We start from the raw sequence: 42,886 nt of genomic DNA on the forward strand, positions 1-42,886 counted from the left end.
CAGTGCACTTCCACGTGCCACACCCGATCGTCTTCCAGCCGTTCGGACAGCAGTCTAGGCAGTTCCTGAGCGAGGTGCTCAGCAATCTCCGCAGGCGCGGCTACCGGATCGGCCACCACTCCCACAGTGACCGTCCGATTCGAACCACTTCTCACATCTTCCCGCAACACCATCACGGCACTCCTCACGCTTGACAAGGCTCCACGGGTACCCCCGGGGACGCGGGCCCAATGGTCGCTACCTGCGTTCTCCTGCGGTGGCCGCCTGCCGCTGCGCGCGAGTCAGGGTGTTGCTGCCAACCTTGCTGCACGCCACCCCGACCAAGCGGCTCGTGGCCGGCGGCGAGACCGCTACGAGATCTAGCCGCTCAGGTGGATTCCAGCCACACGCCGTCCGCAGGGGATCAGTCGGTCCCGCCCGGCGGGTAGGTGACCGTGCGGTCTTCTCCGATGGAGGGCTGGGCCCCCCACTTGCCGAGTTCGTGGGGGCGGGGCTCCTGGCTTGCGATGAGGTGCCAGACCGTCCACCCGAGGGCGACCAAGTTGTTGGCGATCAGCAAGCGGTGGCAGCGCCAGGGCATCGGCTCGCCGCACATGGCGACCGCGCGTTGGTCCGCAGCCAGGTTCCGCAGTCGGTCGAGGCCGTGCCGGTACGGCTCGGTGAGCGTGTAGTCCGCGTAGTTCTTGAAGCTGTCGTGCTGCCAGCCCGCGTTCAGCTGCGGGTCGACGTCCTGCCGCTTGCGCCGTCCGCTGAGCTCGGGGACGTGCAGGTAGTCGATGCCGACTTCTCCGAGCCACTGCGTCATCTCGTCCGCGTCGAACTGCGGGCTGCGCCGGGATCCCGGGAGCGAGCGCACGTCCACCAGGAGCTCGATGTCGTGCTCCAGCAGCGGGTGGAGGAACTCCTCCTTCGGACAAGTCCAGTGCCCGATGGTCCACAGCTCCCACCGGTCGTCGGTGCTCATGACCGCGCACCGTCCTGAGGCGTGGGCTGCACCGGACCCCCTCGCTCGTCGGCAGTGGGCACTCCCCGGTGTAGGCGCCGCTGCGGGACCCGTCAAGCGCAGTTCGGCCCGAAGGTCAGAACGACTGGGCGAGCAGCAGACCGCAGTACGCCGCGGACACACCAGCGAGGACGCTGACCAGGACGTTCGCCGCGGCCAGCAGGTGCGATCGCTCCCGCGCGAGCCGCCAGGTCTCGTAGCTGAAGGTCGAGTAGGTGGTCAGCGCGCCGCAGAACCCGGTTCCGGCCACGGCGAACACGGCCGGTGCGGTCGGCAGCGCCACCAGGAACCCGAGCACCAGCGAGCCCGCGACGTTGACGGTGAGCGTCCCCCACGGGAACACCGAACCGTGCCGGGACTGCACGGCCCGATCGACCAGGTAGCGCAACGGCGCACCGACCGCGGCTCCGAGGGCGACCCACAGCATCACGCGGGCTTCACCGCCCGGACCAACCGCCGCGTCAGCGCGGAACCGGCGAGGACGCCGGCCATCGCCGCGAGCACGGTCAACGCCAGGTAGGCGAAGGCCAGGTGCGGCCTGCCCACCGCGATCGCCTGCTGGAGGTCGACCACGTGGGTGGAGAAGGTGGTGCACCCGCCGAGCACCCCCACCCCGAGGAAGGGGCGGAGTAGTCGCTGCCCTGTCCAGACCTCGCTGATCAGCGCCATGAGAACGCCCATGGCCAGGCAGCCGGTGGCGTTGACGCCCAGCGTCGCCCACGGCATCTCGCCGGGCTGGTGCGGGAAGGCCTTCCCCACGCCGTAGCGGGCCAGCGCGCCCACCACGCCACCGCACGAGATCACTGCCAGCACTGCCGCCGGGTGATCGCGACAATCGCGTCGTGCGGCGTGGGGGCGGGGTTCCGTCGGCATGCGCACTCCTACCAGGGTTCGTCACTGGTAGGGACCGTTGGCAGCCGGTCTGCGGTTCTCCCGCCAACACGGCGGGACGGCGGGCCCCACCGCCGACCGAAGCATAGGCGACTCGCTCACCCTCCCACCGGCGCTCGTGAGAGGGCTCACCGCGGACCGTGGTGCAATGCCACCGCCCCCCCGTTCCGAGCACCGTGGAGAGCACATGACCAGCGCAGCGCTGTCGGGGTTCACCGTCGTCGCGGTCCTCGCCGTGATCACCCCGGGCCTGGACACGATGCTCGCCCTGCGCCACGCCGTCCTCTCCGGCCGCCGGGCGGGACTCAAGGCGGTCCTCGGGATCAACGCCGGCTGCCTCCTCTGGGGAACGGCCAGCACCGCCGGGCTGACGGCACTGCTGACCGCGTCCGAGCTGGCCTACAACGTCGTCCGCGTCCTCGGCGCCGCGTACCTGATCTGGCTCGGCGCGACCGCGCTGTGGAAGACCTTCCCCCGCGGCAAGACGCCCGCTGCCGCTCCGGAGGACGATGCCCCGGCCGGGCGTTCCGCCTTCACCGCAGGACTGATGACCAACCTCCTCAACCCCAAGGTCGGCGTCTTCTACATGAGCCTGCTGCCCCAGTTCCTCCCCACCGGCCCGACCGCGTCGGCCTGGGGCGCTCTGCTGGTGTCCATCCACGTGGCCGCTGGTCTGCTGTGGCCGCCGAGCCTGGTGTGGGCCGCGGGACGGGCCCGGGCCTTCTTCCAACGCGAACGAGTCCGCCGCTGGATGGACCGTGTCACGGCGACAGTGCTGGTCGGCCTCGGCGTCAAGCTCGCCGTCGAGGTCTGAGCCGCCCGGCCGTCGAACCGGGCCTGCTCGAACGGAAGGTGGGTTCCGAAAGACGGCCGTGCGGATCCACCGGCCCGACGACATCAACAGCGAACTGCACGGCTCTCGGCCACACCTCGCACACGGTGGTCCGGCTGAGCCAGGCGTCACGGGCTGGTCGCGCTCGGACCTGCTGCAGGAGCGCCCCTGAGGAGATCCCGTGCTGCTGAGGCGCCGGCTCACCGCGTTTCGTGCTGCTACCAGCGATGTTCGATCGACAGTCCCAGTTGTCCTCCACCTCAGACCTTTTCGATGCGTTCGGGCCGCTTCGGGTGTGATCCTTGCATCGGCGTGAGCCCACCAGATCGTTGCAGCCAAGCGACATCCCCCCTTGCGCAGCCGAGTCGGCCACCTCCTCGAACCACATGTCCACACAGGACGAACGTCGTAGTTCCTCGCCGGGAGGAGTTGACAGCTCGCGCGTGGAGGGTTCCTCGAACCTCGCCCACAGGCAGTGGACGTCCACTGCCGCCGGGAGAACGGGCGCCGTTCGTGAACGACCCTCGCGGACACCTCCGCGCGGCGGGTTGAACCGCGGGGCGCCCTGGTCACTGCAGGTCAAACACTGTTGATCATGCCCCGTCGTGCTGGTTCTCGGGGTTGGGGGAAACTGGGGTGATGAGTCAGGAGTCGCCCGCGTTGCAGGAGGCTCGGCGGATCGCCGAGGACGTGCTCTTCCCCGCCGCGCTGGAGGTCGACGCCGCGGAGCGGGTCCCGGCAGGCCACCTGGACCTGCTCGCCGAGCACGGCTTCTACGGCCTCGCGGCACCGCAGGACATGGCCACGCTCGAGGTGGGCGACCTGCCGTCGGTGCTGCGGCTCATCGAGGTCCTCGCCAGCGGGTGCCTGACCACGACGTTCGTGTGGATCCAGCACCACGGCGTGCTCGCCGCTGCCGAGAGCACCAAGAACCGCAACCTGCGCGAGCGGTACCTCGCCGACCTGGTCTCGGGCAAGCGCCGAGGCGGGATCGCGCTGGGATCGGCTCTGCAGCCCGGGCCGCCGCCGCTGCGCGCCGAACCGGTCGTCGGCGGCTACCTGCTGGAGGGCGTCGCGCCCTGGTTCACCGGCTGGGGGATGGTCGATTCGCTGCTGGTCGCCGGACGCACCCCCGACGAGGCGCTGGTCTTCGCGATGCTCGACGTCGCGGAGAACGACACGCTGCACGCCGATCCGCTCGACCTGATGGCCGTGCGGGCCAGCGGCACCGTGACGCTGCGGTTCAACCGGCACTTCGTGCCGCGCGACCGGATCGCCTCCACCGTCCCGCATTCCGAGTACCTGCAAGGCGATTCCGGCTCGGTGCGGTTCAACGGCGCGCTCGCCCTCGGCGTGGTGGGGAGGGCGATCTCGTTGCTCGGCGATGACGCGGGCGGGCTGCCCGAGGAGCTCGACACGACGCGGTCGAGGCTGGTCGCGGCCGGCCCGGAGGAGCTGCCCGAGGTGCGGGCGCAGGCCTCCGAGCTCGCGATGCGCGCGGCCTCGGCTGCCGCGGTGCACCACGGCAGCCGCTCGGTGCTCCCCGGCAACCACGCGCAGCGGCTGGTCCGGGAAGCCACGTTCCTGCTGCTGTTCGGCTCGAGGCCGTCGATCAAGTCCGCGTTGCTGGAACGGCTCACCGCTCCGCGAGGACCCGCTTGAGCACCTTCCCCGAGGCGTTGCGCGGGAGTTCACCGACGAACTCCACCGAGCGCGGCAGCTTGAAGTTGGCCAGCCGCTGCTTGCAGAACGCCAGGACCGCCTCCTCCGTCAAGGAGTCGTCCCCGACCACGTAGGCCTTGCCGACCTCACCGAGCCGTTCGTCCGGCACCCCGATGACCGCGACGTCCCGCACCCCGTCGAGGTAGGCCAGCGCCTGCTCCACCTCGGCGGGGTAGACGTTGAAACCGCCGCAGACGTACATGTCCTTGAGGCGGTCGGTGATGCGCAGGTAACCGCGGTCGTCCAGCACGCCGATGTCACCGGTGTGCAGGCGGCCGTCGCGGTCGAGGGCGTGCGCGGTCGCGTCCGGGTCGTCGAGGTAGCCGCGCATCACGTTCGGGCCGCGCAGCACGACTTCTCCCGCCTGACCCGGCGGCATCTCGTGGCCGTCCGCGTCGACGACGACGACCTCGAAACCGGCGGTCGCCCGGCCGCAGGTGTGGGCGACGGTCTCGGCGTCGTCCCCGGGACGGCACATGGTGGCCACGACCGCCTCGGTGAGACCGTAAGCGGTGAGCACGGTGTCGAAGCCCAGGTCGGAGCGCATGCGCTCGACCAGCGCGACCGGGACGGTGGCCGCACCGGTGACCGCCAACCGCAGGCCCGGCAGCTCCCGCCCACCGCGCTCGGGGGCGTGCAGCAGGGTCTGGAAGATCGTGGGCGCGGCCGCCAGGATCGAGATCCGCTCGGTGTCGATGACGTCCAGCGTCGAGGCCGCGTCGAAGATCGCGCGCGGGACCATCGTGGTCCCGGTCAGCAGGGACACGAGGATCCCGGCCTTGTAGCCGAAGCTGTGAGAGAAGGGGTTGACCAGCAGGTACCGGTCGCCCTTGCGCACGTCGCCGCACTCCGCCCACGCCGCGGCGACGCCGAGCGCTTGCCGGTGCAGGGACATCACGCCCTTGGCGCGACCGGTGGTGCCGGAGGTGAACAGCACGTCGGCGAGGTCGTCGGCGCCGATGGCGTCGGCGCGGCGCTCGACCTCGTCCTCGGGCACCTTCGCGGCGAGCGCAGCGATCTCGTCCCAGTCGTGCACGCCAGGCCCGGCCGGCGGAGCGGCGCCCAGGGGAACGCGCAGGACGGCGCGCAGCTCCGGCAGTCCGGCGACGACTTCACCCGGTCCGTCCCCGGCCGCCTCGTGGACGTCCGCCAACCGGTCCACGCCCAAGAACTCGTCGGCGACCACGAAGGCGCGGGCTTTGCTGCGGTGCAGGAGTTCGGCGGACTCCACGCCGGTGAAGCGCGTGTTGATCGGCACCAGCGTCGCTCCGGCGTAGGAGGCGCCGAGCGCCGCCAGCACCCAGTGGTGGGTGTTCGGCGAGTTCAGCGCCACCCGGTCACCGGGCCGGACTCCGACGGCGACGAACATCCGCGCCAGTTCCCGCACCCGCTCGGCGAGCTGCCCGAAGGTCAGCCGGACCGGGCCGTCCACCAGCGCTTCGACCTCGCCGAAGCGTTGCGCCGCACCTCGGACCGCAGCCGGAATCGACTCCACGACTTGCGCAGGGGCCATCTCGTCCTCCCGGGTGTGACACCGACGTCGCGAACCCGGGCGGAAGCCTACCCAAGCAAGCACCCGCTTGGTAGCCCTCGTCGCCGGGCGGCTCCGGCAGCCCAGCGACCACCGCCGCGGAGGGGACGCCGCGATCGGCCCAGTCGAGACGGCCGTCCGGCGGAGGTCGAGCACGAGCCGATCACGAACCGACGCCGGGACGACTCGGAACTTCCCCCTCCGCATCGCCTGTGGCACGATCCACCGCGCAGTGCCCGGACATGGCGGTCGGGCATCCCTCGCAGTCGGGTGAAGCGGGAGGACCACTGCCCGCACGTTCTTCCACGCCCGGACGCGTCGAGGAGTGACGTGAGCAGCGCCGCCATCGGTTCTGAGCAGCTACCGCCCACCGAACGCCGAGAACTCCGCCGCGTCGTGACCTCCTCCGTGGTCGGCACGGCCCTGGAGTGGTACGACTTCTTCATCTACGGCTTCGCCGTCACGCTGGTGTTCAACAAGCTGTTCTTCCCCACCGGCGACCCGGCGGTCGGCACCATCGCGGGTTTCGCCACCTTCGGCGTCGGTTTCGCCATCCGACCGCTGGGTGGCTTCCTGTTCGGACACCTCGGGGACCGGGTCGGCCGACGCGCCACGCTCGTGCTGACCACGCTGGTCATGGGCGTCTCGACCGGTCTGATCGGTCTGCTGCCGACCTACGCCACGATCGGCGTGTGGGCTCCGGTCCTGCTCACGCTGCTGCGGGTGTGCCAGGGCCTGGGCGCGGGCGCGGAGTTCGGCGGCGCCTCGACGCTGTTGTGCGAGCACGCGCCGCCGAACCGGCGCGGCTACCTCAGCTCCTACGCCCAGACCGGCGTGCAGATCGGCCTGCTGCTGGGCACGCTCACGTTCCTGCTGGTGGAGAGCCTGGGCACCGAAGCCGTGCAGGCCTGGGCCTGGCGGGTGCCGTTCCTGCTGAGCTTCGTGATGATCGCGGTCTCGCTCTACGTCCGGCTGCGGGTCGTCGAATCCCCGGTGTTCGAGCGCATGTCGGCCGACCGCCGCACCATCAAGTTGCCGGTGTCCGAAGCGATGCGCCGCTACCCGCGCAACTTCCTGATCGGCATCGGCGCGCACATCTGCGACACCGCCGTGGTCTACATCTACGCGACCTTCAGCGTCGCCTACGTGCAGGAGGCGCTGGGACTGCCGCGCTAGGTCGGGCTGACCGGCGTCATCGCCTCGACCTTCGTGGTGATCGTGCTGCAACCGGTTTACGGCGCGTTGTCGGACCGCGTCGGCCGCAAACCGCTGAACCTGTTCAGCGTGATCTTCACCGGCCTGTTCGCGTTCCCGTTCTTCGCCCTGCTCGACACCGCACAACCTGCGCTGATCTGGGTGGCGCTGGTGGTCGCGGCCGGACTGGGCCTGGCGCCGATGATCGCGGTGCAGCCGGCGTTCTACGCCGAGCTGTTCGGCGCCCGCGTGCGCTACACCGGGTTCGCCTCGTCCCGCGAGATCGGTGCCGCGCTGGGCGGGTTCTCCCCGCTGGTGGCGTCGGCGCTGGTCATCCAAGGCGGCGGGACCGGTTGGCCGGTGGCGGTGTGGATGATCGTCACCGCGCTGGTCTCGCTGGTGGCGTTCGCGCAGTCCCGCGAGACCCGGAGCATGGACATCACGGCCCCGGACACCGCCTACACGCAGCGATGAGGCCGTCCCGTCAGCTCGCGACCGCGGTGGACTCCTCGCCGTCCTCGGCCGCCTCGGTCAGCTCGTCCAGGAACGAGGGCGACGGGGAGAACTGCCACGTGGTGTCGGCCGGGTCGCACAGCTCGTTGGCGAGTTCCTCGTAGATCGGCACGCTTTCGGTGGTCTCGGGCGACTGCTTCTCCCCCATTGCCGCATCCCCTCATCATCGTCAGCGGGCGAGCTCCTCGTCCGTGCGATGACGTGCCCGCCTCGGCACCGACGGGCCCGTCAAAGGTGTCACCCCTCTGTGGAGATCCACGCCGGTACCCAAACACAGCGGCGGGACCCGTTGACAAGTTCGGCGGCAACAATTAACCCGTGTGGGTGAAGATCGCCTACGCCGACGTCGCTGCTCGATAACAGTGCTGCCACGAGGGCTCAAGCTCGTCAGCGCTGCGACCAGGTCCCGCCCTGCTGCAGGTGCTCCCACTCGCGGGCCCAGGCGTTCATGGCGATCCGGCGCGCGCCCACCTGCACCGCGCCGATCAGCGTGACGCTACCGATCTCCAAGACCACCAGCAGCAACAGGGCGGCGAACACCGCCGAGGCGGTCACCGAGCGGGTGTCGGGCGGCGGCGGGACGCGGTGGCCCTGCTGGTCCACCCACACCTCGACGCGGTCGCCGACCTTCGCCGACGAGGGCACCTGCACGCGTGCGCTCTGCCCGTGCAGGCCGTGGCGCCACTCCACGACAGCCGTCGAGCTGACCGCGTCCTGGCTGTAGACCTCGGAGGCGGGGATGCTCAACGACGGCGGCTCGGCCACCACCGCGCTCACCGGCCGGCTGCTCGCCACCGCCTGCTCGGCGCGCTCGGAGAGGTCCCGGTGCACGGACCCCGCGAACATGCCGGACACCGGCACGGCGATCATCGCGGCCATGAGCAGCAGCAGCGTGAGCCCGGCTGCGAGCCGATCTATCGGCCTGCGCAACGGGTTCCGACTGAAGCTCAGCGCGTTGACCAGCCAAGCCGCATGCGCCCTCAGCGCCGCCCCCATCTGCGAACCTCCCGTGGACTCCCTCGGCCCGGACACCCGCGGTGGGATCGCGGTCGCCCTGAGCTATGACTACCCACAGGAGTATCCCGCTCGAAACATCGATCGTTATGGCACCGTGACCAGGCATACACCACAGGTGCGCCGAATGTCTGAAGTTCACCCGGGATCTCACACGTTCGGAGGCCACCGCGCGCCTGGCCCGGGGGCCTCGAACGCACGGGCGCTCAGCGGCGCCGGCGCCACCTCGGGCGGGCCTTGGCCGGCTCGGCCGGCGTGGTGACGATCTCCTGGAGCCACTCGTGCCACGCGGCCGCGAGGTCGGGGGCGCAACCGCGCAGCAGCTTGCTGATCCGCCGGTGGTCGGCCCGACGCCCCCCGCGCACCCAGCGCTCCAACTCCCGGTCGTAGGCGGAACGCGCGTCCGCGGTCGCGGTGTCGGACCAGGCGAGCACGAACGCCAGCGCGACGGCGCGGTCCCGCCCGGTCTCCTCGGCCTGCGCGTCGTTCCAGACGGCGGGCAGTGCGCGCAGCAGCAGTCCCTGCAGCGCTTGCCCCGCGGCGAAGATCGCGTGCGCGGCCGCGCGCGGGTCGACGGCCAGCAGCGCGGTGAGCGCTTCGGGCAACCGCGCCCGCAGCACCCGCTCGGAGACGCCCTCCAGCGACTCGACGGCGGCGCCGCGCCCCAACGCGGCCCGCCAGGAGCGGACCCGGGCGTCCTCGGCCCACAGCTCGCGCTGCTCGCCGCTGAGGTGGTGGCCGAGCGTCCGCAGCAGGTCGAGGTGCCGGCCGGTGACCTTGGACCGGCCGAGCACGGCGAACGCGCGGTGCGCGATCGGCTCGGTGACGGCGGTGGCCGGCAGCGCGCCGATCAGCCGGTGCAGTTCCTCGACGGTGGGCGTCGCCGCGCCGAACAGCGCGTCCAGGACGGCTTCGGGCGCGTCGGGCAGGTCGGGGTCGCGCAGCCGCTCGGCGAAGCGGTCGACGACCTCGCGGCGGCTGTCGCCCTGGGCCCGCACAGCGGCCGAGATGACCGCGGCGTCCACGGGCTCGAAGGGATCGGTGGCGAGGTGGCTCAGCAACGGCCACCAGTGCTCGGTGATCGCGGCGAGCACGAGGTCGGAGTGCTGGAGCCGCTCGACGAGCGTGCTCCGCAGCAGGGCGAGCAGCTCGTCGGCGCAGGGCCACAGGGTCGGGTCGAGGTCGGCCTCGGGGTGCGAGGCCCACCAGCTCACGAAGCGCTCGGCGGCGAACCGGTTCGCCGGTAACTCCACGCCGAACCGGGTGGCGGTGCGCAGCAACAGGTCCACCCGCGGCGGGTCGACCTCGGCGGCGGCCTCGGCCAGCATCGACCGGGCCTCCTCGGCCTCGTCCTCGCCCCACGGGTGCGGCGGCAGCGGGGTCGCCGAGGGCGCTTGCTCACCGCCGACGACGTCGTCGACCTCGCAGCGCAGCAAGGCCATGCGAGCCCGGCCGGCGTGCTCGGCGGCCAGTTCGGCGAGCACCTCGCGCGGCGGCTCGGCGGCGAGCACGGCCGAGAGCACGGGTCCGCGGACATCGGCGGGTGCGCAGCGCAACCAGGCGGCCACCAGCGCGCAGTCCTCCGCCGCCAGCGACTCGCCGAGCACGATCACACCCGCGGCCAGGCGGTCGGCTGGACCCGCGTGCTGCTCGCCCCGGGCACGGGCGAACTCGTCGGCCAGCTCGATGGAGTCGACGACCTCCACCGAATCCGGGCTGAGGACGCGCGGCACCCAGCGGCGGGCCGCTGGTGCGGCCTCGGGCGGTTCGTCGGTACTCGGCGGTTCCGGCTCGACCGGAATCCCTCCGCTCATCCTCGCTCCCGTTCCGCTGACGATCACCACCGGGACCCGGCAAGATTATCCGTGCCGTCCGACATCGCGCGGGTGAACGGGTACCACGGGCAGGAAGAGCGGAGCCCGCACCGGGAGGAGCAGCATGATCATCGACGCCCTGGAGCAGACGTGGCAGGAGTGGGCGCGGCTCGGCGCGGAGCTGAGCGAGCAGGAGTGGGCGCGTCCGACCCGGCTGCCGAGCTGGACCGTCAAGGACGTCTACACCCACGTCAGCCCGTTCCCGTCGGCGACCAGGGCCGGCATCGAGGCCCCCTCGCCCGACGCTCCGGTCAGCCACGACGACGCCGCCGCCCTCTTGGCGTTCATGCAGCAGCCCGGCGGGCTCGCCGACCAGACCGCGGAGCTGCTCAAGGAGTCCGCGACCAGCCGCTCGCAGGCGGCGCCCACGGAGGAGCTGGTCGAGCAGTTCGGCACCGTCGGGCCGCAGGCCATCGCCGAGCTCCGGGTGGCGGACCTGGAGCGCACGGTGCACTACGGCGGGTTCGCGGTGGTGCCCGCGCGCGAGGCGCTGCGGATCTTCGTGCTCGAAGGCGTGGTGCACTACTTCGACATCTGCGACGCGCTGCAGCGCGAGATGCCGGGGCCGATGGCCGGGAGGGCGCTGAAGGTGACCGTCGACCTGCTCGCCGAGACCGCCGACCCGGTCGCCTTCATCGACGCGGCGACCGGGCGCAGCGACGCGGCGGTGCTGCCCGTGATGCGTTGAGTCAGCCGACCACCGGGGTGAGCGCGGCGTCCACCGCGATCGCCACGAACACCAGCGTCAGGTACGAGTTCGACAGGTGGAACAGCTTCATCGGGTGCAGCGCGAGGCCCTTGCGGGCGTTGTTGTGCAGGCGCTGGGCGACGACCAGCAGGACCACGCCCGACACACCGGCCAGCGCGATGTAGACCCAGCTGGTGACCGGGAACAGCAGCAGCGTGCAGCCGACGGTGGCCCAGCTGTAGGCGAGGATGCGCGCCGAGACCTGCTTGGTGGTGGCCACCACCGGCAGCATCGGCACGCCCGCGCGGGCGTAGTCGTCCTTGTACTTCATCGCCAGCGACCAGAAGTGCGGCGGCGTCCACAGGAAGACCACGCCGAACATCACGATCGCCGGCCACTCGACCTTGCCGGTCACGGCGGCCCAGCCGACCACGACGGGCATGCAGCCCGCAGCACCGCCCCAGACGATGTTCTGCGAGGTGCGGCGCTTGAGCACCAGCGTGTAGACGAAGACGTAGAACAGGATCGCGGAGGTGGCCAGCGAGGCGGCCAGCAGGTTCGCCCCGAGCCACAGCACGAGGAACGACAGCACGCCCAGCGCGATGCCGAAGATCAGCGCGCCGCGGCGCGGCACCTCGTAGCGCACCAGCGGGCGCTTCTTGGTGCGGTCCATCACGGCGTCGATGTCGGAGTCCGCGACGCAGTTGAGCGCGTTGGCGCTGCCGGCCGACATGGCGCCGCCGAGCAGCGTCACGATCACCAGCCACGGGGAGGGGATGCCCCGTTCGGCGAGGAACATGGCGGGGATGGTGGTGACCAGCAGCAGCTCGATGACGCGCGGCTTGGTCAGCGCGAAGTAGGCGCCGATCACCGTGCGTCGGCGCGGCTTGCTCGCCGCGGGCTGCGGTTGGTCCACGGACTCGGGAATGGCGGTCATGAGGCGGTTGTTTCCTCCGCGTTCTGCGGCTGCACGATCGGCTTGCCCGCCATCCGCAGCTCGTGCCAGTGCACGACCTTGCGCTCGGCGAAGAACGCGCCGAACGGGATGGTCCCGGCGAGCAGCACCAGCAGCATCCGCCCCATCGGGACGCGCAGCTGCGTCGTGGCCACCACCGCGACGAGCAGGTACACCATGTAGAGCCAGCCGTGCGCGATACCGATCGTGGTCACCCACGTCGTGCCGGTCTGCTGCGTCGCCGAACCTTCGGACCACAGGCCGAGGAAGTGGCCGTACTTGAGCACCATGGCGGCGCACAACAGGATCAGCAGCACGGCAGTGACGTACGCCATGATCCGGTAGAAGATCAGCACACCAGGCTTCACGCCAATCCCTCAATCCCGCGTCGTGCCCACACACCGGGGACCTACAACACCGGTGTCAATAGACCGTACGACACGCTCACCTCGCACTCGTCCGCGACCTCGGCCTAGAGTGGCGAGCCACACTCCGTGACGCGAAAAGCGCAGCACTCACCCAGGTGAGCGACTGCGGCCCGCGACCTCAACCGGGCGGATCAGACCATCCGGTAGGACTTCGCGATCAGCTCGAAGGACCGCAACTTGGTCGCCGCGTCCGGGACGTTCGCGGTGAGCATGAGCTCGTCGACGCCCGTGCGCTCGCGCAGCACCTCCAGACCCGCGCGGACCGCGTCCGGAGGTCCGTAGACCGCGTCGGCCAGCCAGTGGTCGATGAAGGCCTGGTCGAGCTCCGTGTACGGGTACTCGCGCGCCTGCTGGCGGGTGGGCTGCTTGCCGGGCATGCCCTGGCGCAGCTTGAGCATGCTCAGCGCGATCGGCCGGACGATGTCGAGCGCTTCCTCGTCGGTGTCGGCGGCCACCGCCTGCACACCGATCATCGAGTACGGCTCGTCGAGCACCTCGGAGGGCTGGAAGGACTCGCGGTAGAGCTCCAGCGCCGGCAGCGTGTTCTGCGCGCTGAAGTGGTGGGCGAAGGCGAACGGCAGCCCCAGCCCCCCGGCCAGCTGCGCGCTGAACCCGCTGGAGCCCAGCAGCCACACCGGCGGCACCGAGCCGCTCGGGACGGACTGGATCTCCGCGTAGGGGTGGTCCAGCGGGAAGTCGTCGTCGAGGAACGCGATCAGCTCACCCAGCTGCTGCGGGAAGTCCTCCGCCGACAGCGGACCCTCGGTCCGCCGCAGCGCCCGCGCGGTCGCCTGGTCTGTCCCGGGCGCACGCCCGACGCCGAGGTCGATCCGTCCGGGGTGCAGCGCCTGCAGGGTGCCGAACTGCTCGGCGACCACGAGCGGCGCGTGGTTGGGCAGCATCACACCACCGGAACCGAGCCGGAGCGTCCGCGTGTGCGCAGCCAGGTGCGCGAGCACCACGGCAGGCGACGAGCTGGCGATGCCGGGCATGCCGTGGTGCTCGGCCACCCACATCCGGTGGTACCCGAGATCCTCGACCCGCCGGGCCAGCTCGGTGGTCGCCGCCAGGGCGTCGGACGCCGAGTCCTCCACCCCCACGGTGGCCAGGTCGAGCACTGACAACGGCACCGAGGCCTCACCTCGCGCCGCCCCACGAACCTGCTCACTCACCTGCGCGCTCATCGCCCTGTCCAACCCGCATCCCCACGCCCTTGTTCCCACCCTCCACCACACCGGGGACGCACCCCACCCGCGTTCCCACGCTCCGGACACACGGCAGCGCGTCCCCACCCTCCGGACCCACTGGGCGCGTCCTGTCCCTCCTGACGCACTGCGGCACCCACCTCTCGCAGCTTCCACTCCCAGGCCATTGGGCACGCACCTCTCGCGCGACATGCCCCTCACCCGAGGCTCAGGCCCCCCACGAGGAGGGACACCCTCCCCCCCACGAGCGTCCGGCCACCCCAAGGCGCACCCGTTCCTCCAGTGCAGAGCTCCCGGGTGAGGAGGGTCCCAAGTTCTCGCGAAGTCGACTCGTGAAGTCCGGGGTCGAAGTTCGCGCGAAGTTCGGGAGGCGGGCCACGCCCCTCTGCGCCTCGGGTCATCCGCGGGAAGAGAACGGACTGGCGAGTGGCTTGGACCCGATCTGGTTCCCGCCCTCCCGGCACGCCGGGGTGCGCAGGTCTCGCGCGACATGCCCCTCGCCCACGGCTGAAACCCGCGCACCAGGACGGAAACCAGATCACCTCAACGAGCGGTGGTCACCCGCGGCGCGCCACGTTTCGCCAGATCGGAGCTCCGCCCCGGGTGGGAGGATTCGAAGTTCTCGCGAAGTTCGACTCTCGACGTCCGGGGTCGAAGTTCGCGCGAAGTTCGGGAGGCGGGCCACGCCCCTCCGGTGCGGCGGGTCAGCTGCGGGAGAGGGCGTAGCCGCGGGTGGGGGCTTTGCGGCGGGCGAGGAGGGAGTCGCGGATCTCGCCCGCGCGGACCGCGCCGTTGGACAGCAGCGACGAGGTGATGCCGTGCGTGTGCTCGGTGCCGCCCTGCAGGTAGATCGCGCCGGGCAGCTCCTCCGTGGTGCGCACCCGGTAGTCGCGCTCGACCTGCAGGGTCCCCTGCTCGTCCCACGCGCAGTACCGCGCCAGCTCGCCGAGCAGCGCGTACGGGTCGCGCGGGCGGCAGCCCGTGGCGTAGACGAGCAGGTCGGCGTCGAGGACGCTGCGCTCGCCAGTGGGCTCGAACTCGACGGTGACCTCCGCCCCGGCCGGACGGGTCTCGACGTCGACGAGCCGGGTCGCGTTGAGGATCCGCAGCCGCTCGTGGCCCCGCACCTTCTCCTGGTAGGAGCGGGCGTAGAGCTCCTCGATCAGCTCCAGGTCGACCACCGAGTAGTTGGTGTTGCGGTGGTACTCCATGAGCTTGCCGCGGACCTCGGGCGAGGAGGCGTAGAAGTCGTCCACGGCCCGCGGGTCGAAGATCCGGTTGGCGAAGGGGCTGTCGTCGGCCGGGCTGTAGCCGTAGCGCCCGAACACCGCGCACACCTCGGCGTCGGCGAAGGTGCGGTGCAGGTAGTCGGTGACCTCGGCGGCCGACTGGCCCGCGCCGACGACGACGCAGCGCTTCGGCGCCTCGGTCAGCTCGGGGATCCGGTGCATCAGGTCGAGGTTGTGCCACACCCGCTCACCGAGCTCGGCGTCCTCCGGCAGCGAGGCTTCCAGCCCCACGGCCAGGACGACGTTGCGCGCCTTGTGCACGGCGAGCCGACCGCCGTGCCGCACGACGACCTCGAAGTGCCCCTCGACCGGCTGGACCTCCACGACCTCGGAGTCGTAGCGCACCACGTCGGCGAGCCGGCCGGCCGCCCACTCCAGGTAGTCGTGGTACTCGACCCGGGTGGGGAACATCGTCTTGTGGTTGATGAAGTCGGTCAGCCGGTCCTTGTCGTGCAGGTAGGACAGGAACGAGAAGTCGCTGGCCGGGTTGCGCGTGGTGACGAGGTCCTTGAGGAAGGACACCTGCATCGTGGTGCCGTCGATCAGCATTCCCCGGTGCCAACCGAACGACGCCTGGCGTTCGAAGAAGATGGCGTCCACCGGGTCGTCCGCACCGTTCCGGTTGTGCTCCTCGAGCGCGATCGCCAGCGCCAGGTTGGAAGGCCCGAAACCGATCCCCAGCACGTCGTGGACTTTCTCTTGGTTCAGCGCCGCAGACACGTCGTCCCCTCGGTTCGCCGGAGCCCGACTCGCGAGCAGGTGAAGGTACCGGCGGGACCGTGCGGTCGGGCCGGACTTCGCCGCGTCGGTCAGTCCCGATCGTGGTTGTGCTTGTCGTGGTATTCCGTCTCGGCCATCCCGTACTTCCAGTAGCCGATGGCCAGCAGGGACTGGGCGTCCATGCCGCGCTCGTGGCGCAGGTGCCGCCGGATCCCGCGCACGACGCCGGACTCGCCCGCGACCCAGGCGGAGACGTCGACGTCCTCGGGCACGTCCAGCTCCTGCACGGCGTTGATCAGTTGCCGCGAGAGCCCGGCCGCGAGGCCGTCGCGGTGCATCCAGGTCCACCGCAGGTCCGGCGGGCACTGCACGTGCTGCCGGTCGGCGGCGGTGTCGACCTCGACGAGCACCTGACCGCGCGCGGTGGGCGGCAGCTCTTCGACGATGCTGGAGATCGCCGGCAGCGCGGTCTCGTCGCCGACCAGCAGGTACCAGTCGGCGGCGCGGCAGGTCTTGCCGCCGGGCCCCATCACGCCGAGCCGGTCGCCGGGACGGGCGTGGCGGGCCCAGCTGGAGGCCACACCGTGCTCGCCGTGCATGACGAAGTCGATGTCGAGCTCGCCGCGCGACTCGTCGTAGCGGCGAACGGTGTAGGTGCGCATGGTCGGCCGGACCTCGGGCTCCGGCCAGCGGTAGCGGCCGGTTCCGGGGTCGAGCTGCGGGAGCACCGGACGCTCCTGGCCCTGACGCGGCACGAAGACTTTGACGTTGGGTCCGGTGTGCTGGTCGAGGAAGCCGTCCAGCTCCTCGCCGCCGAGGGTGACCCGGCGCATCGAGGGGCTCAGCGCAGAGGTGCGCACCACTTCGAGGTCTCGTGCCGGAGGCCGGTTGCGCCGGGTTCGATCCGCAGTCCCCATCGACCGTGCGTCCTTTCCGCTCCACCAACGATCACCGATAAGGCTAGCCTAACCATAGAGTGGAGGATTGTCTTCCCCTCGGTGGCTCAGATCTCTCAGCGCCGCGCGGCGACCGGTTCTCGTTGCCGCGCCACGGGTTCCGTCACCCGCAGCGCCAGCAGGACGCCCACGAGCGCGAACCCGGCGGAGGCCAGCATCGCCCAGTGGTAGGAAGCCAGGCCCGGCCCGACCGCCGCCAGGACGCTGGCCGTGATGGCCACGCCGAGCGCCGAACCCACCTGCCGCTGCACGTTGAACAACGTCGACGCGCCGCCGGTGGCGGCCTTGTCGATGGTGGTGAAGGCGACGACCTGCAGTTCGGCCGTGGCGCCCCCGACGAAGAAGCCGGAGGCCAGCTGGACGAACGCGGCCAGCCACACGTCGTGCGGTCCGATGGCGTTCATCAGCGCGAACGACACCGCCGCGCCCAGCATCGCCCCCGCGATCAGCAGCCGCGGCCCGAACCTGCGGTGCGCCTGGGGAACGAGCTGCGAGGCGATCATCAACCCGGCTGCCTTCGGCAGCGTCACCAGGCCCGTCTCCCACGCCGAGGCCCCGAGCTCCACCTGGTACATCAGCGTGAACCCGTAGAGCGTGCCGAGGAAGCCGACCAGGCAGGTGAACAGGATCAGGCTGGCGCGGCGGAAGTGGTCGTCGGCGAACAGCCGGAGGTCCAGCACCGGGTGCTCCGCGCGCAGTTGGGACCGGACCAGCAGGCCCAGCAGCAGCAACCCGGTCACCCCGGCCACCCAGCTCAGCGTCGCCGCCGCGCCGCTCGCGATGCCCTCCAAGCTGAACACCACCAGCCCGAGACCCGGTGCGGCGAGGGCGAACCCGCGCAGGTCGAAGCGCTTGTCCGGGTCTTGCACGTCTTCCCGCAGCAACAGCGCACCGAAGACGAGCGCGGCGATGCCGACGGGCAGGTTGACGAAGAAGCCCCAGCGCCAGGTCAGGTGCTCGACGAAGAACCCGCCCAGCACCGGCCCGAGTGCGGGCGCCACCGCCGTGGGCAGCAGCAGGACCTTCGACAACCGGACTCGTTCGGCGGACGGGTAGGCGCGGAAGAGCAGGGTCAGCGCGACCGGGCTCATCACCCCGCCACCAGCTCCCTGCAGGACGCGCGCCAGCGTCAGCTGCAGCAGGTCACCCGAGACCCCGCACAGCGCCGAGGCGAGCACGAACGCGCCGAAGGCGGCCAAGAAGACGCGCTTGGTGCCGTAGCGGTCCCCCAGCCAACCCGACACCGGGATGCAGACCGCGAGGCTGACCAGGTAGCCGACGTTGACCGACGAGGCCGAGCTGGCCGACACGGAGAAGTCCTCGACCAGCGCGGGCAGCGCCACGTTGACGATGGTGGCGTCCATGCCGTTCATGAACATCGCCGCGACGTAGCAGACGCACACCGCGATCCGCGGGTCCACCCGGCGCAACGCGGTCGTCATCAGCGGGCCGGCCGCATGTCGGTCCAGTGCACCTCGATGTGGTCGACGCAGGACTGCCGGTCAGCCGGACCGTGCGCGACGGTCCACCCGGCAGGCACCTCGATCGCGGCCGGCCACAGCGAGTACTGGTCCTGGTCGTTGATCAGGGCGTAGTACTGCGCGTCCGGGTCCTCGAACGGGTTCGTCATCCTCTAGCTCCTCCTCGCGTTCACCGTCGACCCGACCTCCCCGCACACCTCCGGGAAGGACGCCCGGAGGACCGCGGGGTCACCCCTCGGTGTCGTCGAGGGCGTGCTGCACGATCGCGGCGATCTCGGCCAGCGGCCCGGGCTGGGTCATGTCCTTGTGCTCGCAGGCGATCTCGTGGTCGACCACTGCACCGTCCACGTAGGGCTGCCACATCGCGCTGCTCAACGATTCCTTCACCGGGTTCACCGTGGCGGTGAAGAACAGCACGTCACCGCGGAACTTGTCGTGGTCGGCGCTGTTCTCCAGGACCGCGCAGTTGGCGAAGTTGTCGATGATGGCGGTGATGCTGCGCTCCTCCAAGTTCGCCAGCGCACTGCCCTCGGCCGACAAGACTTCCAGCACGTGGTCCCTGGTCAGGGTCTCCCGGCGGAGCTGGGACAGCTCGTGACCGGCCATGTGGAGCAGGGCCCGCAGCGCCTCCTCCTCGGTGGGCAGCTCGTCCCAGACGTCCTTGGGGTAGGAGTCGAGCATGCACAGGAAGCGGACTTCGTCGCCCTCGTCCTGCAGCTGGGTGGCCATCTCGTGGGCGACCACGCCGCCGAAGGACCAGCCGAGGAAGTGGTACGGCCCGTGCGGCTGCACCGCCCGGACGTGCTCCAGGTACTCGGCCGCCATCTCAGCGAGGCTGCCCGCCACGGGAGCGGGTTCGGCCAGGCCACGCGACTGGACGCCGTAGATCGGCCGCTCGTCGTCGACGTGCTTGAGCAGCCCGGAGAACGGCCACGCGAGGCCCGCCGCCGGGTGCACGCAGAACAGCGGCGGCTTGCTGCCGGTGGTGCGCAGCGGCAGGAGGATCTCCAGCGCGTCGCGGTCACCGCCGGTGCGGAGGCGCTCGGCGAGCCCGGCGACGGTGGGCGCGGCGAACAGGCTGCCGACGTTGACCTTGGTGCCCAGCGCGTCGCGGATCCGGCCGATGAGCTTGGCCGCGAGCAGCGAGTGCCCGCCCAGGTCGAAGAACCCGTCGTGGACCCCCACTCTGGGCAGCCCGAGAACTTCCGCGAACAGCCCGCACAGGACCTCCTCGGCCGGGTTGCGCGGCATGTCGTTGCCGACGGCTTCGGCGAGGTCGGGCGCGGGCAGCGCGCGCCGGTCGAGCTTGCCGTTGGGCAGCAGCGGCAGCGCGTCGACGAACACCACGGCCGCCGGGACCATGTGGTCGGGCAGCTCCTCGGCGACGTGCCTGCGCAGCGTCGCGGCGTCGGAGTCGCCGACGACGTAGGCCACGAGCCTCTTGTCGCCCGGCGTGTCCTCGCGGACCACCGCCGCGACCTGCACGACGTCCTCGTGCTGGGCCAGCGCCGCTTCGACCTCGCCGAGCTCGATCCGGAACCCGCGGATCTTGACCTGGTCGTCGGCCCGGCCGCCGAAGTCCAGCGTCCCGTCGGCGCGCCAGCGGACCAGGTCGCCGGTGCGGTACATGCGACCGCCCGGCTCGCCGAAGGGGTCGGCGACGAAGCGCTCCGCGGTCAGCCCGGGCCGGTGGAGGTAACCGCGGGCCAGTCCCAGACCGGAGACGTAGAGCTCGCCGACCACGCCGGGCGGGCAGGGCTGCAGCCGCTCGTCGAGCACGTGCAGGCGGGCGCCCGGGTCGGGCACGCCGATCGGCACCGAGCTCGACACGGTGTCCGGGTCGCAGTCCCACAGCGTCGTGTTGACGGTGGCCTCGGTCGGGCCGTAGGCGTTGAGCATCCGCAGCTCGCGGCCCCAGCGCTGCACCAGGTCCGAGGGCACCTTCTCCGCGCCGCACAGCAGCGTCGCGTTCTCCGGCAGCCGCACGTCGGGCGGGAACATGCCCATCATGGACGGCCCGATCGCCAGGTTCGTGATCCCGTTGCGGCGCACGAACTCGGCCAGCGCCTCACCGGGGACCCGCAGCTCGGAGGGCACCACGACGAGTGTTCCGCCGCCGAGCAGGCCCTGGCACAGCTCCCAGAACGCCACGTCGAAGCTCGGCGAGGCGAACTGCAGCACGCGGCTGTCCGAGGTGATGCCGACCCGCCGGGCCTGGGTCGCCAGGAGCTTGCCGATGCCCTCGTGGGTGACGACGACGCCCTTCGGCGTGCCGGTCGACCCGGAGGTGTAGATGACGTAGGCGGCGTCGTCGAGCCCCGGTTCGGGCAGTCGAGGGCGGCCTTCTGCGCGTTCGGCGTGGTGCACCAGCGTCGCCGGGAGGTCCGCGTCGAGGTCGTCGGTGATCACCAGGCGCGGCTGGGCGTCCTCGACCATGTGCCGCAGGCGCTCTCGCGGGTACTCGGGGTCGAGCGCGAGGTAGGCGGCTCCGGCGTGCATGGCGGCGAGCAGCCCGATGATCAGCTCGGCCGAGCGCGGCAGCATCACGCCGACGATGTCGCCGGGTCCGGCACCGCGTTCCACCAGCAGTTCCGCCTGGGCGAGGACGCGTTCGCGCACCTGCCGGTAGGTGAGTTCCGTGCCTTCGAAGACCAGCGCCGGCTTGTCCGGGGTGGCCGCGGCGCGCTCGGCGAAGAGCTGCGGGAAGGTTCCCGCCGGCTCCACACCGCCGGTGGCGTCACCCCAGTCCAGGACCTGCTCGCGGGTTCCTTCCCCGAGCACGTCCAACTGGCCGAGGGGCGTGTCCGGTGCGGCCACGGCGGATTCGAGCAGCACCACGAACCTGTCGACCAACGATGCCACCGTCCGCTCGGTGAACAGGTCGCTGCTGTGCTGCACGAGTCCGCGCACCCCGCCGTCCGCGGTCTCCTCGAGGCTGAAGGCCAGGTCGAACTTCGCCGATCCCGACGGGATCGTGTCCACAGTGGCCTCGAGCCCGGGCAGGTCGGCGCGCACCACCTCGCCGGCACCCCAGTAGGCCAGCAGCACCTGGAACAACGGGTGGCGCGCCAGCGACCGCGCCGGGTTGAGGAGTTCGGCGAGCTTCTCGAACGGCAGGTCGGCGTTGTCGAAGGCCGCGAGGTCTGTCTGGCGCACCCGTTCCAGCAGCTCGGCGAACGTCGGGTCGCCTGAGGTGTCGGTGCGCAGCACGAGGCTGTTGACGAAGAACCCGACGAGGTCGTCGAGCCGGTCGTCACCGCGTCCGGCGACCGGCGAGCCGATGGGGATGTCGGTGCCCGCACCCATCCTGGTCAGCAGCGCGGCGAGCGCGGTCTGCAGCACCATGAACGCGCTCGCCTGGTGCTCGGCCGCCAGGTCGCGGATCCTCCGGTGCAGCTCGGCGTCCAGCTCGAAGCGCACGGATCCACCGCGGTGGCTCGACACGGCCGGGCGGGGGAAGTCGGTGGGCAGCTCCAGCTGCTCCGGGAGGCCGGCGAGCGCCTGCTTCCAGAACGCCAGCTGCCGGGCGGCCAGCCCGTCCGGGTGGTCCTCTTCGCGGAGCAGTTCGCGCTGCCACAGCGCGTAGTCCACGTACTGCACCGGCAGCGGCTCCCACTCCGGAGCCCGTCCTCGCAACCGGGCGGCGTAAGCGGTGGAGAGGTCGTGCACCAGCGGGCGCACCGACCACTCGTCCCCGGCGACGTGGTGCAGCAGCACCAGCAGCGCGGTCTGCTCGTCGTCGCGGAACAGACCGGTGCGGATCGGTGGTTCGGTGGCCAGGTCGAAGCCCTGCTGCGCCGCCTCGGCCAGCGCGAAGTCCACATCGGACACCTCGTGGACGGTCAGCTCCGGCACCTGGTCCCCGACGTGCTGGCGCGGTTCGCCGAGGGTGTCGGGGAACGTCGTCCGCAGGCTCTCGTGGCGGCCGACGACGTCACCGATCGCGGCGCGCAGCGCGGCCACCTGGGGCTCGCCGGAAAGCCGCAGCACCAGCGGCATGTTGTAGGTGGCGCTGGGCCCTTCGAGCCGGTTGAGGAACCAGAGCCGCTGCTGCCCGTACGACAGCGGGACCTCCTCCGGACGCGGCACCGGCCGCAGCTCCGGCCTGCCGTCGCCGGCGGTCCGCAGTCGCACGGCCAGTTCCGCGACCGTCGGGTGGTCGAACAGGGTCCGGATGCCGAGCTCGGCACCGAGCTCGGTGCGCACCCGGGCCAGCAGCTTGGTGGCCAGCAGCGAATGGCCGCCGAGCTCGAAGAACCCGTCGTCGATGCCGACCTGCTCGACACCGAGCACCTCGCCGAACAACCGGCACAGCACCTGCTCGGCCTCCGTGCGCGGCTGCCTGCCGCCGCCGGCGACCTCGGGTGCGGGCAACGCCGCGGTGTCGAGCTTGCCGTTGGCGGTCAACGGGATCTCCTCGACCGCGACGAACGCGGCCGGGACCATGTAGGAGGGCAGCCGGTCGGCCAGGTGGGCGCGCAGCTCGGCCGGGTCGGCGTCGCCGACGGCGTAGCCGACCAGCCGCTCGTCGCCGGGGACGTCCTCGCGCAGCACGACCGCGGCCTGCCGCACCTGCGGGTGCGCGGCCAGGTTCGCCTCCACCTCGCCGAGTTCGATGCGGAAGCCGCGCACCTTGACCTGCTGGTCGGCGCGTCCCAGGAACTCGATCGAGCCGTCCTCGCGCCAGCGCCCGAGGTCCCCGGAGCGGTACATCCGCGTGCCGGGCTCGCCGAAGGGGTCGGCGACGAAGCGCTGCGCGGTGAGCCCGCGACGACCGAGGTATCCGCGCGCCAGGCCTTCGCCGGCCACGTACAGCTCACCGGTGACGCCGGGAGGGACCGGCTGCAGCTGCGAGTCCAGCAAGTAGACCCGCAAGTCCGGGATGCCGCGCCCGATGACGCTGCCGTCGCGGCGCGCCACGAGGTCGGCGTCGAGCTCCACGTAGGACACGTGCACGGTGGTCTCGGTGATCCCGTACATGTTGATCAGCTTCGGCGACACGGGGTGCCGCTGGTACCAGTCGTCCAACCTGGACAGTTCCAGCGCCTCGCCGCCGAAGATGACGTAGCGCAGCGCGAGTTCAGCGCCCGGGTTCTCCCGGTCGGCGTGGCTGAGCTGGTAGAACGCCGAAGGCGTCTGGTTGAGCACGGTGACCTGCTCGCGTGCTAGCAGGTCGAGGAACTCCTGCGGCGACCGGGTCACCTCGTGCGGCACCACGACGAGCCTGCCGCCGTGCAGCAGCGCTCCCCACAGCTCCCACACCGAGAAGTCGAAGGCGTAGGAGTGGAACAGCGTCCACACGTCCTCGCCGGTGAAGCCGAACCACGGCCGGGTGGCGGTGAACAGCCGCACCACGTTCTGGTGCGGGATGGACACGCCCTTGGGCCGGCCCGTGGACCCGGAGGTGTAGATGACGTAGGCGGCGTGTTCGCTGGTCAGCGGGCCGCGCTCACCGGGCTTCGGGTTGCGCGGCGAGTGCCGCACGATCTCGGCTATCTCGTTCTCGTCGTCGAGCAGCACCCGGGTGATGCCCTCGGGCAACCGGTCGGCGTGCTCGCGGTCGCTGATGAGCATGGTCGGCTGCGCGTCGCCGACGACGTACGCGATGCGCTCGGCCGGGTGCCCGGGGTCCAGCGGCAGGTAGGCCGCTCCGGCCTTGAGCACGGCGAGCAGCGACACGACGAGCTCGGTGGAGCGCGGCAGCGCGAGCGCCACCAGCTGCTCGGGGCCGATGCCGTGGTCGATGAGGTGGTGCGCGAGCTGGTTGGCCCGGGCGTCCAGCTCGGAGTAGGTCAACGAGGTGCCTTCGAAGGTCACCGCGACCGACTCGGGCGTGCGCTGCGCCTGCTCCTCGAACAGCTGCGGCAGCGTGGCGGGCTCGGCTTCGACGAAGCCGGGCACCGGCGCGTTCCACTCGTCGACGACCTTCGCGCGCTCGTCCGGGGTGAGCAGGTCGATGCGCCCGACCGGGATGTCACCACCGGACCGGGCGAAGGCGTCGAGGAACCGCAGGAAGCGCTCGCGGTGCGCGGTGAGCTCGTCGGCGGTGTAGCGGTCCGGGTTGGCGTCGAACTCGAAGCACAGCTCGTCGCCTTCGGTGCGGACCAGCACGCTGAGGTCGTCGACGGGCCCGGCGGCCACGTTGTGCACGGTCCCGCGCGCACCGGCGAAGTCGAGGTCGTAGTCGAAGGACTTGATGTTGAGCATCGGACCGAACAGCGCCCGGTCCGAGCCCAGCAGTCGCAGGTCCCGGCGCAGCCGCTCGCTGCGGTAGCGCTGGTGCTTGCGCAGGTCGCGCACGGCCTGGGCGGCGTGAACGATCAGCTCGTCGCGGGTGGTGCCGGGCTCGACGCGCAGCCGCAGCGGCAGCACGTTGACGACCATGCCGGGCACGCGCAGCGCGACCGACCCCATCCGGCCCATCACCGGCAGGCCGAGCACCACGTCCGAGGAGCCGGTCATCCGGTGCAGGTAGGCGCCGAAGGCGGCGATGAGCGCGTCCGGCCAGAGGGTGCGCGCTTCCTCGGCAGCCGCACCCAGCGCGTCGAGCGAGGAGGTGCTGTCCACCTGCCGGTGGAAGGTGCGCGCGGTCGGGTGCGAGCGCTCGCTGAGCGTGACCACGTCGGGCTGGTCGGCGAAAAGCTCGCGCCAGTAGGCCGCGTCCTTCTCGGCCTTCGGGGAGGCGAGGTACTTCTGCTCGTCCTCGACCAGCGCGGCCACGCCCTCGAAGGGCGACGGACCCGGCTCCTCCCCTGCGGCGAGCGCGCTGTAGACCTCGGCGACCCGCCGGAGGACGATCGACAAGCCGTAGCCGTCGACGGCCACGTGGTGGACGCGCTGGTACCACCACCAGCGTCGCTCCCCCAGCTTGCACAGCGCCGCGGTCCACAGCCGGCCACCGTCGTCCTGCGAGCGGGCCGGGTCGACCGGTGCGTTGAGGTCGGCCCGGATCCACTCCTCGGCCCGGGCCGCCGGGTCGGCTTCGCGGGAGAAGTCCAGCACCGGCAGCTGGACGGCGTCGAGCTCGTCGATGACCTGCTGCGGGCCGTCGCCGTCGTCGACCACCCGCATCCGCAGCGTCTCCGCCTCGGCGACCACCACGCGCAGGGCGTCGGCGAACAGCTCCGGGTCGAGCTCCGCCTCGACCTCCACGCGCTCAGCGGTGTTGAAGATCGGGTTGGCCTGGTCGAGTTGCTGGGCGAACCAGATCCCCGCCTGCGCCGCGGACAGCGGCAACTGGTCAGCTCGCGACGGCATCGCTCTCCCCACGATCAACAAGTCAAGGTAAGGCTAACCTTAGCTTCAGTCCGATCTGGCGTACAGCCGCACGCCGGACCGCCTGACGTGGGGCTACTCACCCTGGCGTGTGAACACCATCAGGGCGGAGTTCTTGTTCGGCAAACCGACCTCGCCCACCTGCGCGAAGCCGGCCTTGCCGAACGCGCCCACCGAAGCTCCGTTGTGGACGTTCGGCTCCGCCACGACGTTCCGGCAGGCCGGGTCGGCGGCCAGCAATCCCCGCGCGACCGCGCCGAGCAGCGACGAGCCCAGACCCTTGCCGATCGCGTCCGGCTCACCGATGGCGATGTGCGCGCCCAGGTCGTGCGGCGCGTGCGGGTAGCAGGACCCCAGGTTGTCCCGCTGCACGCGGTAGAGCTCCAGGTAGCCGACGTCACGGCCGTCGCGGGACACGATGCACGGCACCGAGTGCGCGCCGGCCAGCTGCGTGGCGAGCTCGTCGTGCCACCGCCCCAGCGACCAGTCCTGCTCCCAGTTGACCGCCACGTGCTCCCGGTTCATCCAGCGGTGCACCAGATCGACGTCCGGACCGCCGTCCTCGCCGGTGATCGTCACCGGGCGCAGGGACCAGCCGTCGCCCAGCTCCGGCAGCGGCACTCCGGGGACCCCGGCGGGCTCTTCGGCGCGCAGCGGGTTGCGGCGTTCGAAGAAGACCGGCTGCACCTGCACCGCACCGGTCTCGTCCCGGTAGCGCAACGGCGACCCGTTGAGCGCGGCGAGGTCGGTGAGCGTCGGGCTGGTCAGCCAGTGCTCGACCAGGCTGGAGGACTGCGGGTGCTCCTCGGCGATCGCGCCCAGCCGCTTGGCCAGCTCGGCCAGCAGGAACTCCTCGTGCACCACGCCCCGCCGGCCCAGCAGGCCGACGACCACCAGCACACCCCGGCTGAGCAGCCGAGCGGTGAACCCGGCGCGGTCCTGACCGTCGAAGGCGAGGACCCCCGGCATCAACCGCTCCTCGACGTGCCGGGTCAGCCAGCGCTGGGCCTCCGCGGCGTTGGACAGCGAGCGCCCCACGGTCACCAGGTCGTCCGGCAACGGCAGCGGGTCGACCTCGCGGCGCGGCAGCGCGGTGAGCAGCCAGTCGACGAGGGTCCCCGACTCCGGCGCGTTGATCGGCGCCTCCGCCCGCGACCGCGCCCGGGCGTCGGCCGAGCACGCGGCCGCCAGCACTGCCGGGTCAGCCGGAACCAGCGCCCGCCCCTCGGCGTCGAGCACGCTGATCGAGCCGAACCCGTGCGCGCCGGTCGGCGAGTCGTAGACGACGTCGACCTGCAACGACAACGGGCCGATCGTCAGCCGCAGCGGCCCTTCGGCGACCGGCGCGTGGGTTTCGGCCAGCCAGCGCCGCAGCAGCACCGAGGCCCGTTGGTGCTGTCGCCCGACCAGGTCGGCTCCCTGTGACACGCCGCGCTCCCTCCCAGGATGCTCACGTTTGTAAGCGGAGCCTAACCTAAGCGATCCCGATGTCGACAGGCCATGTCCCGGAGATCGGACTCCACCGGTCAACCAGGCGAAGCTCGGCGCTCCTCGAAGGTGCACTGTGGACAACGGCGTGCCAGCATCCTCGGACGCGACAGCGAAGAACCACCCTAATGATCAACACCTGATCCGGTGATGATCGTTGTGTCTCGCTGGGCGTTGCCAGAACATCCGCCCTACTCTCCGAATCACCGAATGGGCCTACCGTCCGGAGAGGAGATCACCCATGGATGACGCCGACGCAGTCGTGCCGCTCCGGCCGGGTTTCGACATCCAGGTCCGCGGCTTCAGCCGGAACCAGGTCGTCGAGCACATCGAGGTGTTGGAGGACCAGCTGCGCCTGGTCACCATCGATCGCAACGAAGCCGTCCGGCTCAACAACGACTTGCGCAAGCTCTGCGACGACACCCGCCGCAGCCTGGACCAGGCCGAGCAGCGCCTCAAGAGCATCGAGTCCTCCGACACCGGGCTCCCCGCCGCGTCGCAGCGGGTGCAGAACATGCTCGCGATCGCCGAGGACGAAGTGCAAACCCTCCGCGATCAGGCCAAACGACAAGCCGAGATCATCCGCGGCACCGCGGAGACCGAGGCCCGCGCGCTGATCAGCGAAGCCGAGCAGGCCGCCTCCGAGCTCCGCGAGGAGTGCAACGAGCTCGTCAACGACGTCGAGGCCCGCCGCGCTCAGCTGCAGCGCGAACACGAGCAGAAGCTCAGCGAACAGCGCAACCGCGAGTACCGGCTGCGGCAGGAGGTCCGCAACGAGTACAAGCGGGTCGTCCAAGAAGCGCAGGAAGAAGCCGACGCCCTGATCGCCGAGACCCGCAAGCAGTGCGGCGAGTGGGACGCCGAGACCGAGCAGCTGCGGCTCGACGCGTTGGAGGAGATCCGCCTCGAGCGGCTCCGGATGGAAGAACTGCGGACCGCCGTGCTCGCGGCCATGGACCACGCCAAGCTCGCGCTCGAGGAGTCCACCGCGAACCTGCGCTCCAAGACCGACGGGGGCATGGGCCCGATCAGCGCCGAGCAGACCGATGGCGCCGAGCAGGACGGCGCCGGGACCGAGGGCCCCGGGAGTGAGGGCGCCGAGACCGACGGTGCAGTGGAGCCGGAGCAGCACCGACTGCAGGAGGTCTCGCTGCCCGAGCAGCGCGATGACGTGCAGACCTACACGATCCCCATCGAGCCGCAGCACACCACCAACGGAGCGTCGGCTCCCGGTGCGCGGCAGAACTGACCCGGAGGCCGCAGGTGGAATTGCTGGTTCTGATGTTCGTGTGCGGACTCGCGGTGGCGACGCTGGTGTTCGTGCCGCTGCTCCACCGCGCCAAGAGGATGGCTGCCCAGTCGCAGCAGACGGGCCCGCGCGGCAGGCACGCGGCGGTCCCCGGCGCGTCCCCGGCGAAGATCGGGCCGCGGTCCGCCAAGACCGGGTCCGAACCGGAGGCGAAGGCCGACAGCGAGAAGACCGAGACCGAGGGCGAGAACGACGGTGAGGCGACGCAGCCGGTGAAGGTCGAGGTCATCGCGCCGCGTCCGCAGATCGAGCCGATGCCGATGCCGGAACTGCCCACCGACATCTTCGAAGCCCGCTACCAGGCGAAGTTCAACCGCTCCAAGCGGCGGCTGGAGCGCATCCGCTCGGAGCTCAGCAAGACCGGCTGAGCCCGCCACCAGACCCGGTCGAAGGACGGGGTGCTCCGCAGGTTGCTAGGTTCGTGAGCGAACCTCGCAACCTACGGCTGGAGCCACCCTGGTGAACACACCCCGGCGGATCTACCTGGTCGGCACGACCGGACACCCCAACTACGGTGATGAGCTCATCGCCGCGGCGTGGCTCAAGCACTTGGCGAAGGTCGCCCCCGACAGCGAGGTCTGGCTGGACTGCCCCAACCCGGGACCCAGCTCGGTGCTGCTCTCCGGCATGCACCCCCGCGTGCACTTCACCGACACGTTCTGGCGGCTGTGCTGGGAAGCTCCCGAAGACGAGCCGTGGGCGGTGGCGGCGTTCGTCCAGCACGCCATCCACAACCCCGGCCTCGCCCCGCGCTGGGTGGCCGGGATCGAGCTCGCCTCGCAGATGGACCTGTTCCACGTCATCGGCGGCGGCTTCATCAACGGCATCTGGCCTCGGCACGTCGGTCTGCTCGCGGCCACCGCCGCGGCCCGGCACCGCTCCGGCGGACGTGCGGTGATGACCGGGCAAGGCCTCTCCCCCATCGCCGCAGGAACCGAACCGCTGCTGCGCAGCCTGGCCGACCAGTTCGAGGTCGTCGACGTCCGCGACGACCCGTCGGCGTCGCTGCTGGTCAACCCGTCGTCCACGGGCGACGACATGTTCTTCGGCATCGAGCCCGGGCTCTTCCGCACCGGTGACGACGACGTCCGCGACGTCATGATCTGCATGCAGTCGGACCTGCTCGACGAGACCGTGCCCGCGCTGGCCGGGTTCCTGCTGGACACCCTGCGCGCGTGGCAGGTCGAGCCGGAGCAGGTGGCCTTCGTCGAGGGGATCCCGCGCGCCGACCGCGAGGTCTTCGCCCTGGTCGAGCACGACCTGCCCGGTGCCCGGTTCCACGCCTTCGACGAGATCATGCGCGACGGCTTGCCCGCCAAGCCCGGTCAGCGGTGGCTGTCGACGCGCTTCCACCTGCACTTGCTGGCCGCGGCCGCCGGCGCCAGCGGCGTCGCGGTGTCGATCAACTCCGGCTACTACACCAACAAGCACCGGTCGTTGATCGAGCGCGGTTCGGGCTGGCAGCTGAGCGAGGGCCTGCAGATCCCGGCGAGCCCGAGCGGTGGCGGGTTCAGCACGCCCGGCCTGCGCGAGCTCCAGCAGGGCAAGGCCTCTTTGGCCAAGTCGATCTACGGCTGAGCGACCCGGTCCTTCTCGATCCGCACGGTGTCGGCGAGCGCGTTGGACTCCTCCGGCGTGCGGGCCTCGGGGACCTCACGGGCGGGCTCGCCCTGCGCCGGCGGCCAGATCCGGGGCGCCTCGGTGATCCCCGGCTGCAGCTGCGCGCCCCCGGAGGTCTCGCGTGCGCCCCCGCGCCGGTCGGCGATGTAGAAGGGCGCAGCCGCCATGATCGGAACCGACATGCCGATGAACACGATCAGGAGAGAACTCACTGCCCCACAACTCCATCCACGACTAGGAAAACCCACTGCTGAAACCCCAGCTCGAAGAGGGCCTTCGCCCAGCATGTCGTTGTGCGGACCACTTCGTTAACACCTCAAGATTGTGTCGCACATCACATTGTGGCTCACGCTTCGGAGTAACGCGGAACGGCTGACGGAGCGGCGCTCGCGACGAGCCGACTTCGGCGTCCGTGAGACGCGAAAACCGTGTCAGTCCAGGAACTTCGCGGTCGGCCACGTTTCCTTGGTCCAGGCGCTGTTCCAGAACAGCCACTCGTACTCGGTCGCCCGGCTGAACGCGGCGAACATCTGCTCCCTCGTCCCCTCGTCCGCGCGCGCCGCGACCTTGTCGGTGAGCTCGCGAGCGGCCAGCACCGCTTCGGCGAACTCGTCGTCGGCGTAGGTGGTGATCCACGCCTGGTACGGGTGCCCCTCGACGTCGCCGGTGGCGCGCAGGATCGTGCTGCCGACGTGCTGGTAGACCCAGAAGCACGGCAGGACCGCGGCCAGCAGCACCGGGTAGGACTCGGTCAGCGCGCAGGCGCGCAGGTAGGACGTGTAACCCAGGCACGTCGGCGAGGTGTCGATCCCGGCGATCTCGTCGTCGGCGAGGCCGAACGCCTCGACGTAGCCGGCGTGCAGCCGCCGCTCCTCCACGAGCGCCGCCTGCGCGGCACCCGCCAGGAACGCCGCGTCGGCGGCATCGTCAGCCCGCGCCGCGGCGGCCGACAGCGCCTGCGCGAAGCCGACCAGGTAGCGCGCGTCCTGGACGATGTAGAAGGCGAACACGTCGCGATCGAGGCTGCCGTCGGCCAGCGCCGCGTTGAACGGGTGGTCGACGATCGCCTGCTGCAGCCGGGCGGTGCGCTTCCACGCCTCGGCGCAGAACTCTCCGGCAGGCGGTGCGGGCAAGGACGTCATGGGGATCCCTCGCAGGAAGGTCGTCCGGACGGCTCCCGTCCGGGCGGTCGGTGATCAGGGTTTCGCCAGGCAGGAACGCCTGCCGCTCACCACCAGCGGTGGAAGTGGTGCACGGGACCGTGGCCGCGGCCGACGTCCAAGCGCTCGGAAGCGCGGAGCGCGTCGGTGAGGTACTGCTTGGCCTCGCAGACCGCCTCCAGCCAGTCGGCGCGTTGCGGGCGCAGCGCGGCGATCGCGGCGGAGAGGGTGCACCCGGTGCCGTGGTCGTTGGTGGTGACCACCCGCTCGGTGCTGAGGAACTCGGAGACCCCGTCGCCGTGGAGCAGGTCGACGCTCGACTCACCGCTGAGGTGGCCGCCCTTGAGCAGCACCTGCTTGGCGCCCAGCGCGGCGAGCCGCTCGGCCTGCGCGGGCATCTGGTCGGGACTGGCGATCTCGCCCTCGCCCAGGAGGTCGGCCGCCTCCGGCAGGTTCGGCGTGATCAGGTCCACCCGCGGCAGCAGCTCGTCGCGCAGCGCGCCGACGGCCTCCGGGGCCAGCAGCCGGTCACCGCTCTTGGCGACCATGACCGGGTCCAGCACGACGAACGGCGGGCAGTAGCGCTCCAGCACCGCCGTGACCGCGCGGATGACCTCGGCGTTGGCGAGCATGCCGATCTTGACCGCGTCCACCCGGACGTCGTCGAGCAACGTCACCAGCTGGTCGGTGATGAAGTCCGGCGGGACCTCCTGCACCCGGCTCACGCCGGTGGTCGTCTGCGCGACCAGCGCGGTGATCACCGACATGCCGTAGGCGCCGTTGGCCGAGAAGGCCTTGAGGTCGGCCTGGACACCGGCACCACCGCTCGGGTCCGTTCCGGCGATGGTCAGCACGTTGGGGGCCATGACGTCCCTCCGCTAGTACGAGCTAGGTCAGGTTCAACGGGTCTGTTCTCAGCCCCCAGCCGGGGGCACCCCGCGTCACTGGCACCCAACCTACCTCTGCGGGCAAGCCGTGCGGTCCGCGCGGTGCACGCGGTCCACGCGACCACCGGCCCCGCAGGACCCGGACCCGCTGTGGGAGGGGAGCGCGAAGGGTACGGCGAACGGCGCAACGGACGGCCCCGGAAGAAGGGGTCCCGTGCCTGCGCTACCGCGCGAACGCGACCGATTTCACACCGTGAAAGCCCCCACCAGAAGGCAAGGCGACCCTTCGTCACGGATTAGGGTGGAGGGCGATGGAAACCACGACCGATGCCCCACGCCTCGCGCGCTCGCGCCGGCAGCGTCCCGAACAGGACCCGGCGCAGATCTGGGCGCCGCTGGCCGACCTGACCGAGGCCGCCGCCGCGACCGCCGGATCGCAGACCGTGGCGATCACCCGCGGATTCGACCGCAACAGCCGTCAGCGCGCCAAGGCGCTGCGCGACCTGCTGTCCCGGCGCGACGTGCCGGCGATCGAGGTCACGCCCGCCCCGGGCAGTGACCGGTTGCTGACCGACGTGGCGATCGGCGCGGTGGTCAACCTGATCGGCGCCGGTTCGTGGCAGCCCTACCGGTTGGCCGCGCAGCTGCGCGTCCCGGTGCTGACCCCCAAGCCCGGCCCGGATGCGGCCGAGGAGGCCACCCGGGACGTCATCGCGCTGGTCGGCGAGGAGTCCGGCAAGCGCGACGTGGCGCTCTCGCACGTCGCGGTGCGCGGGGACAACCCGGCCGATGGCCGGCTGACCGTCTCCTTCGACGGCACCGAGGAGGTCGTCGAGGGCGGCTGGCTGACCGCCACGGTGTCGGGCGACCAGCTCGAGGTGCAGTTCGGCGGCGAAGGCCGGGCCGAGCAGTCGGTCACCACCAGCCGGATCCGGGTCGAAGCATCCGACACGCCGCACCGCCTAGTGCGCGACGAGCTGCCGATCGCCGACTTCGAAGGCGCGGTCGTGCTCTCCGCCGAGGCCGCGGGGCTGAAGGTCCGCCCGGTCTGACCGCGGTTGGGCCAGACGAGTGGCACCGGCTAACAGCTTCCTCCCAGGGGCGATCTCCGTTGTGGGGATCGCCCCTGTCGCGTCCAGGCCGCGGCCGGGACGCGCGCCCGGGCGCGACCACGCGCACTTCCACGCGATGTGCCGAAGTGCCGTCATGCGCCCTGCCCCTGCGCGTCCCACAGCAGGAAGCGCGCACTGCGCAGCTTCACCGCACCAGGCGCAACGGCACAGGGAGGCTGGGACTGTGGGGCCCAACCAGCAGTGGCACGTCAGCTGCCGCGACGTCGCCGGACGGCGACATGACATGTCGGTGTTCGTCAACCACGGCCGGGTCGTGATCGTCGCGCCTCCCGGCGAGACCGCGGTGCTCTCACCGCTGGAGGTGGGGCGCCTGCGCGCGGCCTTGCGCGACGCGGTCGTGACCGCGGCCGACGCCGAGTAGCACGCCAGGACGGCGCGGCGGGTACACCGCCCTGCCGCCTCGGCCGCTCGCGCTCCGAATCGGGAAAACTGGACCGGGAGGACTTGGCCGCGAGGACTGCTCACGGCACAATCTACTCCCGAGTAGGTTTCACGAACGAAGGGTGACCGAGTGAGCGTTCTGCGGTCCGTGACCAGTTTTCTCGCCCATCACGCCGCTCCGGCACTGCACACCTTGTTCGTGCTGGTGAAACAAGGCGTCGTGCGGCCGATGCGCCCCGACAGGCTGGTGCGCATCGTCCTCGCCTACCGCCGCTGGGGCATCACCTTGCCGCTCGGTTTCGCCGTGGGCGCCGCCCGCCACCCCGACCGGCCCGCCGTGATCGACGAGCGAGGAGCGCTGAGCTACGCCGAGCTCGCCTCCCGGACGACCCGCCTCGCCGCGGCGTTGCGCGACCGGGTGCCCGGCAAGACCCGCATCGGCGTCCTCACCCGCAACCACCACGGGCCCGTCGAGGTCATCGTGGCCGCCGCCAAGATCGGCGTCGACGTCGTGCTGCTCAACGTCGGGCTCAGCACCCGCCAGCTCGCCGACGTGCTCGCCGAGCAGGACGTCAGCCTGCTCGTCCTCGACGAGGAGTTCGCCGGGCACCTGCAGGACCTGCCCGGCGACCTGGACGTCGTCCTCGGCTGGGCAGACGGACCCACCGAGCACGACACGCTGGACCACCTCATCGCGATCGCGCCCGACACGCGGCTCCCCCGGCCTCCGCGGCACTCCCGGTTGATCGTGCTCACCTCGGGCACCACCGGAACGCCCAAGGGCGCCCGCCGCCCCGACCCACCGAGCCTCAACCCCGCGGGGGCGGTGTTCTCCCGCATCCCGCTGCGCGCCGGTGAGCGCGTCCTGCTCAGCGCTCCGCTGTTCCACACCTGGGGCATCGCCGGGTTCCAGCTCTCCGCCGTCCTGGGCGCCACCATGGTGCTGCGCCGCAAGTTCGACCCCGTCGACACGCTGCGGACCGTGCAACGGCACCGCGTCGGCGCCGTGATCGGCGTGCCCGTCATGCTCCAGCGCATCCTCGACCTGCCCGCTGAGGAGCGCGAGCGGTTCGACACCTCGTCGCTGCGCATCGTCGCCGCGAGCGGTTCCGCGCTCCCCGGCGACCTCGCCACCCGGTTCCAGCGCGCCTTCGGCCCGGTGCTCTACAACCTCTACGGCTCCACCGAGGTCTCCTGGGTGAGCATCGCCACTCCCGCCGACCTGCGGGCCGCTCCGTCGTCGGCCGGCCGCCCGCCGCGCGGCACCCAGGTGCGCATCCTCGACGACAACGGCGAACCCGTGCGCCGGGGCGAGACCGGCCGCATCTTCGCCGGGAACGACATGCTCTTCGACGGCTACACCAACGGCAAGAGCCGCGAGAGCCGCAGCGGGCTGATGTCCACCGGCGACCTCGGCCGGTTCGACCACTCCGGGCGGCTGTTCATCGCGGGCCGCGAGGACGACATGATCATCTCCGGCGGCGAGAACGTCTACCCGAAGGAAGCCGAGGACGCCATCGCCGGTCTCGACGGGGTCGTCGAGACGGCCGTCCTCGGCGTGGAGGACCCGGACTTCGGGCAGCGCCTCGCGGCGTTCGTCGTGCCCCGGGAGAAGGGCTCCATGGACGCCGACGAGGTGCGCGACCAAGTCCGCAGCCGGGTGTCGAAGTTCGCGGTTCCCCGCGATGTGATCTTCCTCGACGAACTGCCGCGCAACGCCACTGGCAAGGTCGTGCCCGCCGAACTGCGCGGCCACCTCGACGGATGAGGACGTTCCGATCCAGGCACTCCCCCGCGACCAGGCGGTCGCGGGGGTTAGGCTGCGTCGGGTGAACGACCGTCTAGTGTGGATCGACTGCGAAATGACCGGGCTCGACCTCGGCAAGGACGCGTTGATCGAGATCGCCGCCCTGGTCACCGACGCGGACCTCAACATCCTCGGGGAGGGCGTGGACATCGTCATCCACGCCGACGACGACGCCCTCAGCGGGATGCCCGAGGTCGTGCGCGAGATGCACGAGCACTCCGGGCTCACCGAGGAGGTCCGCGCCTCCCCGGTGTCCCTCGCCGAGGCCGAGCAGCGGGTCCTGGACCACATCCGGCAGTACGTGCCCGACGTGCGCTCCGCACCGCTGGCGGGCAACTCCATCGCCACGGACCGCGGGTTCATCGCGCGCGACATGCCGCGGCTCGACGAGCACCTGCACTACCGGATGGTCGACGTCTCCTCCATCAAGGAGCTCTGCAGGCGCTGGTACCCGCGCATCTACTACGCGCAGCCCGAGAAGGGCCTCGCCCACCGCGCCCTGGCCGACATCCGCGAATCCATCCGCGAACTCGCCTACTACCGGCGCACCGCGTTCGTCCCCCAGCCCGGGCCGAGCAGCGAGCAGGCGCAGGCCGTCGCGGCGGAACTGCTCGGGGACACCGGTGGGACCAGCGGGACCTCCCAGGCCCGCGAGGAGTCCTGAACCGCCGCTGAGCTGCTCGGACCCGAAAACCGGAGGTGGTGGAAAACCGGCTGCGGGCACACGCTAGGATGGTTTCCGTTGCTCCGGACGGGGCCCGCGAGGTCCGGTTCGAGCAGCCGAGGTGGGTGTAGCTCAGTCGGTAGAGCACTGGGTTGTGGTCCCAGGTGTCGCGGGTTCGATTCCCGTCACTCACCCTTGTCGAAGGCCTGCTCCTCATCGCGAGGAGCAGGCCTTTTCGCTTCTCGGCCGCACGTCGGCAGCAGCGGCCGGAGAGCCGTTCGGGAGCGGGAGGGAGTCAGACCTCCGCGATCTCCTCCTCCGCCTCCACAGGAGCCGCTCAGGACCAACACGAAGCGGCTGGCGCCGGTCGCCCGACGCCAGCCGCTTCGCGGTCCGGCTACTTGTTGCCCTTCTGCCACTCCGGCCAGGGGATCTGCCAGTCCCCGAAGCCGTCCCAGGAGCGCAGGTTCGGCCCACCCGAGTTGGTGATCTCCACCACGTCGCCCTTCTTGAGCAGGTTGAAGATCCACTCGGCGTTCTCGTTGCTCATGTTGATGCACCCGTGGCTGACGTTGCGGTGCCCCTGGTCGGCGACCGACCACGGGGCCGCGTGCAGGAACTCGCCGCCGTTGGAGATGCGGACCGCCCACTCGACCTCGGTCTGGTAGCCACCGGCCTCCACCGGCAGGCCGTAGGTCGACGAGTCCATCAACTTCGTGCGGTGGTGCTCGGTGACCACGTGGACACCGTTGTTCGACGGGAACTCCGGCTTGCCCAGCGACACCGGCATCGTGCGGATCACCTGGCCGTTCTTCTCCACGCTCATCTGGTGCGACGCGCCGTCGGCCTTGAGCACGACGCGGTCGCCGATGGTGATGGTGGCCTTGCGGTCCTCCTCGCCCCAGAGACCCTTGCCGAACTCGCGGCCGTAGGCGTCGACCTCGAGGGAGACCTTCGTGCCAGGCTTCCAGTAGTCCTTCGGCCGCCAGTGCACCTCGCGGCTGTTGAACCAGTAGAAGGCACCCTCCACGTGCGGCTCGGTCGCGACCTTGATCGCCTCTTCGGCCTTCGCCTTGTCCGGAGCCGGGGCCTTCTTGCTGAAGCGGAACACCAGCGGCTGGCCGACGCCCACGGTCTCGCCGTCCAACGGGATCATCGAGACGTAGGTCTGCGACTTCGGGTCGACCGTGGTGAACGTCGACTGCTGGGTGACCTGCGGGCCACCTCGGCCCTGCGCGGTCACCGACAGCGTGTAGGTCTTGCCGTAGCCGGCCTTCTCCGTCGACGACCAGCTCGCACCGTCCGGGGAGACCTGCCCGGGCACCTGCTTGCCGTCCGCGTTCGTCAGCGTCGCGTTCACGATCCGGCCACCGTTGACCTTCGCCGTCACCGGCGCCGCGGGCGACACGTCCTTGGCGCCGTTCTGCGGCGCGAACTGGACCACCGGAGCCGGCGGTCCCTGCTCCTGCTCGCCTGGGGCACCCCCGCCGCTGCACCCGGCGACCAGCAACCCCACCAGTCCGACGACGAGCCCCACCGTCGGCCGGCCAACCCGCGAGAGAACCCCGATCGGGTTACGCCCTTCACTCATCAGCAACTTTCCGTCCCGTCACACAGCACACTTGCGCCTCACGATCAGTGTGCCGCAATCACCCGACCGTGCGTGCAGCGACCGCCCCCATACGGAGGGTCATGCTCCAGAAGCCTCCCGGTCGCTCCGCGCACCACCCGGTGGACGCGCGGGGTGCCCGCGAGGTTGCACTCCGCCGCAGGGGCCACCCCCTGTCGGAGGACCCGGGGGTGCCGTGCTAATCTTTTCGACGTCGCCAGGGAGACCGCGCGGAAACCCCGGAAGACGATGCCAGCGCCAATAGCTCAACTGGCAGAGCAGCTGACTCTTAATCAGCGGGTTCGGGGTTCGAGTCCCTGTTGGCGCACTCGAATGAAAGGCCCGCCCACTCGGCGGGTCTTTTTCCTTTCCCGCACCGGATCCAGAATTGTGCTCCAGGGCACGGCAGGACCTGCTGCGCAGCCCGATCCGGGCGCGTGCTAACCTTTTTCCCGTTGCTCGGGCAATCCGACAACGGTTCAGCGCCAATAGCTCAACTGGCAGAGCAGCTGACTCTTAATCAGCGGGTTCGGGGTTCGAGTCCCTGTTGGCGCACTCGACGAAGTGCCTCCGCCCATCGGGCGGAGGCACTTCGCTTTTCCGCGTTCGCCGGAACCACCGGCTTCCTCCCGCCCGGGGAGGGCGGGGGCGGGCCGGGATCGACCGCCGTCACTCGCTCGGCCCAACGCCTCGAGCTGAGCTGCCGCGGGTCGCGACGGCGCCCGACGCTCCCTCCGCCACCCAGGCGCTGCGGATCCACGAAGCGCGAGAGCGTGCCCGCTCGCGAACCAGGCCGTCGCGCTGGGCGCCTCCACCGAGGCCCACTCGCACCAGCAGCGCTCCGCGCGGCGAGACGTCTCGGCCAACCCGGATCCGCGGCCACCACACGCCGTCCACGGCACCGTGCTCCGCGCGCGACGGGGGCCTGTCCACACCGGCGTCCACATCGGACACGAACACGGCGGGTCACCGCCGGCGCCGCAACTGCGCACGCAAGGCGGTATCTGGACGGCCCCGGGGCCACGAACAATCGATCACGGCAAGGCCACGTCAGGCGGTGGAGGGCCATGGTCGAGCAGGTCATGACCGGAGCGGTCGTCGCGGCGGCCCTGGCGTCCCTGCTGCGGCTCGGAGTCCTCCTCCGCAACCGGACTCCGCTCTGCCACGTCGACGTCGCGCAGCTGCTGATGGGGGCGGGCATGGTCGCGATGCACCTGACGCCCTCACCGGCGCTGGCCGCACCGTTCGTGGCCGCCGGGTGCTGGCTGGCCGTCCAAGCGGCCCGGCGGCGGACCCGCTCGCACCTCCACCACGCGATCGGAACGCTGGCGATGGCTTACATGTTCGCCGCGCAGCAGTCCGGAAGCGCCGCAGGCACGCTGGTCGCCGCGAGCCACCACCACGCCCCCGTGGCCATCGCCGCCGAGGCCCCAGGCTTCGCTGTCCCGCTCATCGCCTGGGCGCTGATGGCCTACTGCGCCCTGTCCGCCGGGTTCGCCGGGACAGACCTGCTGCGCACCCCGGCACCGAAGCTCCGGTCGCTCGTCGAGCTGGCCCTGTCGGCGGCGATGGCCCACATGTTCTTGGCGATGCTGTGAGCCGACGGCCGACGAACACGCGCTGACAGTTGCTCCTGCTAATGATCACTATTACAAACCAGGGGTCTGGTCGCGACGAGAAGCGTCAGGTTAGGCTACCCAAACTTCACAGCAATCCGACAGATTGGGTGCTCAATGCTGCGCCATCGCAGACTCCTCGCGGCGCTCTCAGCCGTGTTCGCGCTGGGGGTCGCCGCTTGCGGCGCGCCCGCGTCCGACCAGCCCGCGCCCTCGCAGTCGCGCGTCGTCCAGCACGCCAAGGGCCAGACCAACGTTCCCGAGAAGCCGCAGCGCGTCGTCGTGCTCGACACCGGCGAGCTGGACGCGGTCCTCGCGCTCGGCGTGAAGCCGATCGCCACCGTGCTGCCCGACGCCAACAGCCAGCTGCAGCCCTACCTGGCCGAGAAGGCCGGAAACATCGAGGTCGTGGGCACCATCGGCTCGCCCAACCTGGAGAAGATCGCCGCGCTCAAGCCGGACCTGATCCTGTCCAGCAAGACGCGCGACGACGAGCACTACGACGCCCTCAGCGCGATCGCACCCACCGTCTTCGCGGAGACCGTCGGCAAGACGTGGAAGGACAACTTCCTCCTCGACGCCGAAGCGCTCGGCAAGCGCGCCGAAGCCGACCGGATCTTGGCCGACTACCAGACCCGCGCCGCCGAGATCGGCAAGCAGGCCGGCGGGCGCAAGGTCAGCATGCTGCGCTTCACCCCCGGTGACATCCGGCTCTACGGCAAGGGCTCGTTCATCGGCACCATCCTCGCCGACGCCGGCTTCAACCGCCCGGACAACCAGCTCGGCGACTCGACCTTCAGCAAGCTGAGCCGCGAGCAGGTCTCGCAGGCCGACGGCGACATGCTCTTCTACGCCGCCTACGGCGACAACGCCCGCCGGCAGATGGGCGAGGTGACGAACTCGGTGCAGTGGTCCACGCTCAACGCGGTGCGCTCCGGGCACGCCATCGAGGTGCCTGACGGCACCTGGTACCTGGGCCTGGGCCCGATCGCCGCGAACCTGGTGCTCGACGACCTGGAGAAGCACGTCGGGAAGCGGTGATTCACCGCCTGACGTCGAGGCGGAGGTCTCCGGCGCTGGGACCGACCCGCAGGTCCCCCTCGCCCGGTTCGACCTCCACGGTCACCTCCGCCTCGGCGCCGGGTTCGGCTGCCACGACCGCGAATCCGGCCAAGCGGAACGGCTCCGCGGTGTAGACCTGGACGACCTCCCGACCTGCGCGGTCACCGGTGTTGCGCAGCTTCACCGCGACCGCCCCGTCGACGAGGCTCGCCTCGTCGTAGGACCAGGTCGAGTAGCCGAGTCCGTGGCCGAACCAGAACCCCGGCGTGACACCGCGTTCCGCGTAGGCGCGGTAGCCGATCAGCGGCCCTTCCTCGTAGCGCAGTTCCCCGTCGACGGGTTGCACGCCGGGCAGCGGCACCGGCACGTCCGCCAGTGCGGCGGGCAGCGTCGTCGGCAACCTGCCGCCCGGTTCCTCCCTGCCCAGCAGGACGTCGGCGAGCGCGTCGCCGTACTCCTGGCCGCCGAACCACGTCCACAGCACCGCAGGGGCGTCCGGCGCCCACGGCATCAGCACCGGGCCGCCCGCGTTGACCACGACCACGGTGCGGGGGTTCGCGGCGAGGACCGCCGCGACCAGCTCGTCCTGGGGTCCTGGCAGGTCGAGCGAGGCCCGGTCCCGTCCCTCGGTCTCCACCTCGTCGTTGGTGCCGACCACGACCACCGCGACATCGCTCTCGCGCGCCGCCTGCAGCGCGGCCTCCAGTTCCGCCGTGTCGTCCCAGCGCTCCGGCCGGTGTCCGAGGCCCACGCAGATCAGGTCCGCGTCGACCTCCCGGGGCGTGAACTCCGCTGTCACGCGGGCACGTCCGCGGGGCCCCAGGTCGGATGCGACCAGCACCACGGTGAACCGCTGCTCCGGTGGCGCGAGCACGTCGCCCAGCGGATCGTCGACCGCGCCCTCGGACTTCACGTCGCCGTCGAGGACTTCACGACCGCACACCTCGACGCGGAAGTGCCCGGTGCCGCTCACGCCGAAGACGTGCTCGCCGACCTCGACCGGCAGGTTCCCGCCCAACCGGAGCTTCCTGGTGCCCTCCGGCATCGCGCCGCGCTGCCAGATCAAGCGCTCGGTGCCGCGCAGCTCGGTGTCGAGGACCTCGCCGTGGGCGTCCAGGTACTCCACGCGCAGACCGGTGCCCTCGCCCTGCGGGTCCTCGAGCAGTTCGCGCGGGATCGGATCGAGCAGCCGACGGTGCCGCACACCGCGCTGGTACCGGACCTCCGCGTTCGGCAGCGCCGCGCGAAGGCCCTCCAGCGGCGTCACCACGTGCGGCGGGCTGACGTGCGAGGAACCCCCGCCCTGCACCGCTGGGAACGTGGCGTTCTCGCCGATGACCGCGACCGTCCCGACTCCGGGGTCCAGCGGGAGCAGCGAGCCCTCGTTGCGCAGCAGCACGAAACCGCGCGCGGTCACCTCGCGGATCACCGCCCGCGCTGACTCCGGTGGCCTCTCGACGGAGGTCCCGGCCTCGTCCGCACCGAACGCGCCGACCCTGTCAGCGAGCCGCAACAGGCGCAGGACCTTGTCGTCGAGTACCGACGCGTCGACCTCGCCGTCCTGCACGGCCGTCGCCAGCGCACCGTCGGCCCACGGGCTCTTCGGGCCGGGCATCGCCAGGTCCAGTCCCCCGTTGGCGGCCGGCGCGCAGGAGCGGGTCGCGAACCAGTCCGAGACCAGCACGCCGTCGAAACCCCACTCCCCCTTGAGCACGTCGTTGACCAGAGCCGAGTGCTCGGTCATCGTGCGCCCGTTCACGGAGTTGTAGGCGGCCATCATCGCCCACGGCTTCGCCTCGTCGACGATCCGGCGGAACGGCGCGAGGTAGTAGTCGCGCAGCGTCTCCTCGTCGATCACCGCGTTGTAGGTGAGCCGCTCGGTCTCGGTCTCATTGCCCACCAAGTGCTTCGGTGTCGCGGCCACCCCGCGGGACTGGATGCCCGCGACGACCTCCGCGCCGATCACACCGGTCAGCAGCGGGTCCTCGGAGAACTTCTCGAAGTGCCTGCCGCCGAACGGACTGCGGTGCAGGTTGATCGTGGGTGCGAGCACGACGTGCACACCTCGCCGGACCGCCTCGTCGCCGAACAGCGTCCCGGCCCGCTTCACCACGTCTCGATCCCACGTGGCCGCCAAGCCTGAGGCCACGGGCAGGAGCAACGAGGTGTCGCGTTCGTCCCAGGTGGTGCCGCGAACGCCGTTGGGCCCGTCCGAGAGCACCAGTCGGCCCAGGCCGATCTTCGGCACGGGGTGCAGGGTCCAGAAGTTGGCGCCGGTCAGCAGCCGAGCCTTCTCCTCCAGGGTGAGTGTCCCCAGCAACGACCGGAGCTCGTCCTCGTCCACTCCCGTGCCCCCTTCCGCCCGGACTCCAGCCGCCCAGTCTCAGGCACCGGAGTGACCTTGTCGAGCGACACGACCACCCGGAGGGCAGGGACAGGTTCAACAAAGGGCTGCGAAAGGAACGGGCACCGGAAAGGGGCATGAAAAAAAGGGGCGGGGCAGAAGGTCCTCACCTTCTGCCCCGCCCCACCAAGGTATGTGTCGGCGGTGTCTTACTCTCCCACACCCTGTCGAGTGC

General features: G+C 71.0%; 36 protein-coding genes, 3 tRNA genes and 1 riboswitch (1 of these 40 only partly in view). Of the genes, 17 read left to right on the forward strand and 22 right to left on the reverse strand.

Going from position 1 to position 42,886, the window contains the following annotated elements; translation table 11 throughout:
- From EIL87_RS04715 to EIL87_RS04730, 4 genes are all read right to left on the reverse strand, one after another.
- Nucleotides 1–116, reverse strand: partial view of a GtrA domain-containing protein gene (locus EIL87_RS04715; RefSeq protein ID WP_233576023.1) — the 5' end (the start) only. It extends 1,003 nt beyond the left edge of the window; only the first 116 of its 1,119 coding nucleotides appear in the window; its start codon is at nucleotides 114–116; the stop codon falls past the left edge of the window.
- 287 nt (nucleotides 117–403) lie between these two features.
- Entirely contained in the window at nucleotides 404–964 is a 561-nt protein-coding gene (locus EIL87_RS04720; RefSeq protein ID WP_125088900.1) for a DUF488 domain-containing protein, read from the reverse strand.
- 115 nt (nucleotides 965–1,079) lie between these two features.
- On the reverse strand, nucleotides 1,080–1,430 hold the full coding sequence (gene crcB / locus EIL87_RS04725) for a fluoride efflux transporter CrcB (protein ID WP_125088960.1): 351 nt from the start codon (nucleotides 1,428–1,430) through the stop codon (nucleotides 1,080–1,082).
- Complete coding sequence (locus tag EIL87_RS04730) at nucleotides 1,430–1,816, reverse strand: fluoride efflux transporter FluC (RefSeq protein WP_325049399.1); 387 nt, start codon at nucleotides 1,814–1,816, stop codon at nucleotides 1,430–1,432. The genes crcB and EIL87_RS04730 overlap by 1 nt, the downstream gene beginning before the upstream one ends.
- 265 nt (nucleotides 1,817–2,081) lie before the next feature.
- Here EIL87_RS04730 and EIL87_RS04735 point away from each other — a divergent pair, with 265 nt between their 5' ends.
- Together EIL87_RS04735 and EIL87_RS04740 are read left to right on the forward strand one after the other, a co-directional pair.
- Nucleotides 2,082–2,708 carry a LysE family translocator gene (locus tag EIL87_RS04735; RefSeq protein ID WP_125088902.1) on the forward strand — a complete coding sequence of 209 codons (627 nt, stop codon included), beginning with the start codon at nucleotides 2,082–2,084 and terminating at the stop codon, nucleotides 2,706–2,708.
- 657 nt (nucleotides 2,709–3,365) lie between these two features.
- Nucleotides 3,366–4,388, forward strand: coding sequence for an acyl-CoA dehydrogenase family protein (locus EIL87_RS04740; protein ID WP_125088903.1), 1,023 nt, complete (start codon nucleotides 3,366–3,368; stop codon nucleotides 4,386–4,388).
- On the opposite strand, the gene EIL87_RS04745 is transcribed toward EIL87_RS04740, so the two are convergent.
- The gene (locus tag EIL87_RS04745; protein ID WP_125088904.1) at nucleotides 4,363–5,961 is read right to left on the reverse strand and encodes a FadD3 family acyl-CoA ligase; all 1,599 of its coding nucleotides are present in this window, start codon (nucleotides 5,959–5,961) and stop codon (nucleotides 4,363–4,365) included. The genes EIL87_RS04740 and EIL87_RS04745 overlap by 26 nt on opposite strands.
- A 348-nt stretch (nucleotides 5,962–6,309) precedes the next feature.
- Between EIL87_RS04745 and EIL87_RS26730 the strand changes: the two genes are divergently transcribed.
- Both EIL87_RS26730 and EIL87_RS04755 read left to right on the forward strand, forming a co-directional pair.
- Complete coding sequence (locus tag EIL87_RS26730) at nucleotides 6,310–7,155, forward strand: MFS transporter (RefSeq protein ID WP_158628582.1); 846 nt, start codon at nucleotides 6,310–6,312, stop codon at nucleotides 7,153–7,155.
- Between the two features lie 18 nt (nucleotides 7,156–7,173).
- A complete protein-coding gene (locus EIL87_RS04755; RefSeq protein ID WP_325049402.1) occupies nucleotides 7,174–7,647 on the forward strand; it encodes an MFS transporter in 474 nt (157 codons plus the stop codon).
- Nucleotides 7,648–7,657: 10 nt separating this feature from the next.
- Here the strand turns inward: EIL87_RS04755 and EIL87_RS26735 are convergent, their stop codons facing one another.
- The 3 genes from EIL87_RS26735 to EIL87_RS04765 all read right to left on the reverse strand — a co-directional run bounded on the left by EIL87_RS26735 (nucleotide 7,658) and on the right by EIL87_RS04765 (nucleotide 10,514).
- Nucleotides 7,658–7,834 (reverse strand): hypothetical protein, encoded by a 177-nt coding sequence (locus EIL87_RS26735; RefSeq protein ID WP_158628584.1) that lies wholly within the window; start codon nucleotides 7,832–7,834, stop codon nucleotides 7,658–7,660.
- A gap of 239 nt (nucleotides 7,835–8,073) precedes the next feature.
- Nucleotides 8,074–8,682, reverse strand: coding sequence for an Rv1733c family protein (locus EIL87_RS04760; RefSeq protein WP_125088907.1), 609 nt, complete (start codon nucleotides 8,680–8,682; stop codon nucleotides 8,074–8,076).
- A gap of 224 nt (nucleotides 8,683–8,906) precedes the next feature.
- Nucleotides 8,907–10,514, reverse strand: coding sequence for a GTPase-associated protein 1-related protein (locus EIL87_RS04765; RefSeq protein WP_125088908.1), 1,608 nt, complete (start codon nucleotides 10,512–10,514; stop codon nucleotides 8,907–8,909).
- 124 nt (nucleotides 10,515–10,638) lie between these two features.
- Here EIL87_RS04765 and EIL87_RS04770 point away from each other — a divergent pair, with 124 nt between their 5' ends.
- Nucleotides 10,639–11,262, forward strand: a complete 624-nt coding sequence (locus EIL87_RS04770; protein ID WP_125088909.1) for a maleylpyruvate isomerase N-terminal domain-containing protein — start codon at nucleotides 10,639–10,641, stop codon at nucleotides 11,260–11,262.
- 1 nt (nucleotide 11,263) lies between these two features.
- On the opposite strand, the gene EIL87_RS04775 is transcribed toward EIL87_RS04770, so the two are convergent.
- The 9 genes from EIL87_RS04775 to EIL87_RS04815 form a co-directional block, all read right to left on the reverse strand.
- Nucleotides 11,264–12,199 carry a heme o synthase gene (locus EIL87_RS04775; protein WP_125088910.1) on the reverse strand — a complete coding sequence of 312 codons (936 nt, stop codon included), beginning with the start codon at nucleotides 12,197–12,199 and terminating at the stop codon, nucleotides 11,264–11,266.
- A complete protein-coding gene (locus EIL87_RS04780; protein WP_125088911.1) occupies nucleotides 12,196–12,585 on the reverse strand; it encodes a DUF3817 domain-containing protein in 390 nt (129 codons plus the stop codon). The genes EIL87_RS04775 and EIL87_RS04780 overlap by 4 nt, the downstream gene beginning before the upstream one ends.
- Nucleotides 12,586–12,776: 191 nt before the next feature.
- Nucleotides 12,777–13,829, reverse strand: a complete 1,053-nt coding sequence (locus tag EIL87_RS04785) for an LLM class flavin-dependent oxidoreductase (protein WP_125088912.1) — start codon at nucleotides 13,827–13,829, stop codon at nucleotides 12,777–12,779.
- A gap of 725 nt (nucleotides 13,830–14,554) precedes the next feature.
- Nucleotides 14,555–15,859: a lysine N(6)-hydroxylase/L-ornithine N(5)-oxygenase family protein gene (locus EIL87_RS04790; protein ID WP_125088913.1), complete on the reverse strand. Its 1,305-nt coding sequence runs from the start codon at nucleotides 15,857–15,859 to the stop codon at nucleotides 14,555–14,557.
- Nucleotides 15,860–15,948: 89 nt separating this feature from the next.
- Complete coding sequence (locus EIL87_RS04795) at nucleotides 15,949–16,776, reverse strand: siderophore-interacting protein (RefSeq protein WP_125088914.1); 828 nt, start codon at nucleotides 16,774–16,776, stop codon at nucleotides 15,949–15,951.
- A gap of 95 nt (nucleotides 16,777–16,871) precedes the next feature.
- Entirely contained in the window at nucleotides 16,872–18,257 is a 1,386-nt protein-coding gene (locus tag EIL87_RS04800) for an MDR family MFS transporter (RefSeq protein WP_125088915.1), read from the reverse strand.
- Complete coding sequence (locus EIL87_RS04805) at nucleotides 18,257–18,445, reverse strand: MbtH family protein (RefSeq protein WP_125088916.1); 189 nt, start codon at nucleotides 18,443–18,445, stop codon at nucleotides 18,257–18,259. The genes EIL87_RS04800 and EIL87_RS04805 overlap by 1 nt, the downstream gene beginning before the upstream one ends.
- Before the next feature lie 79 nt (nucleotides 18,446–18,524).
- Nucleotides 18,525–25,553 (reverse strand): amino acid adenylation domain-containing protein, encoded by a 7,029-nt coding sequence (locus tag EIL87_RS04810; RefSeq protein ID WP_125088917.1) that lies wholly within the window; start codon nucleotides 25,551–25,553, stop codon nucleotides 18,525–18,527.
- A 93-nt stretch (nucleotides 25,554–25,646) separates the two neighbouring features.
- Nucleotides 25,647–26,999 (reverse strand): GNAT family N-acetyltransferase, encoded by a 1,353-nt coding sequence (locus tag EIL87_RS04815; protein ID WP_233576024.1) that lies wholly within the window; start codon nucleotides 26,997–26,999, stop codon nucleotides 25,647–25,649.
- Between the two features lie 301 nt (nucleotides 27,000–27,300).
- On the opposite strand from EIL87_RS04815, the gene EIL87_RS04820 reads away from it, so the two are divergent.
- The 3 genes from EIL87_RS04820 (at nucleotide 27,301) to EIL87_RS04830 (ending at nucleotide 29,946) form a co-directional block, all read left to right on the forward strand.
- Complete coding sequence (locus EIL87_RS04820; RefSeq protein WP_125088918.1) at nucleotides 27,301–28,308, forward strand: DivIVA domain-containing protein; 1,008 nt, start codon at nucleotides 27,301–27,303, stop codon at nucleotides 28,306–28,308.
- Nucleotides 28,309–28,322: 14 nt separating this feature from the next.
- Nucleotides 28,323–28,736, forward strand: a complete 414-nt coding sequence (locus tag EIL87_RS04825; protein ID WP_125088919.1) for a hypothetical protein — start codon at nucleotides 28,323–28,325, stop codon at nucleotides 28,734–28,736.
- 91 nt (nucleotides 28,737–28,827) lie between these two features.
- A complete protein-coding gene (locus EIL87_RS04830; RefSeq protein ID WP_199740251.1) occupies nucleotides 28,828–29,946 on the forward strand; it encodes a polysaccharide pyruvyl transferase family protein in 1,119 nt (372 codons plus the stop codon).
- On the opposite strand, the gene EIL87_RS04835 is transcribed toward EIL87_RS04830, so the two are convergent.
- The 3 genes from EIL87_RS04835 to thiD all read right to left on the reverse strand — a co-directional run bounded on the left by EIL87_RS04835 (nucleotide 29,937) and on the right by thiD (nucleotide 32,014).
- Nucleotides 29,937–30,200 carry a hypothetical protein gene (locus EIL87_RS04835; RefSeq protein ID WP_125088920.1) on the reverse strand — a complete coding sequence of 88 codons (264 nt, stop codon included), beginning with the start codon at nucleotides 30,198–30,200 and terminating at the stop codon, nucleotides 29,937–29,939. The genes EIL87_RS04830 and EIL87_RS04835 overlap by 10 nt on opposite strands.
- Before the next feature lie 219 nt (nucleotides 30,201–30,419).
- Complete coding sequence (gene tenA / locus EIL87_RS04840) at nucleotides 30,420–31,130, reverse strand: thiaminase II (protein ID WP_125088921.1); 711 nt, start codon at nucleotides 31,128–31,130, stop codon at nucleotides 30,420–30,422.
- An 86-nt stretch (nucleotides 31,131–31,216) separates the two neighbouring features.
- The gene (thiD, locus tag EIL87_RS04845; RefSeq protein WP_125088922.1) at nucleotides 31,217–32,014 is read right to left on the reverse strand and encodes a bifunctional hydroxymethylpyrimidine kinase/phosphomethylpyrimidine kinase; all 798 of its coding nucleotides are present in this window, start codon (nucleotides 32,012–32,014) and stop codon (nucleotides 31,217–31,219) included.
- Nucleotides 32,002–32,097, reverse strand: a riboswitch (TPP riboswitch). Its footprint overlaps the gene before it by 13 nt.
- Nucleotides 32,098–32,346: 249 nt before the next feature.
- Between thiD and EIL87_RS04850 the strand changes: the two genes are divergently transcribed.
- The 5 genes from EIL87_RS04850 (at nucleotide 32,347) to EIL87_RS04870 (ending at nucleotide 36,214) form a co-directional block, all read left to right on the forward strand.
- Nucleotides 32,347–33,087 carry a hypothetical protein gene (locus EIL87_RS04850; RefSeq protein ID WP_125088923.1) on the forward strand — a complete coding sequence of 247 codons (741 nt, stop codon included), beginning with the start codon at nucleotides 32,347–32,349 and terminating at the stop codon, nucleotides 33,085–33,087.
- Between the two features lie 244 nt (nucleotides 33,088–33,331).
- The gene (locus EIL87_RS04855) at nucleotides 33,332–33,529 is read left to right on the forward strand and encodes a hypothetical protein (RefSeq protein WP_125088924.1); all 198 of its coding nucleotides are present in this window, start codon (nucleotides 33,332–33,334) and stop codon (nucleotides 33,527–33,529) included.
- Nucleotides 33,530–33,679: 150 nt separating this feature from the next.
- Nucleotides 33,680–35,317 (forward strand): AMP-binding protein, encoded by a 1,638-nt coding sequence (locus tag EIL87_RS04860; protein ID WP_325049400.1) that lies wholly within the window; start codon nucleotides 33,680–33,682, stop codon nucleotides 35,315–35,317.
- 61 nt (nucleotides 35,318–35,378) lie between these two features.
- Nucleotides 35,379–36,020, forward strand: a complete 642-nt coding sequence (gene orn / locus EIL87_RS04865; protein WP_125088925.1) for an oligoribonuclease — start codon at nucleotides 35,379–35,381, stop codon at nucleotides 36,018–36,020.
- A gap of 121 nt (nucleotides 36,021–36,141) precedes the next feature.
- Nucleotides 36,142–36,214: transfer RNA gene (locus tag EIL87_RS04870), tRNA-His, on the forward strand.
- Between the two features lie 203 nt (nucleotides 36,215–36,417).
- Here the strand turns inward: EIL87_RS04870 and EIL87_RS04875 are convergent.
- Nucleotides 36,418–37,611, reverse strand: coding sequence for a L,D-transpeptidase (locus tag EIL87_RS04875; protein ID WP_125088926.1), 1,194 nt, complete (start codon nucleotides 37,609–37,611; stop codon nucleotides 36,418–36,420).
- A 273-nt stretch (nucleotides 37,612–37,884) separates the two neighbouring features.
- Between EIL87_RS04875 and EIL87_RS04880 the strand changes: the two genes are divergently transcribed.
- The 4 genes from EIL87_RS04880 to EIL87_RS04895 all read left to right on the forward strand — a co-directional run bounded on the left by EIL87_RS04880 (nucleotide 37,885) and on the right by EIL87_RS04895 (nucleotide 40,286).
- Nucleotides 37,885–37,957: transfer RNA gene (locus EIL87_RS04880), tRNA-Lys, on the forward strand.
- A 154-nt stretch (nucleotides 37,958–38,111) separates the two neighbouring features.
- Nucleotides 38,112–38,184, forward strand: a tRNA-Lys gene (locus EIL87_RS04885).
- A gap of 512 nt (nucleotides 38,185–38,696) precedes the next feature.
- Nucleotides 38,697–39,227: a DUF5134 domain-containing protein gene (locus tag EIL87_RS04890; protein WP_125088927.1), complete on the forward strand. Its 531-nt coding sequence runs from the start codon at nucleotides 38,697–38,699 to the stop codon at nucleotides 39,225–39,227.
- Nucleotides 39,228–39,362: 135 nt separating this feature from the next.
- Nucleotides 39,363–40,286 carry an ABC transporter substrate-binding protein gene (locus tag EIL87_RS04895; protein WP_125088928.1) on the forward strand — a complete coding sequence of 308 codons (924 nt, stop codon included), beginning with the start codon at nucleotides 39,363–39,365 and terminating at the stop codon, nucleotides 40,284–40,286.
- Nucleotide 40,287: 1 nt separating this feature from the next.
- Here EIL87_RS04895 and EIL87_RS04900 read toward each other — a convergent pair whose 3' ends face one another.
- On the reverse strand, nucleotides 40,288–42,651 hold the full coding sequence (locus tag EIL87_RS04900; RefSeq protein WP_125088929.1) for a beta-glucosidase: 2,364 nt from the start codon (nucleotides 42,649–42,651) through the stop codon (nucleotides 40,288–40,290).
- Nucleotides 42,652–42,886 lie beyond the last annotated feature (235 nt).

Origin of the sequence: Saccharopolyspora rhizosphaerae, from assembly GCF_003931915.1 — a bacterium.
Taxonomy (GTDB): Bacteria; Actinomycetota; Actinomycetes; order Mycobacteriales; family Pseudonocardiaceae; genus Saccharopolyspora; species Saccharopolyspora rhizosphaerae.

What these genes read in the sequence shown, in the direction of transcription:
- EIL87_RS04735 (WP_125088902.1), top strand. Translation starts at nt 2,082, where the DNA reads ATGACCAGCGCAGCGCTGTCGGGGTTCACCGTCGTCGCGGTCCTCGCC.
- EIL87_RS04890 (WP_125088927.1), top strand. Translation starts at nt 38,697, where the DNA reads ATGGTCGAGCAGGTCATGACCGGAGCGGTCGTCGCGGCGGCCCTGGCG.
- EIL87_RS04720 (WP_125088900.1), bottom strand. Translation starts at nt 964, where the DNA reads ATGAGCACCGACGACCGGTGGGAGCTGTGGACCATCGGGCACTGGACT.
- EIL87_RS04785 (WP_125088912.1), bottom strand. Translation starts at nt 13,829, where the DNA reads ATGAGCGCGCAGGTGAGTGAGCAGGTTCGTGGGGCGGCGCGAGGTGAG.
- EIL87_RS04770 (WP_125088909.1), top strand. Translation starts at nt 10,639, where the DNA reads ATGATCATCGACGCCCTGGAGCAGACGTGGCAGGAGTGGGCGCGGCTC.
- crcB (WP_125088960.1), bottom strand. Translation starts at nt 1,430, where the DNA reads ATGCTGTGGGTCGCCCTCGGAGCCGCGGTCGGTGCGCCGTTGCGCTAC.
- EIL87_RS04745 (WP_125088904.1), bottom strand. Translation starts at nt 5,961, where the DNA reads ATGGCCCCTGCGCAAGTCGTGGAGTCGATTCCGGCTGCGGTCCGAGGT.
- EIL87_RS04895 (WP_125088928.1), top strand. Translation starts at nt 39,363, where the DNA reads ATGCTGCGCCATCGCAGACTCCTCGCGGCGCTCTCAGCCGTGTTCGCG.
- EIL87_RS04740 (WP_125088903.1), top strand. Translation starts at nt 3,366, where the DNA reads ATGAGTCAGGAGTCGCCCGCGTTGCAGGAGGCTCGGCGGATCGCCGAG.
- tenA (WP_125088921.1), bottom strand. Translation starts at nt 31,130, where the DNA reads ATGACGTCCTTGCCCGCACCGCCTGCCGGAGAGTTCTGCGCCGAGGCG.
- EIL87_RS04875 (WP_125088926.1), bottom strand. Translation starts at nt 37,611, where the DNA reads ATGAGTGAAGGGCGTAACCCGATCGGGGTTCTCTCGCGGGTTGGCCGG.
- EIL87_RS04800 (WP_125088915.1), bottom strand. Translation starts at nt 18,257, where the DNA reads ATGACGACCGCGTTGCGCCGGGTGGACCCGCGGATCGCGGTGTGCGTC.
- EIL87_RS04795 (WP_125088914.1), bottom strand. Translation starts at nt 16,776, where the DNA reads ATGGGGACTGCGGATCGAACCCGGCGCAACCGGCCTCCGGCACGAGAC.
- EIL87_RS04805 (WP_125088916.1), bottom strand. Translation starts at nt 18,445, where the DNA reads ATGACGAACCCGTTCGAGGACCCGGACGCGCAGTACTACGCCCTGATC.
- thiD (WP_125088922.1), bottom strand. Translation starts at nt 32,014, where the DNA reads ATGGCCCCCAACGTGCTGACCATCGCCGGAACGGACCCGAGCGGTGGT.
- EIL87_RS04775 (WP_125088910.1), bottom strand. Translation starts at nt 12,199, where the DNA reads ATGACCGCCATTCCCGAGTCCGTGGACCAACCGCAGCCCGCGGCGAGC.
- EIL87_RS04765 (WP_125088908.1), bottom strand. Translation starts at nt 10,514, where the DNA reads ATGAGCGGAGGGATTCCGGTCGAGCCGGAACCGCCGAGTACCGACGAA.
- EIL87_RS04810 (WP_125088917.1), bottom strand. Translation starts at nt 25,553, where the DNA reads ATGCCGTCGCGAGCTGACCAGTTGCCGCTGTCCGCGGCGCAGGCGGGG.
- EIL87_RS04760 (WP_125088907.1), bottom strand. Translation starts at nt 8,682, where the DNA reads ATGGGGGCGGCGCTGAGGGCGCATGCGGCTTGGCTGGTCAACGCGCTG.
- EIL87_RS04820 (WP_125088918.1), top strand. Translation starts at nt 27,301, where the DNA reads ATGGATGACGCCGACGCAGTCGTGCCGCTCCGGCCGGGTTTCGACATC.
- EIL87_RS04850 (WP_125088923.1), top strand. Translation starts at nt 32,347, where the DNA reads ATGGAAACCACGACCGATGCCCCACGCCTCGCGCGCTCGCGCCGGCAG.
- EIL87_RS26735 (WP_158628584.1), bottom strand. Translation starts at nt 7,834, where the DNA reads ATGGGGGAGAAGCAGTCGCCCGAGACCACCGAAAGCGTGCCGATCTAC.